Here is a 56,260-nt window from a genome sequence, read left to right as displayed (position 1 = left end):
GCCCTCGGCTGGGCCCTGGCCCGGCGCCAAACCGGGGTGGTGGCCGGACTGCTGAAAAACGGGACTGACCCCAACAAGCCATTGGTGACTCCGGCCGGGCCCGCCTTCCTCCAAGCCGTGGGCGACGGGTCGTTGGACTATTACCTCCGGCGGGAACAGGGGGTGACCCCCTTGATGCTGGCTTCCGCCACCGGACAGTTGGAAGCGGCGCGCTTGCTTTTGGAAGCTGGAGCCGATCCCGGCGCGGAAACCCGCCGACACAAAACCGAGGCCATCTGGTTGGCCGGGCGCAATCAGCACACCGCCGTGGTCCGTCTCCTCCTGGGCAAGGATCCGTCCGACCAGTCCCTGCTGGTCCGCGTCGATCTGCGGCGCCAGCGGGCCACCCTCTACCGGGACGGCAACCCGGTGGACTCTTCACCCGTTTCCACGGGCCGGCCCGGCTTCCAAACGCCGAAAGGCTCTTATGTGGTGACCAACAAATACCGCGATTGGAAATCGACCCTCTATGAAGATGCCCCGATGCCGTTTTTCATGCGGCTGAGTTGCGGCGATTTCGGCCTCCACGCCGGCGTCCTTCCCGGATATCCCGCTTCGCACGGCTGCATCCGCATGCCCTATGAAAAAGCACGGGCCTTTTTCTCCAAGGTCGAGGTCGGCACCCTGGTGGAGATCGTGGACTAACAAAGTATTAAGTTTGTAAGTATTAAGTTTAAGCAAGGAAGCAATCAATATCCCCGCTTAAAAAGTTAATTCTTAAAACTCAACACTCGCCACGTTGCCTACTCCCTCAGGTGGGAATCCAGGAGGATGGTGACCGGGCCGTCGTTGACCAGATGGACCTGCATGTCGGCGCCGAATCTTCCGGTGGCCACTTCCCGCCCGCTCCATTCCCGGCAACGGGCGACGAACCATTCGTAAAGGGGCACGGCGATTTCCGGCCGGGCGGCCTGCTGGTAGGAGGGGCGGTTGCCTTTGCGGGTGCTGGCGAGAAGGGTGAACTGGCTGACGATCAGCAGCCCGCCGCCGGATTCGAGGACCGAGCGGTTCATCACGCCTTCAGCATCTTCAAAAATCCGCAGATTGAGGGTTTTTTGGGCCGTCCATTCGGCATCCCCATTCTGGTCGCGGGCTTCGACTCCCAGCAGAATGAGCAGGCCATGGCCGATCTTGCCGGTCACTTCCTCTCCCACGCGGACCTCGGCGGAACGGACACGCTGAATGACCGCACGCATGGGAATCAGTCTTGGGGGGGATTTTTGAGAGGGTCCAGATCGGGATCGCCCAGCGCCATTTCCCGGTAACGTTCGTCCATCCGCACGGCCTGGTTGAGATAATCTCGGGCCGGGCCGAGGTTCCCCAGTTGGGCTTCGTAGCAGGCCAGGTTGTAGAAAAAAATGCCGGTTTGCCGGAGGATGGGGGGCCCTGCGAGGAGGGTTTGTTTGGCCTCCTCGGTGCGCCGGAGTTCATGCAGGCAAAAGGCCAGATCCAGGAAGGGCGAGGGTTGGTCGGGATGGCTGCGGCAAAGGTTGCGGGCCAGGTCGAGCGCCCCTTCCCAATCGCGGCGGCGGATCAGGATGGCGGTGCGGACGGCGTAGACCTCCGGGAGGTGGAGTTCCTCCGGCGGGAGGGAATCCAACTCGGCCAGGGCCTCTCCGGTCATGTCGAGATTCATGTAACCGAGGGCGGCGTTCAACCGTTGCTTGAATAGCACGCGGGTCAAGGTAGCGGTTGCTCTCTTTCTGCCAACGGGAAAGATGGATCTCGTCGGCCCGGACCGGGGTCCAGTTCCCGCTTGCCAAGGGCTACTGGCGGGGCATTTTCGTCCCATGAAAGCACAGGAAGTCCTCGGTTACATCATAGCGGTCAAGGGCGGGGGCATGGCCGCCACCTGTGCCGCGCTCACCGGGTTGAATGTGGTCATGAACACCGTGCCGATCCTCCGGCCCGTGCTGTGGTTCCTGGCCGCCGTCGGTCTGGTCATTCTGCTCTCCGGCCTGGCCCTTGCCGCCGCTGCGGAAGGTTCCGAAGAAGTTTGATTCCACCGGGCCGGGGCACCGCCCCGCGCCGTTCCACCCGCTGCCGCCTCCATGCGCATCCTCGTCGTTGGCGCGGGCATTGCGGGAACCCTCACGGCCCTGGAGCTCCAACAGAGGGGGGTCCATGTGGTGGTGGGCGACGATCCCTTGCGCCCCTCGGCATCACGCGCAGCGGCGGGTTTGGTCAATCCGGTCACCGGCATCCGTCTGACCCTTCTTCCCGGGACCGCACGATTCCTGGCCGCCGCGGAGGAAACATTCTCCGGCATCACCGCAAGGCTTGGGCGTCCGGTCTGGCATCCGATGCCGATCGAACGTTTTTTCCGTGATGCAGGAGAACGGGAGCGATGGGACAGGCGGAAGCGGGATCCGGCCTATGCCGCGTGGACGGAAACATTGCCCGAGACGGAAGGTGGTCGCCTGGTCTTCGGTGGGGTGCGCATCCGTGGAGGGGGATGGTTCGACTACGGTTGCCTACCCGCTGTGCTGGAGCGGGCCGGGATTCCCCTGGTCCGGGGCGTGGTGGATCACCGGGAAATCGAAACAGACCGCCACGCGTTGAGGTGGAGGTGGAAGTGGAGGGGGGAGGGCTACGACCACCTGATTTTATGTCCGGGCCACAGCGGGGGTGATCCCTGGTTCACCCGCTTGCCCTGGAAGGCGGCCAGGGGCGAAATCCTGACTGTTCGCTCCCACCAAGGACCGGAAGGGGCCGTGTGGATGCGCGGTCATTTTGTCATTCCCCTGGGCGACGGGGTTTACCGGGTGGGGTCCACCTATCGCTGGGACGGATTCGATGCCGGACCCTCGTCCGAAGGCCGGGAAGAAATCCTGGCCGGTTGGTGTGCGCTCGGTTTGCCGCCGCGACCGGAAATCCTTGATCACCGGGTGGGGATCCGTCCGATCTTGCAGGACCGCCTGCCGGCGGTCGGACCTCACCCGGAACATCCCTTCGTCTGGACCCTGAACGGGTTGGGTTCGCGCGGCGCGATGATGGCCCCGCTTCTGGCCCGGCAGTTGGCCGATGCCTTGTTGGATGGCCGAGAAATCGATCCGATCTATCAGGCCGCCCGGTTTGCTGGAGTGGGATAAAAAAGGCGCGGAGGCAGGGAGGTGCGAAGTTTGGGGAAAGACTTATTTTTCCTTCATTTCCACCGTGGCATCCCAGTCCTCGGGCGGGGGGTGCGCGATGTAATCCCGGCAGGCATTGAGGTAGAGGGTGCAGAGGAAGTCGTCCGGCACCTGGTTGAGGCAGTCCTGGAAGCGTTTTTCCGCCCCTTCGAAATCCCGCCCGGTGAAAGCGCGGTAGGCTTCCTCGTAACGGAGAAGCCAGCTGGGTGAATATTCCGCGGCTGCCTCGCTGCCATTTTCCGCCAGCACGGCGTAAATGCCCACGGACTTGGTCTTGCCCTTGACCACCATCCGGCCGACGGACCTAAGGATGAATGCGCCTTCGAGCATGCCGGCCAGGGATTCCCCGACGAGCACCCGTGCGCGGTAATGCTTGGTCAGGCCCTCGATGCGGGAGGCGAGATTGACCGCATCACCGATGACGGTGAATTCGCGCCGCTGGGTGGCACCGATGTTGCCGACCACGACCTCGCCGAAGTTGAGGCCGATGCCTATCTGGAAGGGGGGCTTGCCCTCGGCGGTCCAGCGGGAGTTCAGTTCCCCGGCCAGCGTGACCATTTCCAGAGCCGAACGGACCGCCCGTTGGGCGTCCTCCACCGGCGAACTGGAGACGACATCACCCCAGACGGCCATGACGGCATCGCCGATGAACTTGTGCAGGGTGCCCTGGTGGCGGTTGACGCTGCCGACCATTTTTTCGAAGTAGTCGTTGAGTTGGGCGACGAGAGCCTCTTCCGGGAGGCTTTCACTGATGGTGGTGAATCCACGGATGTCGGAGAAAAGGATGGTGACGGGCTTGCGGACGCCACCGAGGCGGATGGCGTCGGGGCTTTGCAGGAGCTGGTTCAAAACGCTGGGGGCGATGTAGGAGGCAAAAACGCTGCGGAGTTGCTGCTTGGAGTTGAGTTGTTCCATCCAGTTGAGGACGAGGGAGCCGGTGTGGAGGGCGATGAAACCCGTGACCGGCCAGAAGTAATCGAGGATGAGGTTCTGGTAGTTGAAGAGGACGAGGGAGGCGATGCTGAAGGCAAAAAGGGTCAACATCGGGACGCCGATGGTGAAGAGGAAGCGTTCCCGGCGGACCCCCAGGAGGGAGGCCCAACTGACGATGAGGAAGCCCCAGATTTCGGCCCCAAGCGCGGCTTCACGGAGGAAGTCGTTGTGGTGGATGTTGACCAGCGTTTGGATATGGGTCAGGACCGGAGGGGTGGCGCCGGAGAGCGGCGTGTCGGCCTGGTTCATCAGGCCGGCCACGGTGACGCCGGTGATGACAGTGCGGCCGGCGAGTTTGGGGAAGTCCGACGGAAGGGGTTTGCCGAGCTGGGTGTGGTCGTAGAGGCTTTGGGCCAGGGAACCGAAGGGGTATTGATCGATCCGGAGGTTGGGGCGGTAGTTGATGAGGAATTCGCCGCGGTCATTGATGGGAACGGCGCGCAGGCCCTCGGCGGTGGGAAACTGGATGGAGCGGCCCAATTCAACCGTGACCTGTGCGGGGTCGACGTTCCATTGGCGCAGGAGGATTTGGGTGACGAAACTGGGGTAGAGCTGGCGCCCGACACGGATGACCATCGGCATGGTGCGGCGGACCGTGTCATTGCCCCGGGTGGGGGCGGTGTCGGTGAAGCCGAAGAGGGCCTCATAGCGGAGCAGGGCCATGGGCAGGAGCACGTCGTCGGAGGAATTCACCCCGGGCACGTCCATGACCTCGCCGGTCACCCGGCCGATGGGCTTGGTTTGGCCGTCGTCGATCCGTCCGCGACGGGGCGCCTGCACCGCGCCGGTCTGGGCCTGGGCGGCGAGGATGACCCGGCCGGATTTTTTCAGGCTCTCTGCGAAATACTTGTTGGCCTGGTCTTCACGGACGCTATTGGCCAGAAAGCGGTCGCGTTTTTCGTCGCGCCGGTCGGTGAAGAGGATGTCGAAAGCCACGACACGGGGCTCCTGGGATTCCAGGAGATAAAGCAGATCGCCATGGGTGTTGCGCGGCCAGGGCCAGCCGCCGTATTTGTCGATCGAGGCCTGGTCGATGGCGATGAGGAAGAGGTCCGGGTCGGAGTTGTTGGCGGCGGCGGCGCGGAAATTGTTGAAGCGCCAGTCGAGGGTCAGATTCTCCAGGCGTTGGAAAATGGCCTGATCGTGGAACAGCCAGACGAGCCCGGTGACAATCAGGGGGGCGAATATGCCGTACAGGAGTTTTTTGGCGAAATGGGACATGCGAGACGATCCACGGAGCAAGATGCTCAAGCCCCGGGGCGAGGGAAAGTAAAATCACACGCGCGGAACGATAAACTGGGAGCCGGGGAAAGGTTTTTTTCACCGGGGACGGGGTCTATTGTATAAGATTTGAATATAATGAAAATCGGTTTGGATTAGTTGTGTTGACGGCGGGGAATTTCGGACTCTTTGTGGCCGGTGGAATGCTTCTCGACAGCCCCACGGATTTGGGAATATTGAAGGGTGTTCCCTGTCCAGAAAACATGAAATACCGCCGGAAAATTGTCTTCCACGCGCCCCCACGGATTTTGTCCGCGGTGGTCTGGCTGGCTTGTTTTCCTGGTCTATCGGGGGTGCGGGCCAATCCGGTGGGGGAAGTGATCCAATCGGGAACGGCAACCTTTGAGCGGACCCCGGACCGCCTGACGGTCACCACCGGCGACCGTGTGGTTATTGGCTGGCAGGATTTCTCGATTGGCCGGGGCGAGTTGACGCAGTTCGTGCAGCCCTCATCCTCCTCGCTCGCGGTCAACCGGGTCATGTCCGGCAATCCCTCGCAGTTGTTCGGTACGCTGCAGGCCAATGGGCATGTGGTTTTGATCAACCCGAATGGGATTCTGGTCGGCGGTGGGGCGGTGGTGGACACTGGATCGTTTCTGGCCACCACACTTGATGCCGATCCAGAACGGTTGGTGACCGGCCAAGATTGGCGGTTCAAGGGGACTTCGGCGGCGGCGATCGAAAATCAGGGCACGATCCTGGCCCGCTCGGGGGACCTCATCCTCATTTCGCGCGAAGTCCGTAACACCGGAACCCTTTCGGCACCCTCCGGCGTGGCCGCCCTGGCCGGTGGCCGGGAAGTGCTGGTTTCTTGGGCACCGGACGCCAGCCGGAGGATTTTCGTCCGGCCCGAGGGACTGGATGGCCGGGTGCACAATGCCGGGGCCATCGCCGCTGCCCAAGCCGAGTTGGTGGCTTCCGGCGGCAATCCCTACGCCCTGGCCATCAACAACGAGGGCATCATCCGCGCCACAGGAAGCCTCAAACAGGAAGGCCGGGTCTATCTGGTGGCCCGCGACGGAACGCTGGGTCACAGTGGCAGCATTTATGCACGCAACGCCGACGGCTCGGGCGGTTCGATCCGCATCGAAGGGTCCGGGGTTGGGGTCTCCGGCCGGTTGGATACCTCTTCCGATCTTTCCAAGGGCGGTTCCATCCGCATCGAGGGTGACCATATCCTGCTGTCCCATGGTGCGGGCTTGACTGTTTCCGGCCGGACGGGTGGCGGGAGTGTCGAAATGGGGGGCGGACTCCACGGTGATGATCCGGACATCCGCGAAGCACAGAACGTGACCGTGGAGAACGGAGTACGCATCGAGGCGGATGCGCGCCAGTCCGGTGATGGGGGTCTGGTGGTGGTTTGGTCCAACGGGGCCACTTCTTTCCAGGGGACTATTTCCGCGCGTGGGGGTGTTCAGGGTGGCAATGGCGGTTTTGTGGAAGTCTCGGGTTTGGAATCGTGGTTTTTCCCCAACTGGCTGACGGGCGTGGATGTCTCCGCCCCGGCAGGAAAAGCCGGGACCTTCCTCATCGACCCGACGGAAATCACCATCACCGGCAATGGGACTTCCGTTCCGATTGGCAACGGAACCGTGAGCACGGCCACGCTGCTGGACCAGGACGTTGCCGATTATCTGCAAAACGTGGGCAACCTGGTCATCCAGACCACCGGGGCCAACGGCGATATTTTGATACTCAATGGGGTAAGCATCAGCTGGACCTCAGCCAACGACCTCACCCTCTCTGCCGACAGAAACCTTACATTCCAAAGTGGTGCCGTCATCAGCAGTGCCACCGGGGATTTGAACCTTAACTTCGCCCAGAGCTCAGATGGAACCCTCACTTTTGCTGATGCGCTTCCCGATGTGCTTGCTTTGAACATCTCGGGGGGATCGGGCGGCGGGATTACCACCATACTGCGCGGACCCGACAACGGAGCCATTTTCACAATTTCCGCCAGCACGGTTAACGACGGCACCCAAAGCGCCACCTATTCCAACATTGACCAACTGGTCGGCGGCAGCGGGGATGATTCCTTTGTTTTCTCCGGCGCGACCACATTTTCTGGGGATATCGACGGAGGGGGGGCGACCACGGGGGACACGATCGATTTCTCCGCAGCGACCGGATTTGCGACGACCGTCGACACCGGTGATTTGGATCCTTCCAACCGCGCGGGTACAGTCATCGGGGTGGAGGTTTTTGTCGCTCCTTCGGGGAGTCAGACCCTTCGTGGTTCCAGCAATGCGAGCCGGTCTTGGAATGTGGGGACCAACGGGGTGACCACAAGCGGTATCCTGTACAAAGGGTTCGAAAATCTCCTGGGCCGCAACGGCGTGGATACCTTCACCTTTGCCAATGGCGCTACTTTTAGTGGAGGGATCGATGGAGGATCGGGTTCGGATGTGATCGTTTTGACCGGTTCAGGCCAATCTATTTCTTTGACGGCCACGGGTGCCGGTTCGGTCAATGGCTCGGGAACATTTACAGATATTCAGGTACTTGACGGTGGTGGTCAGGGGACGCTGACCGGGCCGAATGCGGCCACGATCTGGAGCATCACCGGGTCCAACAGCGGCACGGTGCTCTCAACGGGCTTCAGTAACTTTGGGTCTTTGGTCGGCGGGAACAACGTGGCCGACAGCTTTGTTTTCGACGACGCGGTGGTGTGGGCTGGCAGCCTCAACGGGGGCAGCGGAGGGGCGAACACCCTGAGCTTTGCCAACTTCAGCACAGCGGTGACGGCGAACCTGGCGGCAGGGACGTCCAACAAAGTCACCGGAGGCCTGAGCAACATCCAGACCGTGATCGGCGGCAGTGGGAATGATGATCTGACCGGCAGTTCGAGCTTCAGTTCGACCCTGCAAGGTGGTGGAGGGGATGACACCTACCGGGTGACCTTTGGGGGAGCGGCAATCACGACGACGATCACCGAAGTGGCCCTGGGCGGGACGGACACGGTGGAAGTGACGGGCACGAGCGGAGCGGACACCTTCACCATGACGGCCGCGACGACCCTGAGCGATGGGCAGCACGCGGTGGTCTTCGGAGGGCAGGTGGAAGACGTGAACCTGGATGGGCTGGGCGCGGTAGACACCCTGGTGGGATTCAACCAGGCCAACACCTTCAATGTCACCGGAGCGGATGCGGGAGACCTGGGCGTGATCGACTTTACCAGCATCGAAAGCCTCACGGGTGGAAATGTCAGTGATGCTTTTGTCTTCACGGCTTTGGGTTCTTTGGGGGGGGATCTTCAAGGGGGTAGTGGTGTCGATACCTATGATTTTGGTGGAGGCGGGCAAGTGACGGGAAATATCAATGACACCGCCGGTTTGAGTGAATTGTATGGCACGCTCGCAGCGGGAAGCATCACCTTTGGTGCGGTCAATCTGAATAGCAACACGGTTCTGGACACCAGTAGCGCCGGTGGATCTATCGGGCTTGGAGCACTAACTGGTAGTGGTTATTCACTTCGAATTTCCTCCGGCTCTGGACTGAAAAACCTCCTGGGCTCGGTTTCCGGCCTTTCCTCCTCCACCGGAGCGGCACTGGTGCTGGAAGGTTCTGGAGCGACGGACTTCGCTTCGACGGTGGCCACAAATTCCGGGGGTATTGATGCCAGCGGCTCGGGTGGGGTGACTTTCCACAACGGAGTGACTCTGGGCGACGGCTCGGTCGGTACTTCTTTTGCCGGTCTTGTTCGTTTCGCCCTTTCCGCCGCGACCACGTTCCTTGGCCGCGATGGCTTGGCCTTTTCCGGGGGCGTTGAGGTGACCGGCGCGGATCTGACGATCAACAGCCAGGGCAGCAATGTGGATCTTTATGGATTGGATGCCGGGGGCCGCTCGGTCACCATCCAGGCTGGTGCGGGCACGCTGGACTTCCTTGGCCAGGACGCGATCCAACTCCAGGCATTTACGGTTTCGGCCGCCCTCACCAAGCTGAATTCGGTCACGACAACCGGCACGCAGTCCTACACGGGCCCGGTCCGTGTGTCCGGCACCCTCGACGCCAACCGCTTGGAATTTTACGGAAGTGGTGCCGTGACGGCGGCCAACGGCACATCCGCCGCCACCACCTCTGCCGGCCAGATCCACTTGGACAAATCCGGTGGGGGTCCGGTTGTTTTGGCCAACGATGGCGCCACCACCCTTACCACGGGGTCGACGACCTCCTCGCTCACCCTGACCGTGGACAATGGCGACCTCACCTTGGGCAGCGGAGTGCAGGCTAGCACCTTGATTGATTTGACCGTGACCGCCGGCGGCCTGTTCCAAACTTCAGGCGTCCTCAAGGCCCCCACGGTGTCTCTCACCGTTTCCGGCGCAACCGGGACCGCGCTCGCGCCGATTGATACGGACACCGCCACCCAGCTGGATCTCGATCTCGGTGGCAACGCTTTCCTTGTTGAGCAAACCCTCCTCGACCTGGGGACGGCGATCACCTATTCCGGCGGGGTGGCTGTCCAGACCATCGACCTCACACTTTCCGGGGGCACGGCCAGACTGGCGGGGAATTTTGGCAGTGTCGGCGACCACTTCACTCTCCGGGTGCCGACGGGTTCGTTGCAGCAGGTTTCCGGGACTTTCTCCGCCGACCGGTTGACCGTCATCGCCTCCGGAGGCATCGGTTCCACGCTTTCATCCCTGCAAACCCAGGCAGGAAGCCTTGATTTCACCTCCGGTGGTTCCGCCGGGATCTATGTCAGCGAGTCCAACGCCGTCAGCTTCCGCGCAGACGCCGGATCGGGTGAGGTGAAGGTTGTCACCGGTGGCACGCTCACCATTGATGGTGACATCACCACCACGGGCGACGTGGTTTTGCGGGCCAACAGCGGCAACATCCAGGGCTCGGGGGTGGGCAGCCAGACTCTTTCCGCCGACGACCTCCAGCTTCTGGCGCCTTCCGGCAGCATCCTCTTCAACAACCTCAACCTGGACATCAACTCCGGTGGCACCAGTTCCGGGGGCGGCATCGATCTCGGTGACATCGTCGTGACGGGGGATTTCACCACCACGGCCAGCGGTTCGGTGACCCAGAATGGCGCCCTGGAAGTCGGAGGTGTCTTCACACTCAATGCCGCCAACCAAAGCGTGGTGTTGAACAACGCCGGCAACCGCTTCGGGTCGGTGGCGGTGCGGTCGGATTCATTGGTGCTGCGTGAAGCGGATGGCATGCAGTTGAACCAGTTGGAGGTCAATGGATCAAGCAGCCTCATCTCCGGAGGGAGCATCACCCAGACCGGAGCCCTCCGAACGGCTTCGCTCAGTCTCTCCGCATCCCAGGGCATCGTGCTGGAAAATCTGCTCAATCGCATCAACGTCCTGGGCAATGTCATCCGCGGGGCGGCCTTCCGGCTTTACAACACTGTCGACCTTGAGATCAACGGTGAGATGTCCGGTGGAATTGCCGCCAGTGGGGTGCAAATCGTTTCCGAAGGGGACATCACCCTGCTCTCCGGAACCCATATTCTGGCCAGCGGCCTTGGAAATGACATCGTATTGGCGTCCAAATCCGGCAATGTCGCGGATTTGAGCGGGGCCAGTGACTCGCTTGAAACCCTCTCGGGCAGCCGTTTTGTCATCTACAGTGGCACCCAGGTCCAGACCAAGACCGGACTGCTGACGGTCAATTTCATCCAGCTTTCCTCTCCGTATCCCTCGTCCCCCTCGGGGGCCGGCAATGCGGTTCTGGTGCGTGAAGGGCTGCCCGGTGACACCACCATTGTGGTGGTGGTGCCTTACACCCCGCCCGTTTCCCCGGGGGCCATCAACGTGGGGGACTTCGGTCTGCGCAGCATCGATATCGGCAACGGCGGCTTGGGCATTGGTTTCCGAACCGGCGCGGGCGGCTCCGGCGGTTTCGGGCTCTTTGCCGTCAACGACAAGGGCGAAGCCCAGGAAATCGGCGAAGATGCCGCTGAAGCACTGCGTGAGTTGCGACGCACCCTGCAGGAGGACATGTCCGCCTCGGCCAAGGATGACATCCTCCAGGCCCTGGCCGACATCCTCTCCGGCAGGTTGGATCCCCGCGAAGTCCGCCTGCCCCCCGGTCTTCTTTACCAGGAGGACGCCAACGGAAATTCGGTCATCATCAAACCCGAACTGGCCAACCAATTCCTGCTCTCGATACTCGACCCGAAAAGTTACCAGCAACTGGCGCAGGCCCTGGCCGCCCTTTCCAAGCAGCCATGAAGTCTGATCCATGCCTTGCTGCCTCGGCCGCGTTCTTTTTGTTTTCCTTGCTGCTTACCCATCCGGCAAGCGCCCAAGTCAACAACCCCGCGGTCTCCGACACCATCCCGCGCTTTGAAAGCATCGCCCCGCAGCCGCTTCCCGAGGACACGGGTGAAGTGGACCGGGTCAAGCCGCCGCCATCCTCGGAGGTCACCGATGACACCGAATTGATCAAGGAACTCAAAGGGCTTTGGTTCACCAGCCGCAAAGAAGAGATCCTGGCCGCCGGGCGCAAACAACCCCTCGGCGTCACGGTATCCGCGCTTCCACTTCTGGATGTGCCCGAAGTCCGGCAGAAACTGGGCAGCCGCATCGGCGGCCCGGTGAGCCTCAAGCGCCTCAACGAGCTGGTGAAAGAAATCGTCGCCATCTACCGGGACCACGACCTGCCGGTCGTCGATGTGCTCATTCCCGAGCAGGACATCACGACGGGGTTGGTGCAGATCCTGGTCCTGGAAGGACGGGTCGAGGATGTCCGGTCCGAGGGGAACCGCTGGTTTTCCGACCGCCGCATCACCGGCCCGGTGCGGTTGACGCGCGGCGGGCGAATCCTTTCTCGCCCTTTGGTGGAAGATATCCAGTTACTCAACCGCAACCCGTTCCGGGAAGTGGAAGTGCTCTTCACCCCCGGGGAGGGGCCCGGGATGACCGATGTGGTGCTCAAGACCCAGGACCGCTTCCCAGTCCGCTTTTACACCGGTTACGAAGACACCGGCAATGACATCACCGCTGAAGAACGCCTGATCTTCGGATTCAACTGGGGCAACGCTTTCGGCCTCGACCACACCTTTAACTACCAGTATTCCATCAGCCCGGATTTGTTGGCTTCGCGCTCGCATGCCCTTTCCTACGAAATCCCCGTCTTCCGAGACCACCGACTCACCGGCTACATGAGTTATTCCCAGGCCAGTGCTGATGTCACCGGGGCCGGGGTGCCGGGCCTGGAGACGGACGGCACCAGTTTCCAAAGCGGATTCCGCTACCGGCACCAACTCCCGGGTTCGCAGGGAAACTTCCGCCATGCCCTCACCACCGGCTTGGACCAACGCCGCGTCGACAACGATCTCTTCAGCGGTTCCCTCACCCTTAATGCGGAACAGACGGAAATCTTCCAGGCGGTTGCCGGATACGGAATGGATTGGACCGACCCCACGGGTGGTTTCCTGCGTTTCGAAATGACCGGATTTTTCAGCCCGGGCGGGGTGGGCAACTTCAACTCCCCGCAGGCTTTTGAGAAAAGCCGGGCCTTCTCCGATCCTTCCTACACGTATGTTCGCTTCCAGGCCGAAAGGCGACAGCCACTCTTCTGGGGTTTCGAGGCCCAGGCCCGCATCAACAGCCAACTGGCGGACACCAACCTCCTCAGCACGGAACAATTGGGCATCGGGGGCTACAGTTCGGTGCGCGGCTATGCCGAGTCCGAAATCCGCGGCGATGAAGGTTGGTACATCAACCTCGAATTGTACACGCCGCCGGTGAAGTTCGACCGGATCTTCGATTGGACCGGCCATGCGGCCGAGTTGCGGTTCCTGGGTTTTTGGGACTACGGCCAGGTCGGCAACGTCAAGTTGCTGGAAGATGAGAATCCCGACGGGGAGTTGTCCTCGGCCGGGGGGGGGCTGCGACTTTTCATCGACCGTTATTTCAGTGCGCGGATGGATTACGGTTTCCAGTTGCTCGACAGTGGATTCAACAAACGCTTCGACTCCCGCATCCACCTTGGATTGATCTTTTCCTATTGATCCCCGATCCGCCCCATACCCTCCATGAAAACATCCGACCAACTGCTGCCTTGTCTGTTCCTTGGATTGCTACTGGTCGCCGTCGTTCCCGGCCGCGCGCAAATGACGGTGCCCCTGACCATTGCCTCCGCCTCCGGGCAGTCGCAGGTCTTTACTCCGGGCAAGAACGAACCGGTCCTGGCCGCCGCCGGGATGGAAGTTCCCCTGGGCGCGGAGCTGCGCACAGGCGACAACGGGGAAATCACCCTGATTGTTTTTCCCCGGCTGGCCATCACCCTCAAGGGGGGCACCCGTTTGCGCGTCGAAGAGCGCCATTCCCCCACAGCGCAGGAGACTGCCACCGCCACGGTGGACCTGCCCGAGGGCCGCATCGTGGTTCTGGTTTCCGATCCACCCGCCGGGCAACAAGCAGGCGAGGTCGATCTCCAGATCCGCACCCCGCAGGGGGTGGCCCGTCCGCGCGGCACGTTTTACGCCGTCCTGGTCAAGGATGGCAAATCCTACCTTGCGGTCCGCGAAGGCATGGTCGGCTTGGAGCAATTCCAGCCCCTCCAGACAGAGGCCGCTGCGACGGATGAAAAATTGCCGGTGCGCAATTACGGTGCTGCCACCACCACCTCACCCCGCGGTTGATGGGGTTGCCGCCCGTTCAGCCTGTGCTAGCTTTCCGCTTTATGAAAAAGATCACCCGTTTTTCCGCACTGATTCTCCTCCCCCTGCTGCTCGTCTCCCCGGCCGTAGCCGCCCCCCAAGTCTTCAAGATCGACCCGGTCCATTCCTCGGTCGGTTTCAAGATCCGCCACCTGGGCATCAGCTGGGTCACCGGGTCCTTCAAGGAATTTGAAGGACAGGTTTCCTTCGACCCGGAGAAACCCGAAGCCAGTTCCGTGGTGGTCACCGTCCAAGCGGCCAGCGTTGACACCGGGAGTGCCAAGCGCGATGCCCACCTGAAAAAACCCGAGTTGTTCAATGTGGAAAAATTTCCCACCCTCTCTTTCAAAAGCACCAAAGTCGAAAAAACCGGGGACAATACCTATAAAGTCACCGGCGACTTCACGCTTCTCGGCACGACCAAGCCCCTGACGGTGGAGTTCACCGGCACGGACGAAGTCAAGGGCATGCAGGGAGAAACCCGCCGCGGTGGCGAAACCACTTTTGTCATCAAACGCAGCGACTTTGGAATGAACTATTCCATCGGTCCGATCGGCGATGATGTGCAGGTGTCCCTGGCCTTTTCCGGCATCAAAGCCGACGCCGGAACCACCCCCTGATCCGGCGCTCCCGGCTCAGAGCCGCTGTTCTTCGATGTCGTAGATATCGAAGAAGTGATAGACCGGGCGGTTGCGACGGATGAATTTTGGGATGTAGTCCTCCATGTATTCCTGAAGGGCATCCGGAAGTTGGCTCAGGGTTTTGTCGCGCCACTCATTATTCCATTTGATGACTTCGATGCGTGGGCGTTTGACCGCCCTGTTTTCGATCCAAGCCGCCACTTCGGAATCCGTCGCACCGGTTGCGACCTGGGCCTTGAAGTCATCATAGGGAATGCCGACGAATTCGAGGAAGAAAAGGTCGAGGGGACAACCGGAGTGGTATTCGCCGGCCGTGCGGGCAAGGACCGAGCGGCATTTGTCGAGACAACGGGCGGCGATGACGTAACCCGCCAGCAGTTCACGCGGGCTGCGGGGGAATTCCTTGGTCAGGTCTTTGGCGAGGAGTTTTAATTGGGGATTCATATGGTTTGTTGTTATGGATGGTTATGGGTTATCGGAAAGCTCGTGGATTTGGAATTCCAGCCAGGGGGCCAGCGGAAGTTCCTGGAGCCAGGAGTTCACCTCTGCCTTGCCTTCGGCCCGGAACGTGAGGAACGCCCTCCAGTCGGCGGCATCGACCGGAGTCATGGTGAAGGATAGCAGACGTCCGTCCTTTATCCAGGCCGCCACGGTGGCCTGCTCCGCCGGGATGCGCGCGCGGTAGCCGTCGTCCACCGGCTGGGTGCGCGTGACGATGACCTGGAGGCGCTTCTTGCGGTCCGCGCCATATTCGGGGAAATCGGCCAGTGGAGGCAGCTTCCGCGGTTCCTCGGTGAAGAAGGTGGCAAGGCGGCGGTCGAGTTGGGCCAGGATTTCCTTGCGTTGCGCATCTTCGAGCCGGACAGGGGACCAGGCGATGAAAGGATCCAGGGGCAGGAATCCATTGAACCAAAAGATCCCGTGGTGGATGGGCGTGAGCACAGTTTCCATGGAAGGATTGAACCCGTGGCCGCTGTAGGCGACCGGGCCCCCACCGGTGGTCATCAGGACCATGGCCCGCTTGCGGCTCTGACCGGTCCCGTTCTCGTAAAGCTTCGGGCCGCCGTAGATCCGGCCCATGGCGTAGACGCGGTCGACCCAGCCCTTGAGGATGGCCGGCATGCCGAACCACCAGAGCGGGAATGAGAAGATGAGGGCGTCGCAGGCTTCCAGTTTGCGGATCTCCGCCTCGAGTTCCGGGGCGAATCCGTTGTTTTCCGTGGCGTGCATTTCCTCAACCTGCTGCTTGAGGTAATCGGGATTTTTCACCGTGGTGAAATTGTTCCTGCCGGAAAAGGGATTGAATCCCATGGCCGGGAGGTCGGACCAAGTGACGGTGTGACCGGCTGCTTCCAGGGTGGCCGCCGCTTGGCGGGCCAAGGCGCTGGAAAAGCTCTGCGGTTCGTGGTGGGCGTGGACGAGGAGGATGTTCATGGGGGTGATTGAACAGGAGAGAATAAAGTCAACGGAGCAATACAGATCTCATGGTTGGGATTCCCACCCTGTACCTTGCTTCGTTTCCTTCGTTAACTTTTGTTGGTTGGTTTGTTGGATTATTGGGCCGTCCAGCCGCCGTCGACGAGCAGGCTGTGTCCGGTGATGAAGGAGGACTGGTCGGATGCGAGGAAGGTCACCGCATCCGCGATCTCCCCGGGCAGACCCATGCGTCCGACCGGATGCAGGCCGGCGAGATACTGGCGCATCTCGCCTTCCTTGCCGGCGAAGCGGTCGACCATTTCGGTCTCAATGGCGGCGGGGGCCACGGCATTGACGCGGATGTTTTGCTTGGCGAATTCCAGGGCGACCGATTTGGTCAGACCTTCCACGGCATGCTTCGCGGCCACGTAAATGCTGACCTGGGCCATGCCATTGTGACCGGCCACGCTGGAGGTGTTGATGATCGATCCGCCGCCGCTTTGGAGCATGGCGGGGATTTCATGTTTCATCGAGGAGAGCACGCCCCAGACATTGATCTCGAAGATCCGTCGGTAGGAGGCCTCATCGGCCTGGTCCAGCGGTCCCATCCACTCCACACCCGCGTTGTTGAAGGCGATATCGAGACGGCCGTAATGATTCAGGGTGGTTTCGACGAGGTTCTTCACATCGGCTTCGATGGAAACATCGGCACGGACGAAGATGGCGTCACCGCCCGCTTGTTTGATTTCGGCGACGACGGCCTGGCCCTCGGATTCGCGGCGGCCGGAAACGACGACATGGGCGCCTTCACGGGCGAAGCGGAGGGCGGTGGAACGTCCGATACCGGAGGTGCCTCCGGTGATGAGGGCGGTTTTGTTTTCGAGGAGATTCATGGGGTTGGTTCTTTCTGGGTTTGTTGGGTCAAGCGAGAGTGGGATAGTCCGTGTAGCCCTTCGGCCCGGGCGAGTAGAAGGTGGACTCGTCGGGCTCGTTCAACGGGGCGTTGCGGCGGAAGCGCTCGGGGAGGTCGGGGTTGGCGATGAACGGAACACCGAAAGCCACAGCTTCAGCGATGCCTTCGGAGAGGTATTCCGAAGCCTTGGCGGCGGTGAAGCCGCCGGCGGTGACGAGGTTGGTTTTGACGAATGGCCGGAGTTCGCGCGGACCGACGCCTTCTTTGGCCCCATGGGCGATGTCCTGGGCCGTTACCTCGGTGATGTGGAGGTAGGCCAGGCCGTAGGGCTGCAGTTCCCGGATCACATGGCCGAAGGTGGCATAGGGATCGGAGTCGTGCATGTCGTTGAAGACACCCGATGGGGAAAAACGGATACCGACGCGTCCCGCACCCCAGACCGAAACCACGGCTTCGGTGACTTCCAAGGTCAGTCGGGCTCGGTTTTGCACGCTGCCGCCGTAGGCATCGGTGCGGTGGTTGGTGCCGTCCCGGAGGAACTGGTCGAGCAGATAGCCGTTGGCGTTGTGGATTTCCACGCCGTCGAATCCCGCGGCCTTGGCGCGCAGGGCGCCGCGGCGGTAGTCCTCGATGAGTCCGGGTATTTCCGAAAGCTCCAGGGCGCGTGGAGTTTCGTGGGGTTGGTAGCCGCTGGAGGTGGCGGCCTGGCCGCGGGTGATTTTCACGGCAGAGGGGGCCACGGCGGGTTGGCCATCGCTGTAGTGCGAGGAGTGGCCGACGCGGCCACAGTGCCAGAGTTGGAGGAAGATCCGGCCACCGGCCGAGTGGACGGCGGTGGTCACTTTCTTCCAGCCTTCGAGTTGGGCATCGGTGTGGATGCCTGGAGTGTTAGGATAACCGTTGCCGCGCTCGGAGATGACGGTGGCCTCGCTGATGATGAGACCGGCCGATGAGCGCTGGCGGTAGTATTCGGCATTGAGGTCGGTCGGGACCCGGCCTTCCCCGGCCCGCATGCGGGTCAGGGGGGCCATGAAGACACGGTTGGGGACCGTGAGTTCGCCCAGTTGCAGAGGTTGGAAGAGGGCCGGATAGGCCGTGGGTTCGGAGGCGGTGAGTGGGGTGTTCATGGCATTTAGTTGACTGGTTGGTTTAACTTGTGTGACAAAAAGTTTCAGGCGGCTTGGGCGAAAGGAAGGCGAACTCCCAGAAGGGAGTGGAGGCCCGGCTCGATCAACTCCAAGGGGCTGGTTTCGTTGAGGACTTTGGCCTGTAAAAGCAGACCCATGACGTAGGCATAGGCCTGGCGTGCCTTGGTCACGGGGTCTCCCGGAGCCATCTCGCCCAGGGCGATGCCCTCCCGGATGGCGGATTCGTAATAGCGCAGGTAGCGCTGGTTCATGCGTTCGGTTTGCAGACGGAGCTTTTCTTCCTGGGTGCTCATTTCCACCCCGATGGTGAAAAAGGGGCAGCCGAGCACCTTGCCGCAGGTGCGCTGCTTCTCGCGTTGGGTTTCCAGTAGGCCCTTGGCCAGACGGGAAAGCCGCTCCCAAGGGGAGACCTGGGAGGAAAAGATCTGATCCATTTCGGGCTCCCGTTCCTGCCAGTGGTGCTCCATGGCGGCAGCCGCCAAATCCGCTTTGGAGGGGTAAAAATGATAGAAGCTGCCTTTCTTCACTCCAGCGTGGTTGCAGATATCATCGACGCTGGCCGAGCCGTAACTGCTCTCCCAGATCAGTTCGATCATGGTTCGCAGCAGCTTTTCTTTGGAATCCGATCCACAGCGCATGGGTGAAACATAGTTGACCGTTCGGTTTAGACAAGAAAAATGATGACCCTGGCCGGGCGAGGGCGGGGAAGCGATGGGATGAGTGCGATCCCCTGGAAGGTGCGGAAGCTGGGCTTGGCTTTGCTTCTCCTTCTGGCAACCTCGCGCGGTGAAGGCTCTGCTCCCGTGGCGGCATGCTCGAGCGCTGCGTTATGGCGCGGCCGGGCTTTTTTTGGCCAGCTCGGGATTCCTTCTCCTTCTGACGGCAGGACCGGCAAAGGCGCATCCCCTTGAAAACACTGAAGCGGCACCCAACGGGGTGGTGGACCCGGCCTCCCGCGTGATCCGTGCCTCCGCCGATCCGGCGTGGCCGCCTTTTTCATTCCGGAACGGCGATGGAAGACTGGCCGGTCTGGACATTGATCTCTTCGAAGAAGTTGCCCGTTCTGCCGGCTTGGAAGTGGAATGGGTGCCCGCCGAGGATTGGAGCACTTGTCTCCGAATGATGGCTGAGGGGCGGGTGGATGTCCTCACCGGCACCGCGCGTTCGGAAGAGCGGGAAAAAAGCCTCGCTTTCACCCGGACCTACTTGGCGGTCCCGGTGGCCATCGTCGTCCGCAACAACGCCCCCTTCCTCACGGCGCTGGCGCAGTTGAAGGACGAACGCGGGGCGATGCCGCGCGATTACATCACCACGAACTATCTCGAAAAACGGGGAGGTTCAAGGCAACTGGTCTACACTTCGACCATCGAAGAGGCCTTGATGAAAGTGGCGCGGGGCGATGCCGACTTCACGATGGAAAACCTGGTCACGGCCAACCACATCATCCGCAGCCGGGGTCTGACCAATCTCAAGATCGGCGGCATCGATGAATTCACCTTCGATCTCCGGCTGGCCACCCGTCGTGACAACCCCGCACTGTCGGCCCATTTGGACGGGGCCTTGGAAAAATTTCCCGCCATCCGCAAACAAGAAATCCTGGCCAAGTGGATCACGGTCGAGGGGCGCAACCTGATCGATTGGGAGCGTTACCGTTGGTGGGCCATGGGACTGGTTCTGGCCGCCGTGACGGTGGCCCTGGTCTTTGTGCTCCGCAACCGGTTCCTGGCGGAAGAACTGGCCGAGCGGAGGAGGATCGAGGCCGAATTGCAGCGCGCACACGATGAACTGGCCGCGGCCAATGACCAAAAAAACAAACTCATGGCCATGGCCGCCCATGACCTGAAAAACCCGCTGACCTCCCTGATGTTGACCCTGGAAAACCTGCGAGGCCTTCCGCCCACGGAGCAGGACGAGGAAATCCGCAACGCCCACCAGATCCTCAACTACATGACTTCCCTGGTTCGCAACCTCCTCGACATCGAGGCCATCGACCATGGTGGCCTGAAATACAACCCGGGAAAGGTCTCCCTCGAGGGGCTTTTTCAAGAAACCGCCGCCCGTCTTCAACCCGTGGCCCAAGCCAAGAACATCCGGTTGGAATGCCCTCCCAGCGCGGTGGAAAATGCCACCGTCGTGGGCGACCGCGATGGGTTGCGCCAGATCCTCGACAACCTGGTCTCCAACGCCATCAAGTTTTCACCCCCGGGCAGCCGGGTGGCGGTGGGATGCCGCGCGGAGGACGCGAAGCGCCTCCGCATCGAGGTCGCCGACGAGGGACCGGGACTGACCAAGGAGGACCAGACCCGTCTGTTCCAGCGCTTCACCCGGCTGAGTGCGCGGCCCACCGGTGGGGAGAGTTCCTACGGGCTGGGATTGTCCATCGTCAAACGGGTGGCCGAGGCCATGGGGGGGCGGGCCGGTTGCGACAGCCAGCCCGGCAAAGGGGCCGTCTTCTACGTCAGCCTGCCCGCCGCCTGAGGTCGCGGGCACCGGGCTTCAATCCTTGGTGGTCTTGATCTCGATGATGTCGTGCGGTGCGGCCTCGCGCTGGCCGGCCGAGGTGACACGCACGTAGCGGGCCTTGCTTTTGAGTTGCGCCAAATCGGCCGCCCCCAGATAGCCCATGCCGCTCTGCACGCCCCCGGCCAGCTGGGCCAGGGTATCATCCAGTGATCCGGAGATTTCCTTCAGGGCTTCCACACCCTCGGCCGCGGCCTTGCGGTTGAGGTCTTTCTTCTCATGGCCGTAACGTGCCGCCGACCCGGCCTTCATCGCCTCGTGGCTGCCCATCCCGCGGTATTGCTTGTACAACTTGCCGTTGATTTCAATGATCTTGCCCGGTGCCTCGCGGCAGCCGGCCAGCATGCCGCCACAAATGACCGCGTCGGCCAGGGTCAAGGCCTTGACGATGTCGCCCGATTTGTTGATTCCGCCGTCGGCGATGATGCGGACGGGCTTCTTCGTTTTTGCCTGGGAGGCCACATGGAGTGCGGTCAACTGCGGGATGCCGACCCCGGCGACAATCCGGGTGGTGCAGATCGAACCCGGTCCTTGTCCGACCTTGACCGCGTCCGCCCCGCAATCGGCCAGGAATTCCACACCCTCCGCACTGGTGACGTTGCCGGCAATGACGGTCAAATCGGGGAAGGCATCGCGGATCATCCGCACGGAGTCGCCCACGCCGCGGGTGTGGCCGTGTGCGGTCGAAACCGCCACCGCATCCAGGCCCTCATCGACCAGATGGCCGACATGGTCGAGGATGCGCGCCTTGTCCAGTTCGCCCGTGGCCGTGCGTGCGGCCGCGATGGCCGCCCCGCAAACCAAACGGAATTGGCTGTCGCGGGCGGCGCGGGTGCGCGAGGTGTTCTCTTCCGTGATGCGCTCGATGTCGGACAGGGTGAAAAGGCCGCGGAGTTTGTCGTCTTTATCAACCACCAGCAGCTTGTGGATGCCGAGGTGCTCGCTGAAGAAAAAATCGGCCGCGGCCACGGGGTTGTTGCCGAGTTGGTCCTCGCGGATCGTCAGGATGCTCCGGCGGGGCATCATGGCCTCGCGGATGCTTTTGGCCGCGTAGCGCGGGCGCACCACCGTGCTGGGGAGCAGGCCGACCAGGATGCCTTTTTCATCCACGATGGGGAACGTGCGGAATTTGAAATTGCGTTCGTCGACCAATTCCATGACATCGCCGATCAACTGGTCGGGCCCGAAAGTGATGGGTTCCTGGATCAGTCCGTTGATGTGGTTCTTGACCCGGATGACTTCCTTGACCTGTTGTTTTTCGCTCAGGTTGTAATGGATCAGGCCCAGCCCGCCGTTGAGGGCCATGCCGATGGCCATTTCCGACTCGGTGACCGTATCCATATCAGCCGAGATGATCGGCAGTTGGAGTTCCAGTCCCTGGGAGAGCCGGGTGACGAGCCGGGCATCGCGGGGCAGGATCTCGGAGTAATTGGTGGCCAGGGAAACGTCGTCGTAGGTCAGCGCCTCGGCGGAGTGCCGCGCGAAGAAGGCTTCGGCCGCGAGATAGGAACTTTTGCTTTCCTGGCCGGGGGAGGTCGGGGGGTGGGCCATAGACAACTCAACAGCCACCCCCGTTTTCTGGCAAGCGATTTTGACGGATGGCGGTCTGGAAAAGCAGGGTTTGACCCCATGGGAAGCCCGGCAAGTCATTCCATCATGGAATCCAGCCGGAGCCGGGGACTGATCTCCCGGCCTCTGTGGCTGGACACCATCACCACCCCACGCACCAACCCGGCCGGTTGGTTGCATATTGAAGAAACGCCCGGAAATGAAACAACCCCCCCATGCCCTCCTCGCCATCCCTGCCCTGATTGTTCTGACCCTGGCCGCCTGCAATCAAGAAAAAGCGGCCATCAACGAACACCGGGATGCCACCCTCGAATCCATCTAAAACCGCAAGCTGGCCGTCGATGTGCAGGCCAAGGATGCGACGATCCAAACCGACATCAATGCCACCGTCGACAAGGCCAACATCGAAGCCAGCCGGATCACCGAGCAGGCCCGGCTGGATGCCGACCGGAAAAAAGCGGAAGCGGATGCGGTGGCGGATAAAGCCCGCGTCGATGCCGAAAGCAAATAGCCCGATGCCCGGCCGGCGGCGCTCATGCCGCCCATGCTGCTTATGCCCCGCAGCCGCTTTTGAGACAACGGGTCACCAAGGCGGTCCAGCCCGTCTGGTGTGAAGCCCCCAAGCCCTGCCCGGTATCCCCGTGGAAATACTCATGGAACAGGAGCAGGTCTTTCCAGGCCGGGTTGTGTACGTAGGGGGAATGGGCGGCATGGCAGGGCCGCCTGCCATCCGGACCGGGAAGAAAGATCGAGGCCATTTTTCTTTCAATGGCTTGTGAGGCCCCGTCCAGGGGGATGCGGTTGCCGGAACCGGTGGGGAACTCCACTTCCAGGCTGTCTCCATAAAAATGGTGGTAACGCTCCAGCGCTTCGATGAGCAGGTAATTGACCGGAAACCAGACGGGCCCGCGCCAATTGGAATTGCCGCCGAAGAGCCCGCTGTCCGATTCGCCCGGTTGGTAGCGCACCTCCATCGTCTCGCCCTGGTGGCGGAAAACAAAGGGCTGTGCCGAATGGGCCTTGGAAAGCGAACGCAGGCCGTGGGGGGATAGGAATTCCGCCTCGTCGAACAACCGTGGAAGCAGGCGTTCCAAACGTCTTCGCGAAGCCAGGGCGAGCAGCCGCTTGCCGCCTTTGACCTCGACGTGCCGGGCCAGTTCGGGCCGGTGCTTGAGGAACCATTCCAGCCGCTTGCGGAAACCCGGCAGATGGTGGATGGCTTCCTCGTCGAGGATTTCCACCGCACAAAGCGGCAACAGGCCGACCATGGAACGGATCTTCATGGGGATGGAACTTCCGTTCATTTTCAGCCGGTCATAATAGAAGCCGTCCTCCTCGTCCCAGAGACCGTCGTCCCCGAGGGTGTTGATGGCGTCGCAAATGGCGACGAAGTGTTCAAAGAATTTGGAGGCGATGTCCTCGTAGGACGGGCGGGTCTTGGCCAGTTCCAAGGCCATCGAGAGCATGGTCAGGCAATAAAAACCCATCCAGGCGGTGGCATCGGCCTGTTGGAGCCGGCCGCCGCCGGGTAGGGGTTTGGAGCGGTCGAAGACGCCGATGTTGTCCAGTCCGAGGAATCCACCGTCGAAGATGTGGTGGCCCTGGGGATCCTTGCGGTTGACCCACCAGGTGAAATTGATCAGCAACTTCTGGAAGGCCCGTTCGAGGAAATCCAGATCCCGGTGTCCGCGTTCCCCGGTGATTTTATAGACCCGCCAGGCCGCCCAGGCATGCACGGGCGGATTGACGTCCCCGAAGTTCCACTCGTAGGCCGGAATCTGGCCGTTGGGGTGCATATACCATTCGCGCAACAGCAGCAGGAGCTGGCCCTTGGCAAAGTCGGGATCGATTTCGGCGAAAGGGATCATGTGGAAGGCCAGATCCCAGGCGGCGAACCAGGGATACTCCCATTTGTCCGGCATGGAGAGGACATCGCGGGCGAAAAAGTGCGGCCAGTCGGCATTGCGGTGGGTGCCGTGTCCCGGGGGCGGAGGCGGCTGGGCGGGATCTCCTTTCAACCAGCTCTCCACCACATAATGGTAGAACTGCTTGCTCCAGAGGAGCCCGGCGTAAGCCTGGCGCGCCACCTCCTGCTCGTCTTCGCCCAGCGTGGACGGCAGGACCATGTCGTAAAAGGACTCGCACTCCGCGCGGCGGATCTCGAAGACATCGTCCGCATCCTGGAGTCCTTCGAATCCGCCTTCGCGGCCGGTGGTGACGATGCGGCAGGTGAGCGTTCGGCTTTCCCCGGGCGCCAGTTCCCATGTGTACCATGCCGCCGCTTTGGTCCCGCGGGGTTCGGTGTGGCAGAGGGCTTTTTTGCCGTGGATGACCGCGTCGTGGAAGGCATCCTTGGTCAGCGGGGTGGACTCGGGCAGACCGTAAAGGCGGGTCGTGTTGGTTTCGTTTTCCGTGAACAACCACCGGGGACGTCCGGTCGCGGCAGATGCTTCGATGTGCCAGTGGAAATCTTCCAGCGTGGCGTGGCGGGCTTCCACCCGTGTCGCTCCAGTGAGACGGAGCGATGGCTTGATCTCACAGCCCTCGTGTTCGCAGCCCCAGGACCAGCTGTTGCGGAACCACAGGGTTGGCAACAGGTGGAGGGGGGCGGATTCCGGACCGTGGTTGGTTGCCGTGATGCGGATCAGGGTGTCGTCGGGTGTGCGCTTGGCGTATTCGATGCGGATGTCGAACGTGCGGCCTTCATCGAAGATGCCGGTGTGTTCGAGGTCGAACTCCGGTTCCTGTCTGCTCCGCTTCTGGCCGGCCTCCCGGAGCTGGTCGTAGGGAAATTCGGCCTGCGGGTATTTGTAGACGGCGGATTGATAGGCGTGCGAGGGGAGGCCGCGCAGATAATGGTAACACTCCTTCACGTCCTCCCCGTGGTTGCCCTCTGGCCCGGAGAGGCCGAAGAGGCGTTCCTTGAGGATGGGATCTTTTCCGTTCCACAGGGCCAGGGCGAAGCAGGCCCGGCATTGCCGGTCGGTCCAGCCGAGCAGCCCGTCCTCGCCCCAGCGGTAGGCGCGGCTGCGGGCGTGTTCGTGGGGGAATGAACTCCAGGCGTTGCCGTCGGCGGAATAATCCTCGCGCACGGTGCCCCATTGTCGTTCGGCCAGGTAGGGACCCCAGCGTTTCCAGTTTTCCCGTCGCGCGGCATCGGCCTCGAGGCGGGCCCGTTCTGCGTGGATCACGCGGCTATCTTAGACGGGCCGCGGGGCGGCTGCAACTGCCGCCCTTCCGCTTTCGGAAACCTTCCGCCGCCAGGTGGCGGGCGGGGTCCCGGTCTGCTGGCGGAACCAGCGTGTGAAGTAGTTGGCGTCATCGAACCCCGCCGCTTCCGCCGCCGCCGCGCTCCGTCCCCCGGCGGCCAGAACCGCCCGGGCTCGGTCCAGGCGGACCCGGGCCCGGTATTGGTTCAAGGTCAGGCCGGTTTCCTCTTTAACTTTCCGGTTGAGATAATCCTGCTGGTAGCCGCACTGGCGGGCCAGCACGGCGATGGGCAGGGCCCAGGACCCGGGCTCGGCCAGCCGCTTTTCCAACCGGGCCCGGATGCCGCCCCGGGGAGGGAGGCGGGATCCGTTTTGGGACAGGACCCGGAGTTTGCCCAGCAAGACCAGCGCCCAACCCGCGCTCTCGACCGCCGTATCGGCATTTTGCCTCAGGCCGGCGAGGTGGTGCAGGCCGTCGCGGATTTCCCGCATCATCAGCGCCGGAAGTCTCACCACCGCGGTCTCGCCCCGGGGGTCGCGGTAGTCCATCACCAGGCAGAGGGGGGCGCGTGGCGTGGTCCGGTGGAAGGCGTGGGGAACATCCGGTCCCACCAAGACCAGGGTGCCGGGTGCAACAGGGTGCTTCCGGCCATGGACCTCCTGCTCGCCGCGACCCGTCAGGTAGAGCAGGGCCTGGGCATGCCGGTGCCGGTGCGCTTCCACTTCCTGGTGGGCGGGAAGATGGCGGTTCACCGAAAGACGCAACAACCGCACCCCTCCGGCAGAGGCGTCGAGCTGGGAAAAAAGTAAGGGTCGGAATCCACGCATCGGTCAAAGTCCCAGGCCGGGAAAGGTGGGGTTCCTTCCCCATGGCCTTCAGCGTATCACCCAGCATCAATCAATAAAGTCGATTTTGTGCTAAAAAAGGCGACTTTCTCAGATGCGCTTGAAAGACGAAAGTGGCATATTCCTCCCATGACCCGCCCCGTTGTTTTGATCACCGGCTCCAGTCGCGGCCTTGGCCGGGGTGTCGCCCTGACCCTTGCCCCCGAGGGCTACGACCTCGTCATCCATTACGCTTCCAATCGTGCTGCCGCCGATGAAACCATCGCCGCTTGCCGCGCTTTGGCCAAGGAGCCGGCCCAGCGCTTCATCGCCCTGCCCGCCCAGTTGTCCTCCGCCGAAGACCGCGCCGCCCTCGTCGGCGAAACCCTCAAGCAGCTCGGACGCCTCGACGCCCTGATCAACAACGCCGGCATCGCCCCCCGCGAGCGCGCCGACCTGCCCGATGCCAAAGAGGAGATCTTCGACGAGGTCCTTTCCGTCAATCTGAAAGGTCCCTACTTCCTCAGCCAGCATGCCGCCCGGCACTGGTTGGCCCACAAGGGGGAATCCGCCCTCGCCGGGGGCTACAAACTCATCTTTGTCACCTCCATCTCCGCCGACACCGCTTCGGTCAACCGCGGGGAGTATTGCATTTCCAAGGCCGGCCTGGCCATGGCGGCGCAGCTCTGGGCCACCCGGCTGGCCGATGAGGGAGTTCAGGTCCTCGAACTGCGCCCCGGAATCATGGCCACCGACATGACTTCGGGCGTGAAGGAAAAATACGACGCCCTCATCGGTGGTGGCCTGGTGCCGCAAAAGCGCTGGGGCACCCCGGAAGACGTCGGCCTGGCCTGCCGGGCCATCTGCCGCGGCGATTTCCCTTTCAGCACCGGCGACGTCATCTACCTCGACGGTGGCTTCCACCTCAGAAGGCTCTAATCAAGGCCGTCATTCCCCCGATCAATTTACCCAATCTTAAATCTTAAATCTCAAATCGTAAATCCGTCATGCTTCACTCCGACTCCTCCCTGACCCCGAAGGACCTCGTCTCCGGCGCCCGCCGGGTCTTCGAGGCCTCCGCCCCCAAGATCGCTTCCCTGCAAAAACGCTGGAGCGAATCCGACGGCACCCCCGTCTTCACCGTCGCCGGACGTTACACCTCCCGTGGGTGGACCGAATGGACCGAGGGCTTCCAATACGGCGCCGCCATCCTCCAATTCGATGCCACCGGTGACGAGTCGATGCTCCAGATCGGCCGCGAGGGCACGCTCCGTCGCATGGCCGGCCACGTCACCCATGTCGGCGTCCACGACCACGGCTTCAACAACGTCAGCACCTACGGCAATCTCCGCCGCCTCCTGCAGGAAGGCCGCCTGCCTGCCAACGCATGGGAAGGCCATTTCTACGACCTCGCCCTCAAGGCCAGCGGCGCGGTCCAGGCCTCGCGCTGGACCCAGCTCAACGCCGAACTCGGCTACATCCGTTCCTTCAACGGCCCTCAGTCGCTCTTCGCCGACACCATCCGTTCCCTCCGTGCCCTGGTCCTGGCCCACAGCCTCGGCCACCGGTTGATGGGCGAGAACGACCAGAAGATCAACCTCCTCCACCGCGCCCTCCAGCACGCCGAAACCACGGCCCGTTACATCGTTTTCTTCGGCAAGGGCCGCGACGCCTACGACGTCCCTGGCCGCGTCGTCCACGAGGCCGTCTTCAACGTGACCGACGGTGCTTTCCGCTGTCCCTCCAGCCAGCAGGGCTACTCGCCCTTCACCACCTGGACCCGCGGCCATGCCTGGATTCTCTGTGGCTACCCCGAAGAATTGGAATACTTGGAGTTGCTGCCGGAATCCGAATTCACCGCCGTCGGTGGGAAACAGAAGATCCTCGACCGTTTCCTGGAAGTGGCCCGCATCACGGCCGACTTCTACCTCCGCGAAACCCCCGTCGACGGCATCCCCTACTGGGACACCGGTGCCCCCGGGCTGGTCCACCTCGGCAACTACCTCGACCGTCCTGCCGATCCCTTCAACGACCACGAGCCCGTCGACAGTTCCGCCGCCGCCATCGCCGCCCAGGGCCTGCTCCGACTCGGACGTTACCTGGAAAAGAAAGGGGATGCCGAATCCGCCAAGAGATACATGGCCGCCGGACTCACCACCGCCCGGAGCCTCTTTGCCGAACCCTATCTTTCCACCGATCCCAACCACGAGGGCTTGCTGCTCCACACCGTCTACCACCGTCCGAATGGTTGGGACCACATCCCCGCCGGCCGCAAAGTCCCCAGCGGTGAAGCCGCCATGTGGGGCGACTACCACCTGCGCGAACTCGCCCTTTACCTCCTCCGCCTCGCCGAAAACCAACCCTACCTCACCTTCTTCGGAAAAATCTGATGATCATCGCCGACCTCTCCCAGATCGCGGGCCGCACTTATCCTGCCCGCCGCCGCACCCAGAATCTCGTCGGGGGACTGTCCCCCATCCAGGCGACCAACTTTGCCATGGGCAACGTCACCCTCGAGCCCAACGGCGGCCAGGTCCCCTGGCACAATCAGGAACAAGAGGAAATTTATTTCATCGTCGAGGGCAAGGCCGAGATGTGCCTCGGTTCCGAGCGCACCGTCCTCCACTCCGGCCAGGCGGCCTACATCCCCAGCGGCGTCTTCCACCAGTTGACCAACATTGGCGACACCCCGCTGCGCATGATCTACGTCTACGGCCCGGCCGGCGATGTGGCCCATTGGCGCCAGGAACTCGAAGGCACCCTGCCCAAGGCGGGGATCGACGTCCCGGCCCTGCCCGAGGGGGCCCAACCCCAATGCACCGCGAAGCCGGTGGCTTGATTTTGGCCACAAAGAGGCACAAGAATCACATAACTTATAAAAGGAATCGGGTTGAGATATTCTTAAAGATCAGTTAGGTGTTTGGGTCATGAATAACCCATCCATTTTTGAGCTTTGCGACACCATCCGTGAAACCTCCTTTGCCATCCACAAGTATCACCGCCACGGCCACCTCGAAAAAATTTACGAAAACGCTTTGATGAACCGGTTGATGAAATTGAACATTCCCGCGGAACAACAGCATCCGCTTCATGTGCGTGATGAAGACGGCACGCTCTTGGGGGATTATTTTGCCGACTTGTTCGTCGACAACAGGCTCATCGTGGAAATCAAAGCCTGTAATGTACTCGCGGAAGATCACACCGCCCAAATCCTCGGTTACCTGCGTTCGTCCCGTATCGAACACGGTCTCCTGATCAATTTCGGTTCCTCCAAACTCCAAATCAAAAAATACATCCTTAGCGAAGCAGGCCCGTCATTTTCCTAGTTTTGCGAATTTTGCGCCTCTTTGCGGCAAACATCCCCTTATGAAAGAACACAAAATCGGCATCATCATGAACGGCGTCACCGGACGCATGGGCACCAACCAGCACCTCATCCGCTCCATCGTCGCCATCCGCAAGCAGGGGGGCATCAAGGTCGGTCCGGGCGAAACCATCCTGCCCGACCCCATCCTCGTCGGCCGCAGCGCGGAAAAACTCAAGGCCCTCGCCTCGGCCCACGGCATCGAGCGCACCAGCACGGACCTCGACGCCTGCCTGAAGGACCCGTACAACCAGGTCTACTTCGACGCCACCCTGACCGGCCAGCGCCCCATCGGCGTGCGCAAGGCCATCGCGGCCAAGAAGCACATTTATTGCGAGAAACCCACCGCCACCACCTCGAAAGAAGCGATGGCCCTTGCCCTGGAAGCCGAGAAGGCCGGGGTCAAGAACGGCGTCGTCCAGGACAAGCTCTGGCTCCCCGGCCTGCTCAAGCTCCAGCACCTCATCGACACCGGCTTCTTTGGTAAAATCCTCTCCGTCCGTGGCGAGTTCGGCTACTGGGTCTTCACCGGCGAGCACGACAAGCTCCAGCGCCCCTCGTGGAACTACCGCAAGGAGGACGACGGCGGCATCATCGTCGACATGCTCTGCCACTGGCAATACGTCATCCAGAACCTCTTCGGCGACATCAAGTCGCTCTCCTGCCTCGGAGCCACCCACATCCCCGAGCGCATCGACGAGGCCGGAAAGCCCTACAAGTGCACGGCCGATGATTCGGCCTACGCCACCTTCGAATTGCAGAACGGCGTCATCTGCCATTTCAATTCCTCCTGGACCGTGCGCGTCCGCCGCGACGACCTCCTGACCCTGCAGGTGGACGGCACCCACGGCTCGGCCGTGGCCGGACTGCGCGACTGCGTCATCCAGCACGGCTCGATGACGCCCCGCTGCGTGTGGAACCCCGACATCGACAGCCCGATCAAGTTCATGGACGGTTGGGTCACCGCGCCGACCAAGGACACCTTCGACAACGCCTTCAAGGTCCAGTGGGAACTCTTCCTGCGCCATGTGGTGCTGGACGAACCCTTCCGTTGGTCGCTCCGGGAAGGGGCCAAGGGCGTGCAACTGGCCGAACTCGGTCTCCAATCCTGGGCCGAACGACGTTGGCTGGACGTCCCGAAGCTGGGCTGATAGGATTTTCTTCCATGAATGCCGAACTGGGTAAGCGACTCGCGGAATGCCGGTTGATGCCGGTGGTGGTCATTGAGGATGCGGGCAAGGCAGTCGACCTGGCCGGGGCTTTGCTCGAGGCCGGGTTGGGGGTGATCGAGATCACCTTCCGCACCGCCGCTGCGGAGGAATCCATCCGCCGCATCGCCAAGGAATGCCCGGCCATGTTGGCCGGTGCGGGCACTTTGCTGGACGACAGCCAGGTCAAACGCGCCATCGACGCCGGGGCCCAATTCGGCCTCGCTCCCGGACTCGATCCCCGAACCATCGCCAGCGCCCAGGCGGCAAAATTCGATTTCATCCCCGGGGTCATGACACCGGGCGAAGTCCAACAGGGCCTGGCCCTCGGATGCAAGGTGCAGAAATTCTTCCCCGCCGAACAGGCCGGAGGCGCCGCCTTCCTCAAGGCCCTCGAAGGCCCCTACGGCCACACCGGCGTTCGCTTCGTCCCCACCGGCGGTCTCCACGCCGGCAACATCGCCCCCTACCTCGCCCTCAAGAGCGTGGCCGGTCTCGGCGGTTCCTGGTTCGTCGATAAAAAACTCACCGAAGCCAACGACTGGGCCGCCGTCACCCGGCTCACCCGCGAGGCTTTGGCCCTTACCAAGGCACCGGCATCGCCGGAGTCTTAAGTATTAAGAATTAAGTTTTAAGCAGACTTCCTGCCATAAACCCCCAGTGAACATTAGTGAATATCAGTGGTTAAACTCATGAATCTCCGCGACCCCAAAACCTGCCAATACGACGAAATCTCCCTCGGCGAAGTCATGCTCCGCCTCGACCCCGGTGAGGGCCGCATCCGCACCGCCCGCACCTTCCGCGCCTGGGAAGGCGGCGGGGAATACAATGTGGCCCGCGGCCTGCGCCGCTGCTTCGGCCTGCGCACCGCCCTGGTCAGCGCCTTCGCCGACAACGAAATCGGGCGCCTGCTGGAAGACTTCATCCTCCAGGGCGGTGTCGACACTTCGCTCCTCAAATGGTCCCCTTACGACGGCATCGGTCGCACGGTCCGCAACGGCCTCAATTTCACCGAGCGCGGTTTCGGTGTCCGTGGCGCTGTCGGTTGCTCCGACCGCGGCCTGACCGCCGCCTCCCAGCTCAAGCCGGGCGACATCGATTGGGATCACATCTTCGGGGAACTGGGCGCCCGCTGGTTCCACACCGGTGGGATCTTTGCCGCCCTAGGCGCCCAGACCGCCGAAGTGGTGCTCGAGGCCACCACCGCCGCGCGCAAGCACGGCACCATCGTCTCCTATGACTTGAACTACCGTCCCTCGCTCTGGAAGGGCATCGGCGGGACCGACAAGGCGCGCGAAATCAACCAGGCCATCGCCCACAACGTCGATGTCATGATCGGCAACGAAGAGGACTTCACCGCCTGTCTCGGACTGCATGTCGAAGGGGCTGACGCCAACCTCACCAATTTGGAAAAGGACAGCTTCCAGCGCATGATCGGCCAGGCGGTCAAAGCCTATCCCAACTTCCAGGCTGTCGCCACCACCCTGCGCGGCGTCAAGAGCGCGACCGTCAACGATTGGAGCGCCATCCTTTGGACCGGCGGGAAGTTCTACCACTCCGTGGACCGGCCCGGCCTGGAAATCATGGACCGCGTCGGCGGCGGCGACAGCTTTGCCTCCGGACTGATCTACGGGTTGATGGTCCTGGGCGATCCGCAACAGGCGGTCGAGTATGGGGCCGCGCATGGCGCCCTGGCCATGACCACCCCCGGCGACACTTCCATGGCCTCCCTGGCCGAGGTCAAGAAGCTGGCCGCCGGCGGCGGTGCCCGCGTCGACCGTTGAGGCGCAGGGCGGGGCGAGTTTTAAGCAGAAAGCCCCTTGTAGCCGGGGAATCCCTTCCCCGGTCGGCATCTTTAAACGAGCCCCTCAGTCCAATTGCTGACAGCTGATGGCTGATAGCCAGATCCCCAATCCCATCTCGCGCAGAGACGCAGAGGCGCTGTGGGGCAGCGAGTTTTAAGTTTTTAAGAATTAAGTTTTAAGCAGAAATCTCCTGTAGCCGGGGAATCCTTTCCCCGGTCGGCGTCTGAAAAACGAGAAACCAGAAAGCCCGGCCCAAACTTGCAAGGGCGGGACGCTGTTGGGCAAAATCTGGACAGACAGGTCAGAATCCGCTAGCTTGTACGCATGACCGCCCATCAACTCCAAGAGGCCAAGCAGCGTTTTTCCAAGGTCGCCAGCCAGGCGGCCCGGGGCAAACCCCAACTGGTGACCAAGCACGGCAAGCCGTTCGTGGTGATCGTGAGTGCCGAGGAATGGTCCCAAACCCGAAATACCGGCACGGCGGTTTGGGACCGACTGCGCGCCTGCCCTGAAGACCTCTCCCTTTTGGTGCAACCGCGCAGCAAAGACCTGCCCCGCAACGTCGGTTTATGAACTACCTGATCGACACCAATGTCCTCTGCGAAAGCACCCGGCCCCAACCGGACATCAAAGTGGAACGGTGGCTTCGGGGATTGCCGACAACCTGCCAATTCATCAGCGTGATCTCGGTTGCCGAGATCCGCAAGGGGGTGCTCATGCTGTCCGGGGGAAAGAAACGGCGGGCGTTGGAAGCTTGGTTGGATGAACAACTTCTCCCGGCCTTCGAGGGCCGTATACTGCCACTGGGAGAAGAAGAGATGCTCCACTGGGCCAGGATGCAAGCCGAGGCAGGCTTGAAAGGAAATCCACTTCCTGTTGTCGACAGCCTCATTGCCGCCACGGCCAAATGCCACGCTCTCGTTCTGGCCACCCGGAACACAGCGGATTTCCGGCATTGCCAGATCAAGATCCACAATCCATGGGTCGATTGAAAAAAGCATCCTATCTCCCCTCAGTCCAATAGCTGATGGCTGGATCCCCAATCCCATCTCGCGCAGAGACGCAGAGGCGCTGTGGGGGGGGGCGAGTTTTAAGTTTTATCCGCCTTCGCCAAGGCTATGGCGGACGGGAGTATTAAGTCCGCCGCGTCGGATCTTCGATTTTAAGCGGAAATCCCTTCCCCGGTCGTTGGCTAGGAATGAACCATGCCTCCAACCTGGGTCTGATCCGCAGATGGCTTGCCAACAAGCGATCTGTTCAGATTTCATGGACGGCCCTCCAACAAACCCTTACCCTAGCCCCATGAGTGAAGGAGCGGCTGGACCAGCCCCTGAAAACGAAGCAGATTTGGTGCGGCGTCGGCAGGAGTTTTTCGCCTCCATGCATACCATGGGTCTGCAAGGCTGTGATGCGGATGAAATACCCGGCGCGCAGGGCGAGTTCGGGCACGAGATCACCAACCCCATCCCCACCAACACCTATTTTGGTTCAGACAGCTATCTGTCCCGGTTGCGCACCGAGGACGGTGCGCATGTGAAGGCAACGCGTGCGGGTACAGCCGTATCGCCGGCGTGTCCCCATCCGGTGGATGTCTACGCGATTTCCAAACAGGACGGAACGCCCTTGGCGACCCTCTATTTGTCGCCACACAACCAGCGCAATTCGGATAAAGCGCCCCGGGGCTTCATGTTGCAGCCCACCATACGCATCGATGGCCGCGCGTTTGTCGGTATCTGCGATCCTCCCCTTCGTCCCAGTCGCCCCCCGAAGAAACCGGCGAGCGGGGTCAACGATCCTAATCCTTGAGCAGGTAGGCGTGGCGAGTGGGTTCTTAAGGTTGTCGATCCGGGAAGCAAGGCGAACTTTATCCGGCTTTGCCACAAGTTGGAGTTGATTGTTCAAGAGTAGAGTGAACAACAACGAAAAGAGTATGAATCCGGCCGTTGCAAACGTTTATAAAGAATTGGCAATCTCCCGTTGCGCTCGCACATCGGTCTGAGAAAATCAGGGCCATGACCACTACCACACTCAAATGCAAAGCCAAGAGCAGCCTATTCGGTGGCACGATCGTCACATTCATCGTAACTGGGCACACGCTCAGCTTCCTCATTCCGGAAGGCACCCACAGGGGCGAGATGAACCTTACGGTGGACGAGCGCGAAGCGATTGCTGAGCACATCACACACAGCTTATTAGCGCCATTCCTTCCAGACGATAACAAAATCAGCGGGTTCACTCTCCAAAGCAAAAAAATACGCAGTGAATTTGGAGGATCAACAGAAACGCAATCATGGGAAGTTCCCGGTAAGACTAGAATCGATCTCCTCCAACCCATCTGCTCCAAATGGACCACCCTCTCCTGATTTGAGACCGCGTTTGGAAAGTAGATCAAGTTCGAACGGGTCAATGTCTGAAGTTTGCATTCCCTTGTGAGAAACCGCCGCAAAAAAGCTGGGAGGGATTACTGGGTGTGGTAAAACGGTAATTGCCATGGAACTTGCGGAGCAAAATAGGATGCCGTTGGGAGAAGCAAATTTGAAGCAGCTAAAATCTGTCAAGTGTCAGGTGTCGACACCATGCGCCCCATCAAGAGCGTGACATCTGTGTCCGGCGCTAAGGGCCAGCTAGATTCTCAGGTAATCAGTCGATGAGGATGTCGAAGGTTCTTCACGTTAAAGGTAAACGCGCTGTAGGCGTCGTGCGCGAATTGGAAGGCTAAACTGTCAAAGTGGAAAATAGCGCCCAAAAAACAGTGAACATAGTAGAATTTATCAAGAGGCATTATCCTCCAATAATTGGCGCCGCAATACTGGCATATTGCTTCCGTCATGAGGTAATTCGCTTTCTGGTCGCATTGACCCAAACCCCGAAACTAGACATAAGCTGGCTTAAGTCGGAAGAGTGTAGTGACCCGCCCCGCAAAACTCACATGCTCTCCGTCCTGTTAACCCCTTCAGGATTGCGGGCTTCGCCTCCCCGTTAAAATTTTGTCCTGTCAGATTCAAAAAGGCTCGCAGCCAACGGTGGGTGTAACTAAACAAGTATTCAGCACATGTCTGCCCGCCCCATCGCCGTCATTGTCGGAAACCACGGCGAAACCGAACACGTTTTCCCACCCACTGTCCGCGCCCGTTTGGCGGAGTTCGCCGAATTGCGTGCCGTGGATCTCGATGCCGCCGCCTTCTCCCAGAACCTGGAATTGCTGGCATCGACCGAATTGCTCTTGGGCACGTGGGGAATGCCGGTCCTTGATGCGGAATTCCTGGCCCGCCTGCCCCGCCTTCGCGGCGTTTTTTATGGAGCCGGCTCGGTCAAAGGATTCATCCACAATGTTTTCTGGGACCAACCCCGGGTCCTTTCGTCCGCTTCCGCAGCCAATGCCGTCCCGGTGGCTGAATTCACCGTGGCCGCCATCGTTCTTAGTTTGAAGAAAGTCTGGCAACACCTGGCCGACACCCGGACCCACCAGCGTTGGCAGCGATGGAACGTGATTCCGGGAAATTACCGCACCACCGTGGGGCTGGTTTCCCTGGGCTTGATCGGACGCCTGGTTGCCGAGCGTCTCCAGGTCTTCGATCACCGAGTCCTGATCCACGATCCCTTCGCACCGGAATCCGCCATCCGTGCACTCGGTGCCGAACCCGCCACGTTAGCGGGGATTTTCGCCGAGTCGGACGTGGTCAGCCTGCACACCCCCTGGCTACCCGAAACGGTGGGCATGGTCCACGCCGGGTTGTTGGATACCATGAAGCCCCACGCCACCCTGCTGAACACTGCGCGCGGCGCCCTCATCAACGAAGACGATCTCTTCACCGTACTCAAACGACGTCCGGACTTGACCGCATTTGTGGATGTCACCCATCCCGAACCTCCCGTGGCGCATTCGCCCTTCTACACGTTACCCAACGTCTTCCTCACGCCACACATCGCCGGATCCCTCAATGCTGAATGTGGGCGCATGGGCGAACTGGCCGTGGAGGAAGCCCACCGGTTTATTTCTGGGCAGCCGTTGCAACACGAGATCACCCGCGAACAACTTGCCCGCATGGCCTGAGGACCGGTCAACCCTCGCGCAGGGTGCAAGATATCCCCATTTGGAATAGGCTCTAAGTCAATCGTGGACGGACCGGATGTCGATCAAGGGGTGGGCTGAAGAAAGCCGTCAGGACTGGGGGAAGACCTGTCCGGCCCCCCCCATTTGCGTGTTGGGGAATGGGGCGTAGACTTAACCATGAACGCATCCCTCTATCGCAAACTTGGTCTGGTCTGTTTCGTGCTCGGTTTCGCCTCGATCCTCGGGTCGATCGCCATCTGGTATGCCGCCGGGGGAGGCTCGGTCGATCCCCTCCAAGTGGCCCATGGGGAACGTTTCGGGATCTTTGTCGGCCTGTGGGCGCCGACGTTTTTCATCCTCTCCAACCGCTTCGACCGCTACGCCGATCACGCCCAAATCAAGGCCGCGTGAGGGACTCGGTCTCGTTTGGCTTAGAGCCTATTCGGACAGGCTCTTACCCGATCTTGCCTTGCGCCTTGCCCTCAGCGTCCCTGCGTGCGGAAGGCGCGCGGGGAGACGCCGTAGTGGCGTTTGAAACAGGTGGAGAAGTGGTAGGGGTCGGTGAAGCCGCAGGCCTGCGCGACCTGTTGGACCTGGAGCGGATGGCGCAGGAGCAACTGGCCGGCCCGGTCGAGCCTTAAACGGGTGAGGTATTGATAGGGGGATTCATCTCCATAGCGTTGGAAGAGGCGGGTCAGGTAGGCGCTGTCGAGGTGGATTTCGCGCGCAAGGTCGGTGATCCCGCCGGGGCGATGGTGGTGGTGTTCCAGATAGGCCCGGGCGCGCCGGTAGGAGAGCAAGGCGGCGCTGGCGTTCTCCGCCGGTTCCGATCGCGAGGGCTGCAGCCAATCCAGAACCAGCCCGAGGGTGTGGTGGGTTTGTGCGGGGGTGGATTTCCTTTCGTTTTGGTCGAGGATGAGTTGCTTGAGCAACGCCGCCACCAAAGGAAGCCGGGTGGTGGAGAAGCACAAACCGGGGGCCAGCGGAGGCCTGCCCCGCACATCGATGAAATACTTGCGCAGGGGGCGGCGGGGGTCGCTTTCGATGCGGTGGGCCACTCCGGGACCATAGGTGAAGACAGTGCCCGGGCGGAGGGAGTGGGCTTTTCCCTTGAGCAGCAGATTTCCGCGGCCCTGGACCACACATTCGATGCCCAGGCAGGGGAAGGTGGCACGCTCGACGACGTAGTGGGGCAGGGTGGCTTCGTACCCGGCCAGGGCCAGGCGGGGTCCGCCACGGGCGGGTTGGTCGCGCGGATCGAAGGTGGCGTAGCGAGATCGGGCGGGATCGACGGCCACATCGGGCTGTTTCAAGTCCATGAAAACTAGGGTCAAGAATAGAAAGGTTTTGGTCAAGCCCGGTCATTGTCAGCCGCTGTCGAGGGGGCTATGGTGCCTAGATGATGATATCACGATTCAGTTTGGGCATGGGCGACCGTTTCGCCCACGAAGGACGGTCCCAGTTGTCCGCCGTGGTCCAGGCCCGCCGGCGGGGCATCGAGGTTTGTCCCGTCTGGAACAAATCCAACCGGGAGCACACCCTGATCAAGACCCATCCGGACGATGTCCGGCGCGAGGCCGACACGGCGGTGCGGGAGCTGGGTTGGGACGGGCCCTACCATGTGGATGCCGACCACATCGGACTGAAGACGGTGGACCGCTTCCTGGCCGGGAGTGATTTCTTCACCCTGGATGTGGCCGATTTTGTCGGCAAACCCGCGGAGCCCGGACAGATGGAGGCGCTGAAGTCTTTCCTCAAGCCCTGGGGACCCCGGGTCCGGGTGCCGGGCATCGACCGGCCGGTGGAACTGGGTGGCGCCGCCTTGGATTCGGCCTGTGCCCAATTCCTGGGAGCGATGGGCGAGGCCGGCCGGATCTACCGCCACATCGCGGCCGCCAAGGGAGAGGGGAGGTTCATCACCGAGGTCTCGGTGGATGAAACCGACACGCCGCAGAACCCGGGCGAGCTGCTGCTCATCCTGGCCATGCTGGCGGTGGAGGGGGTTCCGGTGCAGACCATCGCGCCAAAATTCACCGGGCGGTTCAACAAGGGGGTCGATTACGTCGGCGACCTGGTCCAGTTTGAACAGGAATTCGATCAAGACCTGCATGTCCTGGCCTTTGCCATCCGTGAGTTCAATCTGCCGACTTCGTTGAAACTCAGTGTCCATTCAGGAAGTGATAAGTTCTCCCTCTATCCGATCATCAACCGGCTGGTGAAACAGCACGGTTGCGGCTTGCATGTGAAGACGGCGGGCACGACCTGGTTGGAGGAGGTCATCGGCCTGGCTGAGGCGGGAGGCGATGGCTTGGACATGGCCAAGGAAATCTACCGGGGTGCGCTCGGGCGTTTCTCCGAACTGACCGGGCCCTACGCCAGCGTGATCGACATTGATCCGGCGCGACTGCCGGACACGAATACCGTGGCGGCATGGGACAGTGCCTCCTTTGTCGCCGCCCTGCGGCACGATCCGGGATATCCGGGATATAACCCCCATTTCCGCCAGTTGATCCATGTGGCCTTCAAGGTGGCGGCCGAGATGGGACCACGTTATCTCGAGGGCCTGGTCAGACACCGGGCGGTGATCGAACGCAATGTGACCCATAACCTGCTGGAGCGACACTTGTCGCCGATTTTCGGCGGTCTGACATGAAAACCCGAAAGCTGGGCAAGACAGGGTTGGAGGTGTCCGTGCTGGCCTATGGCGGGTCATCGCTCGGTTCGGTGTTCCATGAGATCGACGAACCCGAGGGCATCCGTTCGGTGCATGTGGCCCTTGACCACGGGATCAACCTGATCGACACCGCCCCGTTTTACGGTCTGACCCGGGCCGAGACCGTCCTGGGCAAAGCCCTGCGCGGGATCGCCCGTGACCGGTATCTCCTCGCCACGAAGGTGGCGCGCTATGGCTACAAAGAAAGAGACTTCGACTTTTCCGCCGAGCGGGTCACGCGCAGCGTCGATGAGAGCCTGCAGCGGCTGGGGGTGGAGCACATCGATTTCATCCAGGTGCATGACATGGAATTCGGGTCGATGGAACAAATCATCGCGGAAACGATCCCGGCCCTGAAGAAAGTCCAGGCCACGGGCAAGGTGCGTTATGTGGGGATTTCGTCGCTCCCTTTGCGCCTGCAGCGCCAGGTGCTCGAGCAGACCGAAGTCGACCAGATCCAGTCCTACTGCCACTGTTGCTTGAATGACACCGCATTGTTGGAGATGCTGCCCTTTTTCCAGGAAAAAGGCGTGGCCATATTCAATTCGGCGCCTTTGGCCATGCGGTTGTTGAGCGACGAGGGGCCGCCCGACTGGCATCCGGCGCCGCCGGAGTTGCGGGCCAAGTGCGCCGAGGCGGCGGCCTATTGCCGGTCGCGGGGCACGAGCATCAGCAAGCTGGCCCTGCAGTTTTCTGTCAGCCATGAAAGCATCCCGACCCACATCGTGGGGACGGCCAGCCCGGCGCGCATCCTTCAGAACATCCGCGAAATCGAGGAGCCGTTGGACCGGGAGCTGCTCGAGGCGGTGTTGAAGATCCTGCAACCGGTCCACAACGTCACCTGGCCCTCCGGCCGGGCGGAGAACCAGTGACATGTTGAAGCAAGGCATCCTCAACCCCGCGCTCAACCACCTGTTGGCACGGGTGCGGCACACCAATACGCTGGTCATTGCCGACCGGGGATTCCCCTCTTGGCCCGGTCTTGAAACGGTGGACATTTCCCTGGTGGACGGCATCCCGACCGTGGCCGATGTCCTGCGGGCTTTGAAGGCCCAGGCGGTCTTTGGCAGGGCCTGGATGGCGGAGGAATTCCTGGCCGTGAATGGCCCGGATGCGCTGGCGTCGGTGAAGGCCGTCCTCGGTGACACCCCGCTGGTATTGGAAGGGCATGTGGCCCTGAAGCAACGCGTGCCGGGCGCCATCGGGCTGATCCGCACGGCGGACACCCTGCACTTCAGCAACCTCATACTGGAGTCGGCGTGAATGCGGGAGGAGGCATGACCATCGATGCCCACCAGCATTTCTGGCGTTATTCCGCGGATGAATACGGCTGGATCGATGACGCCATGGCGCACATCCGGAGGGATTTTCTGCCGGAAGACCTGGAAACGGAGATGCGCGGAGCGGGAGTGGACGGTGTGGTGTCCGTGCAGGCACGCACCTCGGTGGAGGAAACCACCTGGTTGCTGGAGCAGGCGGTGCGACATCCCTGGATCTGCGGGGTGGTGGGCTGGTTGCCCCTGGCCGAGGCCACTCTGCAGAAGGAATTGGACCGGTTTGCCGGCCACCCCAAACTCAAAGCCGTGCGCGAAGTGATGCAGGGGCGCCCGCCCGGAGCGCTGCTGGAACCGGCCTTCAGCAGTGGAGTCGCGCGGTTGCGGGAATACGGTCTGGCCTACGATATCCTGATTTTTGCCCGCCAGTTGGAGGAAGCGGCAGCCTTTGTCGACCGGCATCCGGGGCAGGTGTTTGTGCTCGATCACATCGCCAAGCCGGATATCCGAGGGGGTGGCATGGATGCGTGGGCCCGGGGGTTGCGCGATCTGGCCCGGCGTCCGGATGTGTACTGCAAAGTTTCCGGCCTGGTAACCGAGGCGGAATGGAAGTCCTGGACACCAGATTCATTGCGGCCCTATTGGGAGGTGGTGTTGGAGGCGTTCGGTCCGTCGCGCCTGATGTTCGGTAGCGATTGGCCGGTATGCCTGGTGGCCTGCGGATACGGACGCTGGAAGGAGACGGTGTGCGAATGGATAGGGAAGTTTTCCGCCGACGAACAGAACCGAGTTCTGGGAGGCACGGCGGTGGAAGCCTACCGGTTGGAGAAACAACCATGAAGGCCGTCGTCATCCATGGGCCGGGCGACATCACCCTGGTGGAGCGCCCCGCGCCCGTGCCCGGTCCGGGCGAAGTCCAAGTGCGGATCGCTCGGGCGGGGTATTGCGGGAGCGACCTGACGACCTTCCGCGGGCTCAACCCCATGGTGACCTATCCGCGCACGCCCGGGCATGAATTGTCGGGCACGGTGTCGACGGTGGGGGAGGGTGTCCCTGCGGAGTGGGCCCCGGGGACCGAGGTGTTGATCCTGCCCTACACCAGTTGCGGGAAGTGTTCGGCCTGCCGCCAGGGACGGGCCAACAGTTGCCGCCACAACCAGACCCTCGGGGTGCAGCGGGAGGGGGGGATGTGTGGATTCCTCTGCGTGCCGTGGCAGAAGTTGATGAAGGCGCCGGGCTTGGATTTTGCCGAGATGGCGTTGGTCGAACCGCTGACCGTGGGTTTCCATGCGGCGGCCCGCGGGCGGGTGGCCGTAGGCGAGACCGTGGTTGTTCTGGGTTGTGGGGCCATCGGTTTGGGGGCCATCGCGGGGGCGGCCGAGCGGGGGGCGAGGGTGGTGGCGGTGGATTTGGACGATGACAAAATCGCCCTGGCCCGGCGGGCAGGGGCGCAGGTGGGGATTCATTCAGGCAGGGAAAACCTGCACGAGCGCCTGTTAGCACTTACGGAGGGTGAGGGTCCGGAAGTCATCATCGAGGCGGTGGGCCAGCCGGCGACCTTCCGCCTGGCGGTGGAAGAAGTGTGCTTTGCCGGGCGGGTGGTGTACATCGGCTACGCCAAAGCGCCGGTCGAGTATGAAACGAAATATTTCGTCCAAAAGGAACTGGATATCCTGGGTTCGCGCAATGCCACCCCGGAGGATTTCCAGCGGGTGATCGGCATGCTGCAGGCGAAACGCTTTCCCGTTGCCGGGGCCATCACCCGTTCCGTTTCCCTGGCGGAGGCTCCGGAAGCGATGAGGGCCTGGTCGGCGGATCCTCTGACCGTCACCAAGATCCAAGTGGTGATCGGAGAATGAATCCGCCAGCCGTCATTTTTCCACGACGTTGAAAACGAATCCCTCTTTGGCCACGGGTGGTTGGTACTTGTCGGCCTCGAAAGAAGGGATGCGCGTGGGAGCGGTTTGGAAGACCGGCAGGATCACGCCCAGGCCTCCGGGCACGGGTGGGTAATTGACGTTGTCTTCCTGGACCAGGAGAAAGGCCCGGAAGACGCCGCCGGGGCGCTCGCCGATGAGGACTTCGATCGGGTAACTGGAGCCTTCCTTGATGTTGATCCAATTGCTGTAATTCCATTTCAGGGGTGTGTTGCGCGGTTCCTCGTTCGAGTTGGTGACGCCCTTGATGCGGGCATAGCTGCCATTCATGACCGTGTCGCCTCTGAATCGAACGACCATGACATCGTCCCCCTGGCCGCAGAAGCGGATCTTTGTGCTGCGGGGCGCGGAGAAGACCCCCTTGTAATGGATGACCCAACGGCGGGGTTCCACGTATTTGGCCACATCGAAGGCCTCGGGTGCGACACTGGCGTTGATGGTGGGGATACAAATTTGATAGGCAGCCAGGGGCTTGGGGGCGCGGAAGTATTTTTCCAAAACCTTCGGGTCCCAGCGCTTGTCCAGAAATTCGTTGAGGACGGCGTCGTAGGCGTTGTTCTGCACGCTGTTGATATCCGTTTTTTCCGCGGGTAACGGGGCCATGTCGGTCGGCTTGCGGTCGGGGGTTTGTTTGAGATCGTAGAGGTAGCCGATGAAGGCCTCGTTGGCCTGGGCGCCGCTGTTGCCGAAGATCGACTTCATGGAGCGGAGTTGCTTGCTGATGGGAGCGCCCGCCTTGGCTTCGGAGGGTTTTTCCTCGGTGGGCTGGGTCGAGGTTTGGGCCGGCAGGGTAGGTGCGGAGGGCAGGAACGTATAGGCCGGGGAAGGACCGGTGGACAGAATGATGTCGCGGGTGTCCACCGGGGTTTCTGGCGACGGGGTGAGCGATTCCGTTTGCTGGGTGAGGGTTTCGGTGGGCGTGGGTTCCTGGAGGGCGGGGTCCTGAACTTCCTCGAGCACCGGGGCCTCGTCCATTTGGGCGGGCGCATCGACCCATTGGGCATCGGGGGATTCGAAAGTGGTTTTGGGGATGGGGGCGTAAAAAAGAACCACGCCGCCGGTGAGGAAAAGGGCGAAGCCGTGCAAGAGCAGTGAGAGGACGAAGCCGAGGGCGGCCGAGCTCTGGATACTCTTGGAATCCGATTGTTTGGCAGAGGCCGGGGTTTCGGGCTGGGCGGTCATATGCTAGATAAAAAGTGAGATGAAAAGGGTCGAGTCAGCAAGCGAATCCTGCAAGGGACACTCCAAGGAAAGGGCTAAGGCTATGAACGAAGTTTAAAGTCGACACCTGCGATTGCAATATTTTCCTTTCAAGAGCACAAAAGAATGCAATAAAGTAACTTCCTATGATCTTCCGCAAATCCATGAAGTGTGTCGTTTCTTTGCTCTTTGCCTGGGTGGCATGGACCGCCAGCGGTTTGGCCACATCCACCCCGGGCCATGACCTTTTGAAGCTCAGTAAGTCGCAGATTCCGAGTGCAAGTATCGACTGGAATGGCAGTTCGGTGGGTTTATCCGGCGGGGAAGTGGTGGTTGTGGGAGGCTGGGATGCATTGCAGCAGCGCGCCCGCGGGGAAGCTTGGCTGGCCCCTGTGGAAGGAAAGGGCGGGGGATGGAGGCAGGTGGGGGTCTCCGATGCAACCGCTTTTGCTGCGGTGGCCCAAGAAGATGCCGGATTTATTTGCGCCGGTGGATTGAAGGATCGCGTGCCGCTCTCCACGGTCCGGCGCTACACAGTCAAAAACGGACAACTGACGGAGGAAAAGTTGCCCGACCTGCCAGTTCCCCTGGCTGGAGCTGGCGCGGCCGTTCTCAAGGGAACGCTTTATGTGGTGGGTGGCGTGACGGGCTCCAGCGACGCCGTCCAAGCCGAGACGGGCTTTTATGGCTTGGATCTGAAAAAGCCCGAGTCCGGGTGGAAAACGCTGGCCCCCCTTCCCGGAGTGGGAAAAGTCCGTCCTGCGGTGGTTTCTCAGTACGGAGTGGTGCAGGTTTTCGGCGGCTATGTGGCCGGACCGGGCGGCTGGGTGGCCAGCCCTGAAGTGAGCATTTTCCGTCCCGTGCCCCTGGAAGGCACCATGAAAAGTGGATGGTCACAGGGCCAGCCCATGCCCGTGGCCCTGGCCGGTGGCAGTGCGGTTCCTGTCGGCCAGGCACAGACGCTTCTTGCCGGCGGGGCGGAGGGGACGGTGGTGGGTTGGATGCGAGCCGATGTGCCCGCCGCGGGTCCGATCCGGTTGTACCACCAAGTGACGGATATCTGGGCGGAGACGGCGGTGAGTGTCGAACGTTCCTCGGCCAGGCTATTGGCGCGTTCGAGTGGTGATTTTCTGATGTTGGGGGGATTGTCCGACGGCTCGGCGGCCGAAATCACCCCCATCCGCAGCGTGCGCAACCTCAACTGGCTGGATTACCTCTTCATCGTGGCCTATTTCGTTTTCATCGCCTGGATAGGCTTTTACTTTTCTGCCCGGCAGGAGAGCAGTGCCGAATTTTCGCTGGGCAACCGCAAGGTCAAGTGGTGGGCGGCCGGCATCAGCATGTTCGCCACCGGGGCCAGTGCCATCAGTTTCATGGCCATTCCCGCCCTCGCCTTTGCCACCAATCTCATCTGGCTTTTCCCGCTGGTGGCTTTTATCCCGGCCTATTTCATCCAGGCCCACCTGATCATGCCCTTGTTGCGCGGATTGGAGATCACGTCGACCTACGAATACCTTGAGCGCCGATTCAACAAGACGCTGCGTGTGATTGCCTGCCTGCAGTGCATCCTGCTCCAGACTTTTGGTCGTTCCAGCGTGGTGTTGGTGCTGCCGTCCCTGGCCATATCCGCAACCACGGGCATTGATGTCTACCTCAGCGTGCTGATCATGGGTGTGGTGACCACGGTCTACACTGCCATCGGGGGGTTTGAGGCGGTGATCTGGACCGAAGTGTTCCAGGGGCTCTTGAAGTTTTTCGCCCCCCTGCTGATGATCGGCATCTGTCTCTACAACCTTCCGGGTGGATTCGGGGAATTCCTGCGTGTCGGCACGGAACATGAGAAATTCGTCTTTGCCCTTCCGACCCTGGACATGGCGGTCCCGGGGGTATTCCTTCTGATATTCAGCACCTTCCTCACGGCCACACTGGGTGCGGCCGGGGACCAGCCCATCATCCAGCGGGTGTTTTCCTCGCCGCTCAAGGAAGTCCGCCGGGTCATTGCCATGAGCACGGCCTGCGGGATTCTCATCGGGATCATTGTCAATTTCATGGGTCTGGCCATTTTCGCCTACTTCCGCGCCCACCCGGAGCAGTTTGATGCCCAGGCCCAGAACGACCAGATCGTGCCCATGTTCGTCACCCAGGCCCTGCCCCATGGGGTCGCCGGGATTGTCATCGCCGCCATTTTTGCCTCGGCCATGGCAACCGTGGCCAGCGCGATGAACAGCGTGGCCACCATTTACACCGAGGACATCCACCCCTTTTTCAAGCCCAATGCCGATGACAAGAACCGTTTGCTCACCATGAAGATCACATCCTATGCGGTGGGCTTTTTGGGGACGGTCATCGCACTGCTCCTGGCCTCGATGAATCTCAAATCCATCATGGTGGTGTGGAGCCAGATTGTGGCGCTGATGGGTGGCGGCGTGGTCGGCGTCTACTCGTTGGGCATGTTCACCAAGCGGGCCAACGGCTTCGGCGCGGTCACCGGTGTCATCGCCAGTGTGGTGGTGACCTTCCTGGTCAAGGGATTCACCCCGCTCCACTGGGCCACCTATCTGCCCATTGCCATCATCACCTGTGTGGGGGTGGGCTATGCGGCCAGCTTCCTCAGCAGCAGGCAGAAGGCCGACCTGACGGGCCTGACGGTTTTCACGCCGGCCGTCAAGGCCCCTGCGGCTTAGAGCCTCTCCGGTTCATCGGTCCGTTCTCCTTCCCGTGCCCCCGGAGGCACGGGAGGGGGGAGGAGGCCGCCTACGATGGGCGAGGTCGGATCGCGCCCAAACAATCGGATAATCCCTAACAATAATCAAAGGACTGCCGCCCAGGAAATACCTCTGGATGACTGGAAATGACCGGGGTGGTCCGGTCTTTCCTGCCCGATACCCGATACCCGATACCCGAAACGAAGAGGCTCTTACCAAGGGAGTGGATCGGGGCGAAGTTCGCGTTCCCAGAGTTCGCGGAGGGCGGCGATGGTTTCCGGGGGCAGGGTGTTCCGGGCCGCATCCAGGTTGCTCCGGACTTGGTCGGTGTTTTTCGCCCCGGGGATGACGGTGGCGATTTCCGCTTGGGCCAGGATGTATTGCAGGGCGCCATGGGCGAGGGAAGTGCCCGGTGGGAGAAGGGTGGCGAACTGTTCCACCAGCCCGGCCCGGCGGGCGATGATTTCCGGGCTCCAACGGTCGCGCACCCCGCTGAAGGAACTGTCGCGTCGGTACTTTCCCGACAACCAACCGGAATCCAGCGGGACCTTGGCGATGAGGCCGATGCCCTGCGCCTGCGCCTGTGCGAAGACGGGTTGCGGTTCCTGGTGGAAGACGTTGAAGAGCACTTCAGCCACGGTGCAAGGGGTGTGGGTGACCATGGCCTCCAACTCGCGCGCGTGGTCGAGCGACACCCCGTAGGCGCGCAGCAGGCCCCCGGTTTTGAGCCGTTCGAGTTCTTGGAAGAGCGCGTCGCCCGCGCCCGTCAGGAGTTCGAAGGGAGGGTTGTGCAAGAGCAGGACCTCGACCCGGTCGGTTTGGAGCCGGCGGAGGCTGGCGGAGAGCGACGGTTCGACGGCCATCGCCTCAAAGTTGGAGCCGCCTTCGGCATCGTGCCCGAATTTGGTGCAGATCACGACTTGATCACGATAGGGCTTGAGGGCTTCCCCGAGGAGGGACTCGCTCCGTCCGCCGCCGTAGCCTGGGGCCGTGTCGAAGAAGCGGCAACCTCCCTCCACGGCTTGGTGGACGACCGCCATGGCCTCGCGGTCCTCCTGGCTGCCGAGCCCCCAGGCGGGACTGCCCAACTGCCAGGCGCCGAGGCCGATTTCTGAAACGTGAAGACCGGTGGTGCCGAGAGGTCGGAGGAGCATGGGTGGGGAAATGAGGGGTGAATTGCCCGGTTCGTGTATCCAGCCGCAAGTGATGCTGGAGGACAAGTCGTTCGAGTCCATGTGCGACGTTTGCTGTCGCAAAGACTGCGGTCGAGAGGACTCGAACCTCCACGGTGTTACCCACAAGCACCTCAAGCTTGCGCGTCTGCCATTTCGCCACGACCGCGTCGAATAGGACTTAAAAGAATGCCTGCCGGGCCTTCGCTTGGCAAGGCCTCAGTTTATGGGAACGACCGTCCGGGTCCGGCTCCAGAACCGGGTCTGAAGGGCGACCGCGGCAACGGCCAAGCCTACGGCCAAGCCGACCCAGACACCGACCGGACCGAAGCCAGCAGGAAAAGCCAGCACCCAGCCGAGGGGCAGGGCCACGACCCAGTAAGCGGTGAAGGCGATGAGGGCGGGCACACGCACGTCCTTCATCCCACGGAGGGACCCGATCCCGACCACCTGGGCTCCGTCGAACAATTGGAAGAACCCGGCCACGACCAACAAATGGGCGGCCAGTGGGATGACGGTTTCGTCGCGAAGGAATTCCCGGGCCAGAGGCTCGGAGGCGAGCAGGAACAAGACAGCCGAAGCCCCCATGATCACAAGAACGCTGCCGAGTGAAGTCAACCCGATCCGCCGGATGCGGTGGAGGTCGCCGCTGCCCACGACCTGGCCGATGCGGACGGTGGTGGCCATGGAGAGGCCGAGGGGCACCATGAAGGTGGTGGCGGCACAGGTCAGGGCAATCTGGTGGGCGGCGAGGGCGCTGGCCCCGAACCAGCCCATGAGGAGGGAAGCCGCGCCGAAGGCGCCGACTTCCATCACAATCTGGAAACCCACGGGCAGACCAAGATGGAGTTGTTCGCGGATCACCGCGGGATGCCAGCCCCCGAACCAGCGGGCCGGCAGAGCACTCCGGAAAGCGGGGGCGCGGAGCACGTAGACAAGCAGGGCGAGGAAGATGGCGATGCGGGCGACGAGGGTGGCGTAGCCGGCCCCGAGCAGTCCCAGGGCGGGGAATCCCGCCACGCCGAAAATCCAGAAGACATTCAGGACCACATTGAGGAGGACCCCGGCCATGGTGATCCAAAAGGCGGGCCAGGGGGAGGATTGCGCTTCGGTGAAGTTTTTCAGCACCGTGCCGAGGAGAAAAAACAGCAGTGACCAGCCGATGATGACCAGGAAGGGCCCGGCCTCGCGGACCACGGCGGGATCCTGACCGAGGAGGGAGAGTGCGGGAAGGCCGGCCTGGATGCCGAAGCCCATGGCCAGACCGACGACCAAAGCCAGCAACAACCCGTGCCGGAGGGACTCGGCGGCATGATCCGGCCGCCCCGCGCCGTGGGCGTGGGAGACCTGGATGGAAACCGAGGCTAGCAATCCGATGCCAAACATCAGTCCCACCGACATCACGGTGTTGGCCAGGGCGCAGGCGGCCAGGGGCACGGTGCCCACGCGTCCGACCATGACGGTGTCGGCGGTCCCCATCAACATCTGCCCGACCTGTCCGGCCATGATCGGCAGGGCCAGACCCAGGGTCTCCCGGAGTTCGCTGCGAAGGTGGGGAATTTTCATGGGAGGGAGATTATGGAGGCAACCGGTGGGGGGCTCAATAAACCTAATACCAGATCTCTTTGAATAGGGGACAGGACTTTAGAGCCATTCGGGTTCAGATGGATGCATTTTCTTGTGTGGGGTGGTGCGGGATCTTCCGCCGTCGCTGAAGTAATGGCGGGAAGGCCGGGCATGCTGTTTTTTCGTGGAGTGATCAAGACAAGCGTGCCCGGCACTGTGAGCTACGTTGCGGCAAGGTGCCGCTCAAGCGGAGGTCCCGCTCCACCTTGGGAACCCGGATCGTTTTATCAAAACGGTAAGTGCTCTTGAAAACAGGGGTGGTTCGCGAAGGCTGTCGGCGATGTGCCTCGGCAGCCCGTTTTCTTGCCGCCCCGACTGAAAAAAAGGAATGGTCGGTCCGGACGCAGGGTGGAAAAAAACAAACCGGCAGGCTCGAACGCGTCAAGCCCGCCGGTTGGTTCGTTGGAATCAGTGGATGTTAGGGATGGTCCGGGCGTCCGGGTCCGGGCAGAAAGGCGGCCAGTGCCACGCTGAGGTCGTCATCCCCTGCGGGTCCTTCCATCTGCGCCATGCGGTGTGGACGGCCCTCGGGTTTGGGCGGGGGATTGGCGTCGACCCAGGCCAGCACTTCGTCGCGTTGTTTGCGAAGCAGGACCTCGACTTGCTTTTTCTGGGCCTCGTCGAGAACCAAGTGGGTCGCCAGACGGTCCAGTTGGGGGGCGATGAGGACGATGTCGAGCAGCGCTCCGGGGCCGCCGCCGGCGGGACGGTCCTTGCGGAAGGATTCCCTGCGGTCCATCGCTTGATCCAGCTTGTCCTTTTGTTCGGGACGTAGGATTTTGGCGATATCGCCCTGATACTTGCTGCGGATTTTACCCAGGGGTTCGGACCATTTGCTCATTGCCTGCCTTGCTTCTTCTGATCGGGGGCCACCGTGTTCGCGCATGCCCGGGCCGCGCTCACCGCGTTCCCGTCCCTGTTGGAAATCCGCCATCGAGCGGGGGCCGCCCGGTTGGGGATGGAATTGGGCCTGGGCGGGGGGTGGGCCCGGCGGGCGCGGAGAGCCGTGGATAAAGGTGCCTGCCAGGGCGCCGACGGCGAGAAGGCCGCAGCCGCCAAAGGCGAGTAGGAGGTTGTTCTTGGTGGAGTTGGACGGAGTCGGTTGTTCTGCACTCATGTCCGATTCAACTCCGGCGCCCGGGAAAGTTGCGGCGATTTCTGTTTTTTTCAGGGCACGACGTCATCCGGACGCACATCCAGGCATTCGTCGTGGTCTTCCCAAACGAGGGCGGGATAGTGGTCGAGGAGGGCGGGCAGGTGTTCCTGGGCCAGTTCGAGGAGGAGGGTTTCCGCCTGCTCGGCGGCCTGTTGATAGGCTTTCTCGTAATCGCCGTGGGCGTTTTTTTCGTCGTCCGCCCAGTGGGCCACCGCATGGACGCTGGCGTAGGATTCGGCCCATTGGCGCAATTTGGGAGTGAGGTCTTCGGGGAGATCGGCGAAAGCCACGGCGGACCCCCCGCAGGTTTCGCAGACCAAACCGTCGTCGACAAGGTCGCGGGTCACCAGGGGAAGGAGGGGACCGTCGCAATGGGTGCAACGGGGAAAATCATCGGGAACCTGGGCCAGGCGGGCCACCCGCAGGCCGCGCTTGTGCGCGGTGGTGGCGAGGAGGCGGTGCAGGCCAACCAGGGGGTGGGAGAGCCTCCAGATCTGGCCTTTGAGCTGGCCGAGGGTCTGGGCGATCCAGCGGGCCAGGGCGGGGTCGTCGTAGCTGGCCACGGGGCGGCGGTATTCCTCCCAGAGTTGCTGCAACCGGTCTTGGTCATCATGCGACATGAGGGTAAATCATGCCGGAGTTTCGCCGTCCTCCCAGAGAAAAGATAGCCCGGGGTGTGCGCTGCGACTCAACGTCGGCGTCTGCCGCCGCCGAGGAGGGAGCCAAGGACGCCGCGGACAATTTCCCGTCCGATGGTCGAACCGGCGCTGCGCAGCACGGATTTGCCCACCGCTTCGATCATGGTGTCGCTGCGCCGGGCGGGAGTGCGGGGTTCCGCGCTTCGCGGGGCCGAAGCGGGCGAAGGTCGGCGGGTGGCGACGGAACCACCGAGGGCTTCCTGGAGATCGGGTTCGGCACCTGTTGGCGCTTGGGTCAGGGGTGCGGAGGCGGATTTGGATTTGAGCCGTTCGTAAGCGGATTCGCGGTCGATGGCGGTGTTGTATTGGGTGCCATAGGGCGAACGGCCGATCTGGGCTTGGCGTTCGGCATCATCAACCGGGCCAATGCGGGATTCCGGCGGGGCGATGAGGATACGACGGGTCGGGGTGGGCGAGCCTTTTTCATCGAGGCACGAGACAAGGGCTTCACCGACGCCGAGTTGGGTGATGGCGGAACCGATGTCGAGGCCATCGGCCAGGGGGAACGTTTCGGCGGCGGCTTTGACGGCTTTCTGGTCGCGGGCGCTGAAGGCGCGCAGGGCATGCTGAACGCGGTTGCCGAGCTGGCCGAGGACGCTGTCGGGAAGGTCGAGCGGGTTCTGGGTCACGAAGTAGATGCCGACGCCCTTGGAGCGGACGAGACGGACGACCTGTTCGATTTTTTGCACCAAGGCGGGAGGAGCGTCCTGGAAGAGGAGATGGGCTTCGTCGAAGAAGAAGACCAGACGGGGCTTGTCGCGGTCGCCGACTTCCTCGAGGTCCTCGAACAATTCGGAAAGCAACCAGAGCATGAACGTGGCGTAACGGCGGGGTTCCTGGATGAGTTTGCGGGCATCGAGGATATGGACCAGGCCCTGGCCGGACATGTCTTCGCGGATGAGGGACGGTACTTCCAGTGCGGGTTCGCCGAAGAAAGTGTCGCCGCCCTGGTCGCCGAGGACGACCAATTTGCGTTGGAGGGAGGCGAGGGTGGTGGTGGAGAGGTTGCCGTAATCGGCTTTGAGTGAGGCGGCGTTTTCCGTGGCCCAGCCGCAGAGGGCGTTGAGGTCCTTCAGGTCGAGGACGAGCATGCCCTGGTCGTCGGCGAGCTTGAAGAGGATGTGGAGGGCGTCTTCCTGGGCCTCGCTGAGTTCAAGGAGGCGTCCGAGGAGGAGGGGGCCCATTTCGGTGATGGTGGTGCGGACGGGGTGGCCATTTTTGCCGTCGAGGTCCCAGAAGACGACGGGGCAGCCGCGGAAATCGGCGTCGGGCAGACCGAGGGCTTGGCGGCGTTCGGTGAGACGCGGGGAGGGGGAGCCGGGGCGGGCGATGCCGGAGAGGTCGCCTTTGACGTCGGCCGCGAAGACCGGGACGCCGGCGCGGGAGAAGGATTCGGCCAGGCTTTGCAGGGTGACGGTTTTACCCGTGCCGGTTGCGCCGGCGATCAGCCCGTGCCGGTTGGCCATGCGCAGGGCGAGGCGGGCCTGGTCTTGGGGGTTGGATCCACCGAGGAGGATGGAGGGGGCGTCGATCATGGGGTGAGGTTAGTGGGGTGGTGCCGGGGATGCACGCTCGAAGAACGTTGGGTGGCGGGATTCAGCGGCGTTTGGCGGCAGGGTTCCGGTTGCCTTGTTGTTTGAGGAAGACCGGAACCAGGCGGGTTTCGAAGTGCTGGCGGGCGCCCTCCAGACCCTCGTCGCGGTAGATCCGTCCCAGTTCCGCTTCGACTAGCGTGGGGGGGCCGAAGGAGGCGAGGAAATCGTTGCAGGTCAGTTCACGGAAGAGATCGTGTCGGGAGCCATGGAGGCCGGATTCGTGGGCGATGATCCAGTTGCGGGCGCAGAGGGCGAGCACGGCATCCCCGATCCAACTGAGATCGCGCACTTCGCTGTCCATGGGTTGATCTGGCGGGGATGGCGGGGGTTGTCAAGGCGAAGCGGGACTTGCGCCGGGGGGTAAATCCGGCAGATTCCAGCCAGCATGAAGGTGGCCTTGATCAGTGACATCCATTCCAATTTGGAAGCATTGGAGGCTGTCTTGGAGGATTGCCGGAAACAGGGTTTGGAGGAATTTGTCTGCCTGGGCGACATCGTGGGCTACGGGGCGGACCCGGGGCCGTGCGTGGAACGGATCATGGCCCTCAAGTGTCCGGCCTTGAAGGGAAACCATGACGAGGAGGCGTCGAGCAACGCGCCGCTCGGGGCATATTCGGAACTGGCCCAGGCCGGCATGGCCTATTCGCGGGAGGTGTTGTCGCGCGAGCACAAAAAATGGCTGGGCAGCCGTCCGATGAAGCTGAAGTTGCACGGGGCTTCGATGGTGCACAGCTCGTTGTTTGAGCCCGAAGAGTGGCATTACATCATCGATGGGTTGAGCGCCGAGCTGCATTTCATGAATCAGAAAATGCAGGTGTGTTTTTACGGGCACACGCACGTGCCGTGTTTTTGGGAAAAGATCGACGAGGTGGTGCTGAACCTGTCGCCGAAGTCCGTGACGGTGCACAAGGGGCCCTATTACCTATTCAACGTGGGGTCGGTGGGCCAGCCAAGGGACAAGAACAACAAGGCGTGTTACGCGATCTGGAATCCGGTGGAACAGAAGGTGACCTACCGACGGGTTCCCTACGATTACGAGAAGACCCAGAAAAAGATCCGGCAGGCGGGACTGCCCAAGCGGCTGGCCACCCGCTTGGCGGAAGGCTACTGAGTGTGGATGTGTGGGGGCGGGGGTGGTGAGGTCATTTCGGCGGTGCGTTCGCGCGGGACAAAGTAGAGGCCGAGACCGAGCGAAAAGACCAGGCAGCCGTACAATGCGTGTTCGAGCGTGACCACAAGGAGCGAGCGAAAGCGTTCGTAGGTCACGGCCAGGAGCAGGCCGAGGAGGGCGGTGGCGACGAGGCACGGGAGATTGCCCATGACGATATGGGCCCAGCCGAAGACAAGGCTGTTGGCGGCGATCCGCCACTGGGGTCCGGGGAAGAGGGCGCCATAGCGATGGAAGAAGAGCGTGCGGAAGAGTATTTCCTGGGGAAGCGCGCTGAGGATCGGATAGAGGGCGAGCAACGCCAGCCAGCGCCTAGGGTGTTCGGTTGGGAAACGGAGGAAGTATTCCGGAACAGCCAAGAGGGCCCAGGTGACCAACCCGACCGCGACCAAGGCCCAGACGACCAGCACGCGGGTGATCACGGAACGGGTGCTGCCGTTCCAGCCCCATTCCTGTCTGGCGAAGGCGGGGTCGCGGGCGAGGATCGTGAGGGCGACCAGTCCCCCGACGAGGAGGAGGGGGATGACGGCGTGGGGCTGGAGGCGGATCAGGACCCATCCGACCGCCGGGCCCGCCAGATAAATCAGGGCGAACTCCAGGCGGCGGTGCATGGGGCGGGGTCAGATGTCGTTGATCGAAGAGATGACCCGGCCGACGAGGCCGTAGGCCACGGCGTCCTGGCCGGACATCCAGAAATTCCGGTCCGAATCCTTGGCGACCTTTTCGATGGGCTGGCCGGTGGCGTCGGCGAAGATTTTGTTCAGGCGGTCGCGCATGCGGAGGACTTCTTCGGCCTCGATGCTGATGTCGCTGGCCTGGCCCATGACACCGCCCATCGGTTGGTGGAGCATGAAACGTGTGTTGGGGAGGGCGAAGCGGTTTTTTTTCTGCGCCGCGGCGTAAATGAGGGCACCTGCGCTGGCCACCCAGCCGGTGCCGATGATCTTGACCTCGGGCTTTACGAATTTGATCACGTCGTGGATGGTGTCGCCCGATTCTACATGACCACCGGGGGAATTGAGGAAGACCTTGATCGGTTCGCCGGAATCGTAGGAGAGGGCGATCATTTTGGCGGTGAACTCGCGGGCCACGCGCATGTTGATCTCGCCAAAGAGCGTGACGATGCGGTTTTTGTAGAGTTGTTCCTCCAGCTTGGCACCAATGGGTGTGGGACCCTGCTTGGTTTCTTTTTCGGATTCCTGATGGTCGTCGTCTTCAGCAAACATGCGGGACAATTTAGTCGCTGCCCGGCAAGGCGCAAAGGAAAAGCGCGAGGGGTCAATCCTTCATTTGATCCTTGGATCGGGCCAAGTGCGCCTCCAGGGTCTCGCGGGTGATTTTGTGGCGGGCTCCGCAGCGGGGACAGGAGAAGCGGATCAATTCACCGTCGCCGAAGAGGTCTTCCGGGCTGGCCCGCATGGCCGGGGCCAGGACTTCGCACATCCGTTCCTGGGTGCAGCCGCAGGACCAGCGGTAGGCGCGTTTTTCCAGGAAGCCCAGTTCTTCCTCGTCCTCCAAACGGACGAGCCCCTCCACGTCCAGCTGGCCCAGCCAGGCTTCGTCGCAGTCCGGCTGGGCCGAGACCAGGGCGTATTCCTCGTCTTGGATGCGGAAGAGGCGGGCGGTGCGTTGTTCGCTTTGGGCGTAGAAACATTCCACCGCGGCGAGGAGGTCGCTACCCTCGAAGGCGACGACGCTGCGGCGGCGGGGTTTTGAGCCGGGGACGAGATCGGCGAAGAAGAGGTTTTGTCCGCTGGTGCGGATGTCCTCGGTGAAGATCTGACCGACGATCTGTCCGAAGGCGTTGTCGACGGTGGCGAAGAAATTGGCCAGGGGCTCCTGGAGATTGACCGTCCAGGCATGGGTTTCGTTCCAAGGGCGGCTGGCGGCATGAAGGAGGAGGGCGGCGAGGAAGTCCTTGAAGCGGGTGTCGAGGGGTTCCGGGTGGCGGATGGCGTGGTCGGCGAGGTGGAGGTAGTAGTCGACGAAGAGCGGGGAAAAATCCGCCCGGGCGAGGAGGGCGTTGCGTTTGCGGATGAAGGAGGTGGTGATATCGAGCGAGCTTTCCGGGGGTGCGGGGTCGTGCGGCATCGGGGCACCATAGCCGATGTTGTCATCGGACCCAACTCCTTCTAGAGCATTTCCGGATCATATAGACACATAATGTGCATGAGTGAAGTAGTTGATACATTCTTGTGGAGTGAACAGTGACAAGCAGTCTGCGACCGCCCGCATGAGTTCTTCGTAGGTTCTTGCACAAGCCCGGCGTAA

At 61.9% G+C, this 56,260-nt stretch carries 52 protein-coding genes and 1 tRNA gene (1 of these 53 cut by a window edge); 30 read left to right on the top strand and 23 right to left on the bottom strand.

From position 1 onward, the window contains the following. Window positions 1-684 carry the 3' portion of a L,D-transpeptidase family protein gene (locus tag SFU85_07585; GenBank protein ID MDX6766635.1) on the top strand. 339 nt of this gene lie to the left of the window's left edge, so only the last 684 of its 1,023 coding nucleotides appear in the window; its start codon lies off the left edge, out of view; its stop codon occupies window positions 682-684. Between the two features lie 98 nt (window positions 685-782). Here the strand turns inward: SFU85_07585 and dtd are convergent, their stop codons facing one another. Together dtd and SFU85_07575 are read right to left on the bottom strand one after the other, a co-directional pair. Continuing rightward, entirely contained in the window at window positions 783-1,235 is a 453-nt protein-coding gene (gene dtd, locus SFU85_07580) for a D-aminoacyl-tRNA deacylase (GenBank protein MDX6766634.1), read from the bottom strand. Window positions 1,236-1,240: 5 nt separating this feature from the next. Continuing rightward, window positions 1,241-1,714 (bottom strand): tetratricopeptide repeat protein, encoded by a 474-nt coding sequence (locus SFU85_07575; GenBank protein MDX6766633.1) that lies wholly within the window; start codon window positions 1,712-1,714, stop codon window positions 1,241-1,243. Window positions 1,715-1,829: 115 nt separating this feature from the next. Between SFU85_07575 and SFU85_07570 the strand changes: the two genes are divergently transcribed. Continuing rightward, the gene (locus SFU85_07570) at window positions 1,830-2,039 is read left to right on the top strand and encodes a hypothetical protein (GenBank protein MDX6766632.1); all 210 of its coding nucleotides are present in this window, start codon (window positions 1,830-1,832) and stop codon (window positions 2,037-2,039) included. 51 nt (window positions 2,040-2,090) lie between these two features. Continuing rightward, a complete protein-coding gene (locus tag SFU85_07565; protein ID MDX6766631.1) occupies window positions 2,091-3,131 on the top strand; it encodes an FAD-dependent oxidoreductase in 1,041 nt (346 codons plus the stop codon). Between the two features lie 42 nt (window positions 3,132-3,173). On the opposite strand, the gene SFU85_07560 is transcribed toward SFU85_07565, so the two are convergent. Then, window positions 3,174-5,384 (bottom strand): adenylate/guanylate cyclase domain-containing protein, encoded by a 2,211-nt coding sequence (locus SFU85_07560; GenBank protein MDX6766630.1) that lies wholly within the window; start codon window positions 5,382-5,384, stop codon window positions 3,174-3,176. A gap of 263 nt (window positions 5,385-5,647) precedes the next feature. Here SFU85_07560 and SFU85_07555 point away from each other — a divergent pair, with 263 nt between their 5' ends. Genes SFU85_07555 through SFU85_07540 form a run of 4 tightly spaced genes read left to right on the top strand, consistent with a single transcriptional unit; the run spans window position 5,648 to window position 14,693 of the window. Beyond that, window positions 5,648-11,638, top strand: a complete 5,991-nt coding sequence (locus SFU85_07555; protein ID MDX6766629.1) for a filamentous hemagglutinin N-terminal domain-containing protein — start codon at window positions 5,648-5,650, stop codon at window positions 11,636-11,638. Then, entirely contained in the window at window positions 11,635-13,422 is a 1,788-nt protein-coding gene (locus SFU85_07550; protein MDX6766628.1) for a ShlB/FhaC/HecB family hemolysin secretion/activation protein, read from the top strand. Before SFU85_07555 ends, SFU85_07550 begins: the two co-directional genes overlap by 4 nt. Window positions 13,423-13,446: 24 nt before the next feature. After that, on the top strand, window positions 13,447-14,055 hold the full coding sequence (locus SFU85_07545) for a FecR domain-containing protein (GenBank protein ID MDX6766627.1): 609 nt from the start codon (window positions 13,447-13,449) through the stop codon (window positions 14,053-14,055). A gap of 41 nt (window positions 14,056-14,096) precedes the next feature. Beyond that, window positions 14,097-14,693: a YceI family protein gene (locus SFU85_07540; protein MDX6766626.1), complete on the top strand. Its 597-nt coding sequence runs from the start codon at window positions 14,097-14,099 to the stop codon at window positions 14,691-14,693. Between the two features lie 15 nt (window positions 14,694-14,708). Here the strand turns inward: SFU85_07540 and SFU85_07535 are convergent, their stop codons facing one another. From SFU85_07535 to SFU85_07515, 5 genes are all read right to left on the bottom strand, one after another. Next, window positions 14,709-15,158, bottom strand: coding sequence for a DUF5069 domain-containing protein (locus tag SFU85_07535; GenBank protein MDX6766625.1), 450 nt, complete (start codon window positions 15,156-15,158; stop codon window positions 14,709-14,711). Between the two features lie 21 nt (window positions 15,159-15,179). Continuing rightward, the gene (locus tag SFU85_07530) at window positions 15,180-16,148 is read right to left on the bottom strand and encodes an NAD(P)H-dependent oxidoreductase (GenBank protein ID MDX6766624.1); all 969 of its coding nucleotides are present in this window, start codon (window positions 16,146-16,148) and stop codon (window positions 15,180-15,182) included. 119 nt (window positions 16,149-16,267) lie between these two features. Beyond that, window positions 16,268-17,023: an SDR family oxidoreductase gene (locus tag SFU85_07525; GenBank protein ID MDX6766623.1), complete on the bottom strand. Its 756-nt coding sequence runs from the start codon at window positions 17,021-17,023 to the stop codon at window positions 16,268-16,270. Window positions 17,024-17,051: 28 nt separating this feature from the next. Next, complete coding sequence (locus SFU85_07520) at window positions 17,052-18,170, bottom strand: alkene reductase (protein ID MDX6766622.1); 1,119 nt, start codon at window positions 18,168-18,170, stop codon at window positions 17,052-17,054. Between the two features lie 44 nt (window positions 18,171-18,214). After that, on the bottom strand, window positions 18,215-18,829 hold the full coding sequence (locus SFU85_07515) for a TetR/AcrR family transcriptional regulator (GenBank protein MDX6766621.1): 615 nt from the start codon (window positions 18,827-18,829) through the stop codon (window positions 18,215-18,217). 148 nt (window positions 18,830-18,977) lie between these two features. Between SFU85_07515 and SFU85_07510 the strand changes: the two genes are divergently transcribed. Next, a complete protein-coding gene (locus SFU85_07510; protein MDX6766620.1) occupies window positions 18,978-20,669 on the top strand; it encodes a transporter substrate-binding domain-containing protein in 1,692 nt (563 codons plus the stop codon). An 18-nt stretch (window positions 20,670-20,687) separates the two neighbouring features. Here SFU85_07510 and SFU85_07505 read toward each other — a convergent pair whose 3' ends face one another. Further along, window positions 20,688-22,262 carry an IMP dehydrogenase gene (locus tag SFU85_07505; GenBank protein MDX6766619.1) on the bottom strand — a complete coding sequence of 525 codons (1,575 nt, stop codon included), beginning with the start codon at window positions 22,260-22,262 and terminating at the stop codon, window positions 20,688-20,690. Between the two features lie 217 nt (window positions 22,263-22,479). Here SFU85_07505 and SFU85_07500 point away from each other — a divergent pair, with 217 nt between their 5' ends. Both SFU85_07500 and SFU85_07495 read left to right on the top strand, forming a co-directional pair. Further along, on the top strand, window positions 22,480-22,602 hold the full coding sequence (locus SFU85_07500) for a hypothetical protein (protein MDX6766618.1): 123 nt from the start codon (window positions 22,480-22,482) through the stop codon (window positions 22,600-22,602). A gap of 21 nt (window positions 22,603-22,623) precedes the next feature. Further along, complete coding sequence (locus SFU85_07495) at window positions 22,624-22,791, top strand: hypothetical protein (protein MDX6766617.1); 168 nt, start codon at window positions 22,624-22,626, stop codon at window positions 22,789-22,791. Between the two features lie 40 nt (window positions 22,792-22,831). Here the strand turns inward: SFU85_07495 and SFU85_07490 are convergent, their stop codons facing one another. Together SFU85_07490 and SFU85_07485 are read right to left on the bottom strand one after the other, a co-directional pair. Next, a complete protein-coding gene (locus SFU85_07490) occupies window positions 22,832-25,471 on the bottom strand; it encodes a hypothetical protein (GenBank protein ID MDX6766616.1) in 2,640 nt (879 codons plus the stop codon). Between the two features lie 9 nt (window positions 25,472-25,480). Further along, a complete protein-coding gene (locus SFU85_07485; GenBank protein MDX6766615.1) occupies window positions 25,481-26,317 on the bottom strand; it encodes a helix-turn-helix domain-containing protein in 837 nt (278 codons plus the stop codon). A gap of 147 nt (window positions 26,318-26,464) precedes the next feature. Between SFU85_07485 and SFU85_07480 the strand changes: the two genes are divergently transcribed. From SFU85_07480 to SFU85_07420, 13 genes are all read left to right on the top strand, one after another. Next, window positions 26,465-27,253 carry a 3-ketoacyl-ACP reductase gene (locus SFU85_07480; GenBank protein ID MDX6766614.1) on the top strand — a complete coding sequence of 263 codons (789 nt, stop codon included), beginning with the start codon at window positions 26,465-26,467 and terminating at the stop codon, window positions 27,251-27,253. Window positions 27,254-27,321: 68 nt separating this feature from the next. Further along, entirely contained in the window at window positions 27,322-28,704 is a 1,383-nt protein-coding gene (locus tag SFU85_07475) for a hypothetical protein (protein ID MDX6766613.1), read from the top strand. Beyond that, window positions 28,704-29,153 (top strand): cupin domain-containing protein, encoded by a 450-nt coding sequence (locus SFU85_07470; protein ID MDX6766612.1) that lies wholly within the window; start codon window positions 28,704-28,706, stop codon window positions 29,151-29,153. Before SFU85_07475 ends, SFU85_07470 begins: the two co-directional genes overlap by 1 nt. 88 nt (window positions 29,154-29,241) lie before the next feature. Beyond that, entirely contained in the window at window positions 29,242-29,640 is a 399-nt protein-coding gene (locus SFU85_07465; protein ID MDX6766611.1) for a GxxExxY protein, read from the top strand. 40 nt (window positions 29,641-29,680) lie between these two features. Continuing rightward, a complete protein-coding gene (locus SFU85_07460; protein ID MDX6766610.1) occupies window positions 29,681-30,829 on the top strand; it encodes a Gfo/Idh/MocA family oxidoreductase in 1,149 nt (382 codons plus the stop codon). 14 nt (window positions 30,830-30,843) lie between these two features. After that, complete coding sequence (gene eda, locus SFU85_07455) at window positions 30,844-31,500, top strand: bifunctional 4-hydroxy-2-oxoglutarate aldolase/2-dehydro-3-deoxy-phosphogluconate aldolase (GenBank protein MDX6766609.1); 657 nt, start codon at window positions 30,844-30,846, stop codon at window positions 31,498-31,500. 78 nt (window positions 31,501-31,578) lie between these two features. Then, window positions 31,579-32,670, top strand: coding sequence for a sugar kinase (locus SFU85_07450; GenBank protein MDX6766608.1), 1,092 nt, complete (start codon window positions 31,579-31,581; stop codon window positions 32,668-32,670). 345 nt (window positions 32,671-33,015) lie between these two features. Next, window positions 33,016-33,264, top strand: a complete 249-nt coding sequence (locus SFU85_07445) for a type II toxin-antitoxin system Phd/YefM family antitoxin (GenBank protein MDX6766607.1) — start codon at window positions 33,016-33,018, stop codon at window positions 33,262-33,264. Continuing rightward, complete coding sequence (locus SFU85_07440; protein MDX6766606.1) at window positions 33,261-33,683, top strand: type II toxin-antitoxin system VapC family toxin; 423 nt, start codon at window positions 33,261-33,263, stop codon at window positions 33,681-33,683. Before SFU85_07445 ends, SFU85_07440 begins: the two co-directional genes overlap by 4 nt. Before the next feature lie 310 nt (window positions 33,684-33,993). Beyond that, window positions 33,994-34,497 carry a hypothetical protein gene (locus SFU85_07435; protein MDX6766605.1) on the top strand — a complete coding sequence of 168 codons (504 nt, stop codon included), beginning with the start codon at window positions 33,994-33,996 and terminating at the stop codon, window positions 34,495-34,497. A gap of 206 nt (window positions 34,498-34,703) precedes the next feature. Next, window positions 34,704-35,054: a hypothetical protein gene (locus tag SFU85_07430; protein ID MDX6766604.1), complete on the top strand. Its 351-nt coding sequence runs from the start codon at window positions 34,704-34,706 to the stop codon at window positions 35,052-35,054. A gap of 689 nt (window positions 35,055-35,743) precedes the next feature. Next, complete coding sequence (locus tag SFU85_07425) at window positions 35,744-36,745, top strand: hydroxyacid dehydrogenase (GenBank protein MDX6766603.1); 1,002 nt, start codon at window positions 35,744-35,746, stop codon at window positions 36,743-36,745. A gap of 177 nt (window positions 36,746-36,922) precedes the next feature. Further along, entirely contained in the window at window positions 36,923-37,156 is a 234-nt protein-coding gene (locus SFU85_07420; GenBank protein ID MDX6766602.1) for a hypothetical protein, read from the top strand. A gap of 71 nt (window positions 37,157-37,227) precedes the next feature. Here SFU85_07420 and SFU85_07415 read toward each other — a convergent pair whose 3' ends face one another. Further along, on the bottom strand, window positions 37,228-38,064 hold the full coding sequence (locus SFU85_07415; GenBank protein MDX6766601.1) for an AraC family transcriptional regulator: 837 nt from the start codon (window positions 38,062-38,064) through the stop codon (window positions 37,228-37,230). Window positions 38,065-38,144: 80 nt separating this feature from the next. On the opposite strand from SFU85_07415, the gene SFU85_07410 reads away from it, so the two are divergent. From SFU85_07410 to SFU85_07390, 5 genes are read left to right on the top strand one after another with little or no spacing between them, the layout of a single operon-like run. Next, window positions 38,145-39,398: a tagaturonate epimerase family protein gene (locus SFU85_07410; GenBank protein ID MDX6766600.1), complete on the top strand. Its 1,254-nt coding sequence runs from the start codon at window positions 38,145-38,147 to the stop codon at window positions 39,396-39,398. Then, window positions 39,395-40,330: an aldo/keto reductase gene (locus SFU85_07405; protein MDX6766599.1), complete on the top strand. Its 936-nt coding sequence runs from the start codon at window positions 39,395-39,397 to the stop codon at window positions 40,328-40,330. The genes SFU85_07410 and SFU85_07405 overlap by 4 nt, the downstream gene beginning before the upstream one ends. A 1-nt stretch (window position 40,331) precedes the next feature. Next, a complete protein-coding gene (locus tag SFU85_07400; GenBank protein MDX6766598.1) occupies window positions 40,332-40,721 on the top strand; it encodes an RbsD/FucU domain-containing protein in 390 nt (129 codons plus the stop codon). Continuing rightward, complete coding sequence (locus tag SFU85_07395) at window positions 40,718-41,572, top strand: amidohydrolase family protein (protein MDX6766597.1); 855 nt, start codon at window positions 40,718-40,720, stop codon at window positions 41,570-41,572. Before SFU85_07400 ends, SFU85_07395 begins: the two co-directional genes overlap by 4 nt. Continuing rightward, on the top strand, window positions 41,569-42,591 hold the full coding sequence (locus SFU85_07390; GenBank protein ID MDX6766596.1) for a zinc-binding alcohol dehydrogenase family protein: 1,023 nt from the start codon (window positions 41,569-41,571) through the stop codon (window positions 42,589-42,591). The genes SFU85_07395 and SFU85_07390 overlap by 4 nt, the downstream gene beginning before the upstream one ends. Before the next feature lie 12 nt (window positions 42,592-42,603). Here the strand turns inward: SFU85_07390 and SFU85_07385 are convergent, their stop codons facing one another. Further along, window positions 42,604-43,851 carry a hypothetical protein gene (locus SFU85_07385; protein ID MDX6766595.1) on the bottom strand — a complete coding sequence of 416 codons (1,248 nt, stop codon included), beginning with the start codon at window positions 43,849-43,851 and terminating at the stop codon, window positions 42,604-42,606. 164 nt (window positions 43,852-44,015) lie between these two features. Between SFU85_07385 and SFU85_07380 the strand changes: the two genes are divergently transcribed. Then, window positions 44,016-46,553: a sodium/solute symporter gene (locus SFU85_07380; GenBank protein MDX6766594.1), complete on the top strand. Its 2,538-nt coding sequence runs from the start codon at window positions 44,016-44,018 to the stop codon at window positions 46,551-46,553. 233 nt (window positions 46,554-46,786) lie between these two features. Here the strand turns inward: SFU85_07380 and SFU85_07375 are convergent, their stop codons facing one another. The 7 genes from SFU85_07375 to SFU85_07345 all read right to left on the bottom strand — a co-directional run bounded on the left by SFU85_07375 (window position 46,787) and on the right by SFU85_07345 (window position 53,122). Next, the gene (locus SFU85_07375) at window positions 46,787-47,809 is read right to left on the bottom strand and encodes an aldo/keto reductase (GenBank protein ID MDX6766593.1); all 1,023 of its coding nucleotides are present in this window, start codon (window positions 47,807-47,809) and stop codon (window positions 46,787-46,789) included. Window positions 47,810-47,834: 25 nt separating this feature from the next. Next, a tRNA-Leu gene (locus tag SFU85_07370) sits at window positions 47,835-47,915 on the bottom strand. Between the two features lie 50 nt (window positions 47,916-47,965). Beyond that, window positions 47,966-49,312: an MATE family efflux transporter gene (locus SFU85_07365; GenBank protein ID MDX6766592.1), complete on the bottom strand. Its 1,347-nt coding sequence runs from the start codon at window positions 49,310-49,312 to the stop codon at window positions 47,966-47,968. Between the two features lie 478 nt (window positions 49,313-49,790). Next, complete coding sequence (locus tag SFU85_07360; protein MDX6766591.1) at window positions 49,791-50,489, bottom strand: hypothetical protein; 699 nt, start codon at window positions 50,487-50,489, stop codon at window positions 49,791-49,793. A 50-nt stretch (window positions 50,490-50,539) separates the two neighbouring features. Continuing rightward, window positions 50,540-51,148, bottom strand: a complete 609-nt coding sequence (locus tag SFU85_07355) for a hypothetical protein (protein ID MDX6766590.1) — start codon at window positions 51,146-51,148, stop codon at window positions 50,540-50,542. 68 nt (window positions 51,149-51,216) lie between these two features. After that, on the bottom strand, window positions 51,217-52,761 hold the full coding sequence (locus tag SFU85_07350) for a helicase HerA-like domain-containing protein (GenBank protein MDX6766589.1): 1,545 nt from the start codon (window positions 52,759-52,761) through the stop codon (window positions 51,217-51,219). A 61-nt stretch (window positions 52,762-52,822) separates the two neighbouring features. After that, the gene (locus SFU85_07345; protein ID MDX6766588.1) at window positions 52,823-53,122 is read right to left on the bottom strand and encodes a ribonuclease III domain-containing protein; all 300 of its coding nucleotides are present in this window, start codon (window positions 53,120-53,122) and stop codon (window positions 52,823-52,825) included. A gap of 84 nt (window positions 53,123-53,206) precedes the next feature. Between SFU85_07345 and SFU85_07340 the strand changes: the two genes are divergently transcribed. Next, on the top strand, window positions 53,207-53,932 hold the full coding sequence (locus SFU85_07340) for a metallophosphoesterase family protein (GenBank protein ID MDX6766587.1): 726 nt from the start codon (window positions 53,207-53,209) through the stop codon (window positions 53,930-53,932). Here SFU85_07340 and SFU85_07335 read toward each other — a convergent pair. From SFU85_07335 to SFU85_07325, 3 genes are read right to left on the bottom strand one after another with little or no spacing between them, the layout of a single operon-like run. Continuing rightward, on the bottom strand, window positions 53,926-54,600 hold the full coding sequence (locus SFU85_07335) for a CPBP family glutamic-type intramembrane protease (protein ID MDX6766586.1): 675 nt from the start codon (window positions 54,598-54,600) through the stop codon (window positions 53,926-53,928). The two genes, SFU85_07340 and SFU85_07335, sit on opposite strands and share 7 nt — an antisense overlap. 9 nt (window positions 54,601-54,609) lie before the next feature. Further along, window positions 54,610-55,215: an ATP-dependent Clp protease proteolytic subunit gene (locus SFU85_07330; protein MDX6766585.1), complete on the bottom strand. Its 606-nt coding sequence runs from the start codon at window positions 55,213-55,215 to the stop codon at window positions 54,610-54,612. Between the two features lie 52 nt (window positions 55,216-55,267). Continuing rightward, window positions 55,268-56,080, bottom strand: coding sequence for an Hsp33 family molecular chaperone HslO (locus tag SFU85_07325; protein MDX6766584.1), 813 nt, complete (start codon window positions 56,078-56,080; stop codon window positions 55,268-55,270). Window positions 56,081-56,260 lie beyond the last annotated feature (180 nt).

This window comes from Candidatus Methylacidiphilales bacterium, assembly GCA_033875315.1.
Taxonomy (GTDB): domain Bacteria; phylum Verrucomicrobiota; class Verrucomicrobiia; order Methylacidiphilales; family CAZTYG01; genus JANRJG01.
This window is presented reverse-complemented; position numbering and strand designations above follow the sequence as displayed.

What these genes read in the sequence shown, in the direction of transcription:
- SFU85_07515 (MDX6766621.1), bottom strand. Translation starts at nt 18,829, where the DNA reads ATGCGCTGTGGATCGGATTCCAAAGAAAAGCTGCTGCGAACCATGATC.
- SFU85_07355 (MDX6766590.1), bottom strand. Translation starts at nt 51,148, where the DNA reads ATGTCGCATGATGACCAAGACCGGTTGCAGCAACTCTGGGAGGAATAC.
- SFU85_07555 (MDX6766629.1), top strand. Translation starts at nt 5,648, where the DNA reads ATGAAATACCGCCGGAAAATTGTCTTCCACGCGCCCCCACGGATTTTG.
- SFU85_07460 (MDX6766610.1), top strand. Translation starts at nt 29,681, where the DNA reads ATGAAAGAACACAAAATCGGCATCATCATGAACGGCGTCACCGGACGC.
- SFU85_07565 (MDX6766631.1), top strand. Translation starts at nt 2,091, where the DNA reads ATGCGCATCCTCGTCGTTGGCGCGGGCATTGCGGGAACCCTCACGGCC.
- SFU85_07425 (MDX6766603.1), top strand. Translation starts at nt 35,744, where the DNA reads ATGTCTGCCCGCCCCATCGCCGTCATTGTCGGAAACCACGGCGAAACC.
- SFU85_07530 (MDX6766624.1), bottom strand. Translation starts at nt 16,148, where the DNA reads ATGAACATCCTCCTCGTCCACGCCCACCACGAACCGCAGAGCTTTTCC.
- SFU85_07350 (MDX6766589.1), bottom strand. Translation starts at nt 52,761, where the DNA reads ATGATCGACGCCCCCTCCATCCTCCTCGGTGGATCCAACCCCCAAGAC.
- SFU85_07470 (MDX6766612.1), top strand. Translation starts at nt 28,704, where the DNA reads ATGATCATCGCCGACCTCTCCCAGATCGCGGGCCGCACTTATCCTGCC.
- SFU85_07405 (MDX6766599.1), top strand. Translation starts at nt 39,395, where the DNA reads ATGAAAACCCGAAAGCTGGGCAAGACAGGGTTGGAGGTGTCCGTGCTG.
- SFU85_07560 (MDX6766630.1), bottom strand. Translation starts at nt 5,384, where the DNA reads ATGTCCCATTTCGCCAAAAAACTCCTGTACGGCATATTCGCCCCCCTG.
- SFU85_07430 (MDX6766604.1), top strand. Translation starts at nt 34,704, where the DNA reads ATGACCACTACCACACTCAAATGCAAAGCCAAGAGCAGCCTATTCGGT.
- SFU85_07540 (MDX6766626.1), top strand. Translation starts at nt 14,097, where the DNA reads ATGAAAAAGATCACCCGTTTTTCCGCACTGATTCTCCTCCCCCTGCTG.
- SFU85_07335 (MDX6766586.1), bottom strand. Translation starts at nt 54,600, where the DNA reads ATGCACCGCCGCCTGGAGTTCGCCCTGATTTATCTGGCGGGCCCGGCG.
- SFU85_07375 (MDX6766593.1), bottom strand. Translation starts at nt 47,809, where the DNA reads ATGGACTCGAACGACTTGTCCTCCAGCATCACTTGCGGCTGGATACAC.
- SFU85_07485 (MDX6766615.1), bottom strand. Translation starts at nt 26,317, where the DNA reads ATGCGTGGATTCCGACCCTTACTTTTTTCCCAGCTCGACGCCTCTGCC.
- SFU85_07410 (MDX6766600.1), top strand. Translation starts at nt 38,145, where the DNA reads ATGATGATATCACGATTCAGTTTGGGCATGGGCGACCGTTTCGCCCAC.
- SFU85_07400 (MDX6766598.1), top strand. Translation starts at nt 40,332, where the DNA reads ATGTTGAAGCAAGGCATCCTCAACCCCGCGCTCAACCACCTGTTGGCA.
- SFU85_07465 (MDX6766611.1), top strand. Translation starts at nt 29,242, where the DNA reads ATGAATAACCCATCCATTTTTGAGCTTTGCGACACCATCCGTGAAACC.
- dtd (MDX6766634.1), bottom strand. Translation starts at nt 1,235, where the DNA reads ATGCGTGCGGTCATTCAGCGTGTCCGTTCCGCCGAGGTCCGCGTGGGA.
- SFU85_07435 (MDX6766605.1), top strand. Translation starts at nt 33,994, where the DNA reads ATGAGTGAAGGAGCGGCTGGACCAGCCCCTGAAAACGAAGCAGATTTG.
- SFU85_07475 (MDX6766613.1), top strand. Translation starts at nt 27,322, where the DNA reads ATGCTTCACTCCGACTCCTCCCTGACCCCGAAGGACCTCGTCTCCGGC.
- SFU85_07500 (MDX6766618.1), top strand. Translation starts at nt 22,480, where the DNA reads ATGAAACAACCCCCCCATGCCCTCCTCGCCATCCCTGCCCTGATTGTT.
- eda (MDX6766609.1), top strand. Translation starts at nt 30,844, where the DNA reads ATGAATGCCGAACTGGGTAAGCGACTCGCGGAATGCCGGTTGATGCCG.
- SFU85_07415 (MDX6766601.1), bottom strand. Translation starts at nt 38,064, where the DNA reads ATGGACTTGAAACAGCCCGATGTGGCCGTCGATCCCGCCCGATCTCGC.
- SFU85_07520 (MDX6766622.1), bottom strand. Translation starts at nt 18,170, where the DNA reads ATGAACACCCCACTCACCGCCTCCGAACCCACGGCCTATCCGGCCCTC.
- SFU85_07340 (MDX6766587.1), top strand. Translation starts at nt 53,207, where the DNA reads ATGAAGGTGGCCTTGATCAGTGACATCCATTCCAATTTGGAAGCATTG.
- SFU85_07330 (MDX6766585.1), bottom strand. Translation starts at nt 55,215, where the DNA reads ATGTTTGCTGAAGACGACGACCATCAGGAATCCGAAAAAGAAACCAAG.
- SFU85_07535 (MDX6766625.1), bottom strand. Translation starts at nt 15,158, where the DNA reads ATGAATCCCCAATTAAAACTCCTCGCCAAAGACCTGACCAAGGAATTC.
- SFU85_07325 (MDX6766584.1), bottom strand. Translation starts at nt 56,080, where the DNA reads ATGCCGCACGACCCCGCACCCCCGGAAAGCTCGCTCGATATCACCACC.
- SFU85_07505 (MDX6766619.1), bottom strand. Translation starts at nt 22,262, where the DNA reads ATGGCCCACCCCCCGACCTCCCCCGGCCAGGAAAGCAAAAGTTCCTAT.
- SFU85_07445 (MDX6766607.1), top strand. Translation starts at nt 33,016, where the DNA reads ATGACCGCCCATCAACTCCAAGAGGCCAAGCAGCGTTTTTCCAAGGTC.
- SFU85_07440 (MDX6766606.1), top strand. Translation starts at nt 33,261, where the DNA reads ATGAACTACCTGATCGACACCAATGTCCTCTGCGAAAGCACCCGGCCC.
- SFU85_07385 (MDX6766595.1), bottom strand. Translation starts at nt 43,851, where the DNA reads ATGACCGCCCAGCCCGAAACCCCGGCCTCTGCCAAACAATCGGATTCC.
- SFU85_07420 (MDX6766602.1), top strand. Translation starts at nt 36,923, where the DNA reads ATGAACGCATCCCTCTATCGCAAACTTGGTCTGGTCTGTTTCGTGCTC.
- SFU85_07570 (MDX6766632.1), top strand. Translation starts at nt 1,830, where the DNA reads ATGAAAGCACAGGAAGTCCTCGGTTACATCATAGCGGTCAAGGGCGGG.
- SFU85_07390 (MDX6766596.1), top strand. Translation starts at nt 41,569, where the DNA reads ATGAAGGCCGTCGTCATCCATGGGCCGGGCGACATCACCCTGGTGGAG.
- SFU85_07550 (MDX6766628.1), top strand. Translation starts at nt 11,635, where the DNA reads ATGAAGTCTGATCCATGCCTTGCTGCCTCGGCCGCGTTCTTTTTGTTT.
- SFU85_07480 (MDX6766614.1), top strand. Translation starts at nt 26,465, where the DNA reads ATGACCCGCCCCGTTGTTTTGATCACCGGCTCCAGTCGCGGCCTTGGC.
- SFU85_07360 (MDX6766591.1), bottom strand. Translation starts at nt 50,489, where the DNA reads ATGAGTGCAGAACAACCGACTCCGTCCAACTCCACCAAGAACAACCTC.
- SFU85_07365 (MDX6766592.1), bottom strand. Translation starts at nt 49,312, where the DNA reads ATGAAAATTCCCCACCTTCGCAGCGAACTCCGGGAGACCCTGGGTCTG.
- SFU85_07345 (MDX6766588.1), bottom strand. Translation starts at nt 53,122, where the DNA reads ATGGACAGCGAAGTGCGCGATCTCAGTTGGATCGGGGATGCCGTGCTC.
- SFU85_07525 (MDX6766623.1), bottom strand. Translation starts at nt 17,023, where the DNA reads ATGAATCTCCTCGAAAACAAAACCGCCCTCATCACCGGAGGCACCTCC.
- SFU85_07545 (MDX6766627.1), top strand. Translation starts at nt 13,447, where the DNA reads ATGAAAACATCCGACCAACTGCTGCCTTGTCTGTTCCTTGGATTGCTA.
- SFU85_07450 (MDX6766608.1), top strand. Translation starts at nt 31,579, where the DNA reads ATGAATCTCCGCGACCCCAAAACCTGCCAATACGACGAAATCTCCCTC.
- SFU85_07380 (MDX6766594.1), top strand. Translation starts at nt 44,016, where the DNA reads ATGATCTTCCGCAAATCCATGAAGTGTGTCGTTTCTTTGCTCTTTGCC.